Source organism: Coprococcus sp. AF16-22, assembly GCF_003461545.1.
Taxonomy (GTDB): domain Bacteria; phylum Bacillota; class Clostridia; order Lachnospirales; family Lachnospiraceae; genus Coprococcus; species Coprococcus aceti.
Map to the genome: position 1 here is coordinate 66,477 of NZ_QTXH01000009.1, position 57,671 is coordinate 124,147.

Sequence of the window (57,671 nt, forward strand, 5' to 3'; positions counted from 1 at the left end):
CAGCAGTACGCAGGACAGTACGGCCAGCAGCAGTATGGAGCGAACCAGCAGTACGCAGGACAGTATGGCCAGCAGCAGTACGATGCAAATCAGCAGTTTGCGGGTCAGCAGTTTGCAGATCAGTACGGTCAGCAGATGAATGCACAGCAGAGTGTATATGATCAGACCGTGAACATGTATGGTGATCAGGCGCACAAGCCTGAGTCTCCAAAGAAGAGAAAGGGTATCAAGATAGCCATAATAGCAGTTGTGGCAGCGCTTGTTATCATAGCAGCATTTGTTGTTGTATTCTTCGTGTTCATCAAGAAGAGTCCTAAGGATGCGGTTAAGGACGCGATGGAGAACACAGCAAAGGAACTTGAGAACAATAATATTGTGGGTATCGTCGGAGCAGATGACATAGATGTCGACAAGCTGGACGTTCAGTCAGATTTTACCATCGACAAGGTTGCCGGAGATGGTAAGCTCGACGGTTCAACATTTACATTTGACGCAAGCACAGCCAAGAGCGACGGACAGAACAGCTTCAAGCTTGATTCTTCCATGACACTGGCAGGCGAGACAGTCAGTGCGGATGTTGTAATGATCGGTCAGACGCTCTATATGTCATGTCCTGATCTCTTTACCAAGACATTTTCATTTGACATGAACAGTGTTATGGCAGAGCTCGACAGCAAGGATGCGGGAGCCGGCGGTTCAGTTGACAGCGAGGCTCTTCAGAAGATCATAGATGAGGATCTCAAGCCGGCTGCAGATAAGCTTGCAGAGTCCATAACATATGAGAAGGTCGGCAAGGATGAGTTTACAAATGCAAATGGCAAGACTATCAAGGCAGACCACTACACAGTGACAATAACAACAGACGCTATAGATGAGTTCTCACAGGCACTGGTTGACTGTCTGAACAAGTACATGGACAGCAATCTGTCAGATGATATGATGGATCAGATGGGCGTTACAAAGGATCAGCTCAAGCAGTCCATCGGCACTATTCCATCTCTGGTCAGCGCAGTAATGACAAAGGATGCCGTTGCAAATGTATACGTAGAAAACGACAAGGTGATCCGTGTTGACTGGGATTATGATCTTGCAGCAGCAGGCGTTAAGCTTTCATTCACAGCAGATTACATGGGTGACGGAAATGTCACATCAGATGCTGTAACAAAGATAGCACTTACATACGGTTCAGATGTAAATATAGAGCTCAAGAGTGAGTCAAAGACTGACACATCAGGAGATAAGATATCAACTGACAAGAAGTACACATTATCAGCAATGAGCGGCGGAGAGAGCCAGGAGTTCACAGGAAATGTGACATCAGACTATGACAAGAACAGCGGTAAGATGAGTGGAAGCATATCTGTTGATGTACAGGGTGAGACTGCTCAGGCTGCATTTGAGGGTGTCCTTGCAGATGTCAAGAAGGGCGAGTCATTCAGCATAAATGATGCAAAGCTCACAGTTACAGTATCAGGCGAGGATGTTCTTCAGTGCTCAGGAAATCTCAAGGTAGCAGAGAAGGACAACAAGATAGAGGCTCCTGCAGCAGGAGATGTGGTTGATTACTCAGTTCTCAACAGTGATGATGTAGATCAGTACATCAACATGGATAAGATGGAAAAGATCGTATCAGCATGGAGCGAGATATTTGACTCAGTAAGTGTTGACAGCAGACTTGACGGAAAGTTCGGCACCGACTCAAAGGATACTGAGGAGGAAGAGCCTGAGACAACAGAGGCAGCTACAACAGAGGAAGCAACCACAGAGAAGTCAAATGACAGCACAGAGGAGGAAGACCTTTCAAAGGTTACATTAAGCCTTGGCGATAAGTCAGTAAAGATCAATGATCCAAAGGGATACGAGAGAAGCTATGCTTCAGAGTATACCATATCTTATAATGATGAGAAGGGCGATGTATATGCAAGCTATTCTACATATACACACTATTCAGCAAGTGATCTTGTGAAGAACATGAAGGATACTTACACAGAGTATTACAACGATGAGAACTCCAAGGTCAACGAGATGACAGATGGCACAGTGAAGGCAAAGGATGGCACAGAGGTAACATATCTTGTGATACAGCTCACATCATATGATATGGACAGAACAGAGGTGCTGTTGGTATATCCTACAGGCGAGGATGTAGTTACATGTTCTATCAGCTACTGGGATAAGGTCGACAAGGTTGACGCGCAGAAGCTGTGTGAGACATTCATGGATGCAATAGAGATAAAGTAATAGCTGTACAGCGTGCAGGGAAAATGTGAAAAAGGCAGGAGACAGTGATGAAGGTCGTTAATGTGAAGAATGTGGCGATAGGAGAGGGAATGACTAAGATCTGTGTACCTCTGGTAGCTCCGACGGATTATGATGTGGACTATCAGTTGAGGATCATAGCGAAGTCGGAACCGGACATGGTGGAATTCAGAGCGGATATGTACGAGAAGTGCTTTGACAGAGAGGCACTTATGAAGACTCTGGCGAAGATCCATGATAAGCTGGGGCAGTTCCCTATTATATTTACATTCCGGACAAAGGGTGAGGGTGGCTGCATGGATGCAACACTCAGCCAGTATCACGACCTTCTTATTGACGCTATAGACAGTGGATATATAGACATCGTGGATATAGAATATTTCTCCGACATGGAGATTGTGGATGAAGTCATAGCGGAGGCTCATTCCAAGGGCGTGTATGTCATAGTGTCCAATCATGATTTCAAGACTACTATACCTATGGAACAGATAGTTGACAGATTTAAGTCCATCATATTCACAGGTGCAGATATAGCCAAGATAGCCATGATGCCTGAGGAGGGATCGCAGGTCGTAGATATGATGCAGGCTGCAAAGGAACTGCAGGATAGTGGAAATCAGACCCCTCTCATAGTTATATCCATGGGTGAACTTGGTGTGGAGACAAGAACCACAGGAGAGATGTATGGCAATACGATATCATTTGCCACAGCGGGCATACCTTCCGCCCCTGGACAGATATCTGTGGATGCACTCAGGAGCCAGCTCACCATGATACATCACATTATAGCTGGTAAATAATAATAATTATATGATGCTATTATTCTGGAAGTCACGGATGAATGCCGTGGCTTCCATTTTTTTAGTGTTGTGTGGCTTGTTTCGCAGATATATGGTATTATGACATAAATGTTCCGGGGCCTTGTATGGCAGACGGCGGCTAAGGAGATAAGAATATATGGAAGAAAAGATACACAAGAGGAGAGTGCACTACAGTGGCACCCATCCGAAGAGGTTTGAGGAGAAATACAAGGAGCACGATCCTGAAAAATATGCGGATACGATAGAGAAAGTCATAAGCAAGGGAAGTACCCCGGCAGGGATGCACATTTCAATATGTGTAAATGAGATACTGGATTTCCTTCAGATACAGCCGGGACAGCAGGGGCTTGATGCGACACTGGGCTATGGTGGTCACACAAGGCGTATGCTTGAGAAGCTTCAGGGGAAAGGTCATATGTATGCACTGGATGTTGATCCTATAGAGATAGTGAAGACGAAGCATAGACTGTCTGAAGCTGGATACGGAGAGGATATACTCACGATAAAGCAGACAAATTTCAGGAATATCGACCAGGTGGCAGAGGAGGCCGGGGGATTTGATTTTATCCTTGCGGATCTCGGAGTGTCTTCCATGCAGATAGACAATCCAGACAGGGGATTCACATACAAGTTTGATGGACCACTTGATCTGAGGCTTGATCCGGAGAAGGGTGAGTCGGCGGCGGAGCGTCTACGAGAGGTTTCGTATGAGGAACTCGTTGGGATGTTCCAGGAGAACTCGGACGAGCCTTATGCGGAGGAGATCGCCACGGTCATCATGAAGAGAAACCGAACTAAGAATTATGTGGAGACCACCACGCAGATGAAGGATGCCATCGAGGAGGCATTGGCATTTGTGCCGGAGAAGGACAGAAAAGAGGCTGTGAAGAAATCCTGTCAGAGGTGTTTTCAGGCTCTGCGAATAGATGTGAACAGTGAGTTTGAGGTTTTGTATGATTTCCTTGACAAGCTGCCGGATGCGCTCAGACCTGGTGGAAAAGTGGCGATACTGACATTCCATTCAGGTGAGGACAGACTGGTGAAGAGGGCGTTCAAGGCTGGGGTGAAGGCTGGTGTTTACAGCGAAGTCAGCAAGGATGTCATCAGACCGTCAGCGGAGGAGTGCGCCCGCAATCCGAGGGCAAGATCGACGAAGATGAGATGGGCTGTAAAAGCAGAATAAAGGACACAGAAAGGCGACATCGTCTGTATATCATGTTAATATGATGACAGGGGATGTCGCCTTTTGGACATATGTTTCAGATGTATTGTGGCTGACTATTTCATAGGAGTTGAGGCAAGTGAGATGAATGTGAGCTGCGCCTGTGATGGCATACAGGCAGAGGAAATGCTCTATGAGAATCGGTATGATCTTTTTTCGGTGGAGATAAGCTCCCAGTAAATGCGTAACAGGCATATAGAGGATAGTAAAAATGTCCGGGATAATTTAGGTAGGACATTTATAGAAATCATAATAAAATTTTCATATATAATACAAAAATATTCATATTTTTTTGATGTAATCGGTATGATATACTTCAAAATGTAGTGATAACTTGCATATATACGAAGAAACCATCGTAAGGATAATTTTAAGAGAGGTATCAATATGGGAGATTATAAGGCAGCAGAGAATAGATATAAGAATGTTGAGGGAACAGGATTTTACAGACATTGCGGCAAGAGCGGTCTTATGATGCCGCCTCTGGCACTTGGACTCTGGCACAACTTTGGAACAAATGACGATTACGAGAATATGAAGAAGATGTGCTTTACCGCATTTGACAACGGAATAACACATTTTGATATAGCAAACAACTATGGCCCGGTGTATGGAAGTGCAGAGGAGAACTTTGGAAAGATACTCAGAGAGGAACTGGGTGCGTACAGGGATGAGCTGATAATCAGCACTAAGGCCGGATTCGATATGTGGGAAGGCCCTTACGGCAACTGGGGCAGCAGAAAATATCTCATAGCAAGTCTTGACCAGAGCCTTAAAAGACTTGGCATCCCATATGTGGATATATTCTATCATCACAGAATGGATCCGAACACTCCACTCGAGGAGACCATGGGAGCATTGGCGCAGATAGTGAAGAGTGGAAAGGCACTTTATGTCGGACTCTCCAACTATGACGGACCTACCATGGCAAAGGCGGAGCGCATACTTGATGAGCTTCATGTGCCATTTGTGATAAATCAGAACAGATACAGCATACTGGACAGATCTGTCGAGAACAATGGGCTTCTGAAGCAGACATACGCATCAGGCAAGGGACTCATATGCTTCTCGCCTCTGGCACAGGGAATGCTGACAGACAGATATCTGAAGGATATGCCGGCGGACAGCAGGGCAGTGAAGGACGGAAGATTCCTTCATGAGGATCAGGTGCTTGAAACTAGACCTCTCCTCAACCAGTTAAATGAGATCGCAGCCGGATATGATATGAAGCTATCAGAGCTTGCCATCGCATGGCTGCTGAACAAGCCGGAGGTCACAACAGTGCTGATCGGTGCTTCAAAGCCTGAGCAGATCATCAGCAATCTCAAGGCTGTTGAAAAGCAGGCACATACAGTCATGACCGATGACGAATTACAGAAGATCGAGGATGCCGTTGCAGCATTTGAAAGATCATAAAATAGGCAAAACTTTTTTTATACCCCCTCGCAGGAGAAGCCGGATAGAGCTTCTCCTGTTTTTTATATCTGTGCAGACGTTGGGAGAAGTCTGTGCTGTTACAAATACATAAAAGTATGGTATTATATCACACAGAATCTATGTTACGGAGAAAAACTGGTGAAAGAATATATAAATGAAGCACTTGAAAAATATATAGAGAAGGGTACATACCCGTGGCACATGCCTGGGCACAAGAGACAGCCGATAGAAGCCGTCCAAAATGTTGATAACATTTCAAAATCCCGGGAAAACTTCTGGAACGGGGTGTATGCACATGATTTCACTGAGGCTAAAGATCTTGACGACATGCATGAGCCGGAGTTGTTCATAGCGGACAGTATTGCCGAGATGAAGAATGTGTATGGAACATTTGCAACATATATGCTGGTGAACGGTTCCACATCCGGACTTATGACAGCTATACACGCCACCTGTCACAGGGGAGACGTGATACTTGCGGCAAGAAACTGCCATAAGGCGGTGTACAACGCTATCTGTATGTTGGAGCTTGAGCCCGAGTATATAGTGCCGGATTATGTGAGTATGAGCTGGCCTGACGGTGTGGGTCAGAATGAAGTCGGAGCAATATCGAATGGAATGTCAGATGATGGAGAAGATGACTGCGAAATATCGGAAATGATGGCTCCAGGCGATGAAGATGATCGTGAAATGTCAGAGAGGACAGACATACTGGGTGACATATCGCCGGATAAGCTGGAGCTTGCTCTTAAGGAATTGGTAGCAGATGACAGAAAGCCGAGTGCTGTGATCATCACATCCCCGACATACGAGGGTGTTATATCAGATATACGGGGCATAGCAGAGGTAGTACACAGGTATGGAATATATCTTATAGTCGATGAAGCACAGGGAGCACATCTGAACTTCATGGAAGGACATGAGACTGCCATGAAGCAGGGGGCAGATATTGTCATCGAGAGCCTGCACAAGACCATGCCGGCACTCACACAGACATCACTTCTTCATGTGATGAATCCTGAGCTTGATGAGAGGGTTAGAAGATATCTGCAGATATTCCAGACATCTTCGCCTTCATATATATTTATGCAGAGCATGGAGAAGGCAGTTGCATTTGGCGCAAATAACAGAGATGAATTTGCCAGGTATGGGCGGAGGCTTGAGGCATTTGCCGGGAAATGTGATGGGCTCAGAAATATACGGCTGTTCAGACCTGATGCTTCCTCAGTGAAAAATGATGAGATCTGTAATGCGTGTAAAGTGTTCGACCGTGATGAGGGCAGGCTGGTATTTGTCGTGAGACCGGGAACTGTAGACGAGTCGGGACAGAAATTTACAGGGGTTATGCTTGCTGAAATTCTGGCGGACAGGTATGGGTTGATTGTTGAGATGGCATCGGTGAGTTATGTCATTTGTATATCATCTGTTGTGGACAGTGCAGACAGTTATGATATACTATTTAATGCGGTGGCTGAGATAGACGGGAACCTTGGCTATGAGCCGGATAAAACAGACCGGCAGGAGCTGGATATCATATCCGGCAGAAGGTCAGCTATGCCGCCGGGAACCGCGTGGGACAGACCAGTGGAGAGCGTGCCGATTGAGGGTGCGGCTGGAAAGGTGTCGGGGGCATTTGTATATGCATATCCGCCGGGAATACCTGTGCTGGCGCCGGGAGAGGTCGTTGACCGGCAGGCGGTGAACGGAATAAAGTCCATGATAGACAGCGGACTTAATGTGGCAGGAGTCAATGACGGTTATATCAAAGTGCTGTGCGGAGAATGATATGTAGCATTATGATCTGGAAGGTTTGATAAGAATCACAATATAAATATGAAAGGTGTACATGTGCAGGAACAGCATATGGCAGGGTTAGGATATGAAAGGAATATTTATAACTATAGAGGGCCCGGACGGAGCGGGCAAGACCACACAGAGGGAGCTGCTTAAGGAATATCTGGAGAAGAAAGGCTATGACGTGCTGATAACCAGAGATCCGGGGGGAAATCCCATAAGTGAGGCGATCCGCGAGGTTATATTGAACAAGGATTTTACAGAGATGGGATATATGACTGAGCTGCTTCTGTATGCTTCGGCGAGAGCCCAGCTTGTGAAAGAGAATATCAAGCCTGCACTGGATGCCGGTCAGGCGGTGATTGCAGACAGATTTGTGGACTCATCCGCTGTGTATCAGGGAATCGGAAGAGGACTCGGAGTTGACACGGTGTATAAGGTAAATGAATTTGCACTTCAGGGAATCATGCCGGATATGACATTCCTCATGGATCTTGACGCCCAGGAGGGAATATCCAGAAAGAAGAACCAGGCTGAACTTGACAGAATGGAGAATGAAAAAATGGAGTTCCATCAGAAGGTCGTGGATGGATACCGCATGCTTGCGGATATGCACACTGAGAGAATAGTGAAGATAGACGCTACTTTACCTATTGATGAGATTCATGGTATAATAGTAGGGTATGTAGAGAAGAAACTTAATCTTTAATATATTTTGATTTTGGAGAAGGTCAGAATAGACATACAGAAACAATTAATTGTAAGGGGGTTGGTATATATGATAGATTTCACAGACATAATCGGACATGAGGACATAATACGCCACTTCAAGAGTAGCATTGAGCTGGGTAAGATATCCCAGGGCTACATCATCAATGGCGAGACAGGAAGTGGAAAAAAGACCCTTACCAGGGCGCTGGTCAAGACTCTCCAGTGTGAGGAGGGCGGTACAGAGCCATGTAATCATTGTAAGTCATGTCTTCAGTGTGAGACGGGAAATCAGCCTGATATCGTGTGGGTGACCCACGACAAGCCAAATGTGATCTCGGTTGAAGAGATACGTGATCAGGTGAATTCTGATATTGATATCAAGCCTTATAGCAGCAGATATAAGATATATGTTATAGAGGATGCACAGCTTCTGAATGTAAATGCACAGAACGCTTTGTTAAAGACGATCGAGGAAGCTCCGTCCTATGCAATAATCATACTGCTCACCAACAATCTTGATAAGATGCTTCAGACTATACAGTCCAGATGTATAGTGCTGAATGTGAAGCCTGTCAGAGAACATGATATACTTGATTATCTCATGAATGAGCTGAAGCTGGACAAGCAGAAGGCTGACTTCTGTATGGATTTTGCCCAGGGCAATCTGGGAAAGGCCATCAGGCTTGCAACTAGTGATGAGTACAAGGAGATCAAGGAAAATGTGGTGAAGTTCATGAGACATATAAGTGATATGTCGGTTGATGACATGATATTTGCCATTAAGAATATGGAGCTGTACAAGCTCAAGGTAAGTGACTACATCGATCTGATGATGATGTGGTACAGGGACATTCTTATGCTTAAGGTGTCCAATAACCCGGGCCGGTTGATGTTCAAGGAGTATTATTCTGATATAAGAAAGCAGTCCTCACACATCAGCTATGAGGGTATAGAAAAGGTACTCAAGTCTATGGACAAGGCCAAGGTCAGACTTGAGGCGAATGTCAGCTTTGACATTGTCATGGAGCTTATGCTCCTAACCATGAAGGAGAATTGTTAATGAAAGAGATTATAGGAGTTCGTTTCAGACCAAACGGTAAGATATATTATTTTGATCCACAGAACTTTGAGGTCGAGGCCGGCAGTTTTGTCATTGTCGAGACCGCAAGGGGTGTGGAGTACGGCAAAGTGGTTCTGGGAAGACGAGAGGTAGAAGAGGGCAAGATAACGGCGTCACTCAAGCCGATCATAAGAATTGCCACAGAGGATGACACCAGAAGATACGAGGATAACAAGAAGAAGAGCAAGAGAGCATTTGGCATATGTCTTGAGAAGATCGCAAAGCATAAGCTGGACATGAAGCTCATCGAGGCTGAGTATACATTTGACAACAATAAGGTGCTGTTCTACTTCACAGCAGACAGGAGAATCGATTTCCGAGAGCTGGTAAAGGATCTGGCATCTGTGTTCAAGACAAGAATAGAGCTCAGACAGATCGGTGTCCGCGATGAGACCAAGATGGTTGGCGGAATCGGCATATGTGGAAGGGAGCTCTGCTGTAACAAGCATTTGTCGGAGTTCGTTCCAGTATCAATCAAGATGGCAAAGGAGCAGAACCTGTCACTGAATCCTACTAAGATATCCGGTGTGTGCGGAAGACTTATGTGCTGTCTGAAGCATGAGCAGGATACTTACGAGTATCTGAATGAGAAGCTTCCGAATGTAGGAGATTTCGTCAGGACCATAGATGGCAACAAGGGCGAGGTCATGTCAGTGAACGTTCTCCGACAGAAGGTTAAGATCGTGGTGACAGACAAGGATGACAACAAGGAAGTTATGGAGTATCCTGTGGCTGAACTCAAGTTCAAGCCTAAGAGAAGAAAGAATTCAGAGAGACTCAGCGCTGAGGAGTACAAGGCACTTGAGGCATTGGAGGACAAGGGTGGAAAGTCCAAATTTGACGATTAGACCGGAAGTGGTTATAAAATCCTGTGAGAGGATAGATGACCTGCAGTGCAAGGGTTATCAGATCATACAGAACAGCGGAATGTTCTGCTTTGGGATGGATGCTGTGCTGCTGGCAAACTATGTGAGATTTAAGCGCGGTGGCAGATATCTGGATCTCGGAACGGGAACAGGTATCATACCTATACTTCTTGCTGCAAAGGAGTATGGGGATGAAGCTCTTACCAGAGATGAGAGACTTGCTGGTTTGAATGCCTATGATTATAGATCCTCACATGATTGTATTGCCGTAGATGGAGTTACTAATTCGGATGCAGGGGTGAATCAGCAGCCTAGCGGTAAAATGGCAGATGGAGCACGGTTTATAGGCATAGAGCTTCAGCCTGCATGTGCGGACATGGCGGCAAGGAGCGTGAGCCTCAATGGGCTTGACGGTTTAGTGCGAATAGATAACGGAGATATAAAGGAGGTCTCTTGTAACTACAAGAAGGCCTCCTTTGACATAGTGACCTCAAATCCGCCATACATAAAGGGCAGTCACGGTCTGGAGAATCCGGATGCTCCGAAGAACATAGCGAGACATGAGGTGCATGTGACGTTGGATCAGGTGGTGGCAGCGGCAGAGCATGCCCTTAAACCCGGCGGAAGTTTTTATATGATACATAAGCCGTTCAGGCTGGCTGAGATATTTGAATGCCTGCATGAGCACAGGCTTGAGCCAAAGAGGATGCAGCTTGTACATCCATACATAGATAAGGAGCCAAACATGGTCATAGTGGAGGCCGTTAAGGGTGGCAACTCCATGATCAAGATTGATCCGCCTATGATAGTCTACAAAGCTCCGGGAGTGTACACGGAGCAGCTGCTGGCGACGTATGAAGGCAGTGCAAAGCGGTAACAGGCAACGGCTGCAGCATGAAAGTGAAAAATGTTGTAAACACCCTAATGTACATATTACAGATAGTGAGGTTTATATATGGCAGGCAAATTATATCTGGTGGCAACACCCATAGGAAATCTTGAGGATATGACATATAGAGCCGTCAGGGTTCTTTCCGAGGTGGATGTGATAGCGGCGGAGGATACGAGGAACAGTATCAAGCTGCTCAATCATTTCGAGATCAAGACTCCCATGACGAGTTATCATGAATACAATAAATACGACAAGGCGAAGGTTCTCGTTGAGAAGATGCAGCAGGGACAAAGCGTTGCAGTTATCACTGATGCCGGAACTCCGGGTATATCTGATCCCGGGGAGGAGCTTGTGAGACAGGCTCTTGCCGCAGGGCTTGAGGTTACACCGGTGCCGGGGGCGTGTGCATGTATATCGGCGCTCATCAGCTCAGGACTTTCGACCAGAAGATTTGCATTTGAGGCGTTTCTGCCGTATGACAAGAAGGACAGGGCGAGGGTTCTTGAGGAGATGAAGCGAGAGACTAGGACCATGGTGATGTATGAGGCGCCCCACAAGCTTAAGAAGACTTTGGTGGAACTCATGGAGACACTAGGTGACAGGCATATCACGCTTGCCAGAGAGATCACCAAGAAACATGAAACCATAGAGCCTATGATGCTCTCTCAGGCGATAGCTCGTTACGAGGGGGAAGATCCGAGAGGAGAATTCGTCATAGTGATAGAAGGGCTTGATGTGAAGAAGCTTGAGGAGGAGAAGAAGAGCTCGTTCGAGGCTATGTCCGTGGAGGAACATGTCCAGATGTACGTTGATCAGGGTATGTCCAAGAAGGATGCGATCAAGCAGGCGGCTGTAGACCGCGGAGTCCCTAAGAGGGATGTGTATAATGCGGTGATGAAATAGAAAACGGAGGTAGATTGGTGTCAGGTGCGGATAAACAAAAGTTTATCTGTACCTGACACTTCTTGCTTAAAAATCTCCTTCATTTCAGATTTATCTCCATCATTTTATCAATAAATGATGGAGATAATAATAGACATGATGGAAATAACACTCCCCATATTCACACCTTATCTTTTGAATTGTAAAACATACTGGTTTCTTATTCTCTGTTCCGGTCTGACATCAACCAGATATAAGAATAATAAAAATATCCATTCCAATGGTTTCATTATAATATAAACAACATCTGCTCTAAGAGGATTTGTTATGAGTTTCGACAGTGGATAGCCGTATGTATCATATATGTGGCGAACCATCCTGTGAAAACTTGGAAATTTTATCTGAATCACTTCTTCAAATGCGTTGGCAATACATAATTGCCTGTTTACAATGATCGTTGCACCTCTCCTGCTTCCAAATCTAAGCGGTTTCACAACTTTTTTGTGCCCACCGGCGGCTACCGTACAAAGATAATGTCCTTCGTAATCTGATGGCGGTGGTGGTGTCTGCTTTGAAAATGTCCAATCTGCAGTATCTGTAAATGCCTTAATCGGAGCATCCAGTCCCTGACCAATTAGGACAAATATAATCTCGATAATTGCCACAACCAGAAACAGTGCAACAAAAATTACAAAGGTGTACCTGGATAAGCTGTTAATGATATCGTAAAATTTCTTGAAACGTATATTGTTATCCTGTGCTGCTGCTCTGTTTTTAAAGATTTCTACCTGTTGCAGCATATGCCTCTGAATTGCTCTTGCAGATAACAGCAATATGTTGAAATGATAAACATAAAATGACAATTCTAAGGGATTATTGATATTTTTAGATAACTGAACAGCAAACGTAATCTGCAATATATTAAGCAGGATAATAAAGGAAATTGCAACCGCGGATACTAATGGCGGCAGTCGGTCTGCATTTATGTATAACAACACAAAATATGCAGCAAATCCTAATAAAGCAACCCAGGAAATTCCCCAATACCCGGAAGAAATCACATAGTGAAATTGCATAGTATTAACCTGTTCATACCAGTCGCCGGCTGTATCATACGTTATCGCAAACAGCATCAGATATAACAGGCCGCCAACCAGAACGGTTACGGTTGAGATAAGCTTTTCCTTTTTTGGTTTGGCAGAAAAACAATTGTAAATATTCCAGACTGTTAAAGTTCCGGGTATAACAAATGCGACTATACCGAAAAATAAAAATATTAATATGTCGTTCAAATGAAACATTTACAAATCTCCCTTTCCCCAATACTGCCGATCAGATATCCCCATTTATATACACCCTCGGAACCCTCACCGATATGTTGCACACGATCACATCCACATTGGTGTCAAGCATATTTGCCATGTCCTCGATGGACATGCCCTCACCGAGAAGGGTTACAGTGTCGCCGCGCTGTACATCCGGGATGTCTGTGACGTCCGCCATGCACTGATCCATACATACGCGTCCGATGATCGGTGCCTCATGACCATTTATGATGACCTTGCCCTTGTTGGACAGGTAACGGCTGTATCCGTCTGCAAATCCAACCGGAAGTGTGGCGATCTTTGTAGGCCTTTCAGTGACAAATGTTCCGCCGTATCCAATCTCAGATCCGGCAGGAACCTCCTTCACCATGGCAACGTATGTGTACCAGCTGAGGATCTCCTGAAGTCCTGAATTCTTCCAGTCAAAATCATCAGAAGGAGTGAGACCATAGAGGATATCACCGCATCTGACTGCGTCGAGCTGTGCCTCAGGCAACATCAGTATGGCAGGGCTGTTGGCTACGTGGTGCTTTGGTATGACAACCCCCATTTTCTCAAGTTCATTTACGGCGTGGAGGTATAGGTCAAGCTGCTTTCTTGCACTTGTGTGGTCGCCCTCGTCTGCCCTTGCAAAATGTGTAAATATACCTGTTACGTTCAGGTCATCCATCTCGCAGATCTTCTTTATAGTGTCAAATGATTCCTGACATACCGGGAATCCTATTCGGTTCATACCGGTGTTCAGCTTTATCTGGACATTCTGTTTCTTGCCGGCTCTTCTTGCAGCGGCAGCCATGTTCTCAGCACCCTCCATTGAAAAGACAGTGAGATCAAGGTCGTACTTTGCGGCCTCATCCAGCATGTCATCTGCTGTATCGCCGAGGATAAGGATAGACTCTGTGGCCCCCGCGTCCCTGAGCATCTTTCCCTCTTCCCAGATGGCAACGGCGTAGCTGTCTATGCCACATTCCTTGAGTGTCGGGTAAAGTCCTGCAATACCGTGGCGGTATCCATCGCCCTTCATGACAGCGATAAATTCAACACCCGGTTTCAGTCTTGATTTTATGTTGGCAATATTGCTCCTGAGCTTTGCCAGATCTATAACGGCAGCAGTTCTGCCGGCAAATGGTCTGTTGTTCATGGTTATTCTCCTTCTATAAAAATTCAAGAAATATTGTATCACATATGCATGTTAAAAAGAAGAGCATGAATTAGAAGGGGCAGCACCACTTTATAACAGTAAAGTGGTGCTGCCCCGAATATTTGTTGTCATTGAAAGCCGTGGAGGGTATAATATCGAAATATAAGAGAAATTATAAATGACTTGGAAGGTAGTATTGTTATGAGAAAAGAATATGTTATGGGTAACGGAGCCATAGCCCTAGGCGCACTTGCGGCGGGACTGAACCTGGTGGCGGGATATCCGGGAACCCCGTCTTCGGAGATATTGGAGACAGTGGCGAAATATCCGCATGACGGAGTACATGTGGAGTGGTCGGTAAATGAGAAGGCGGCCATGGAGGTTGCTGCCAGTGCATCATACAGTGGAGCGAGGACGCTTGTGACCATGAAACAGGTGGGCCTCAACGTGGCATCGGATCCGATTATGTCGCTGGCGTATGTCGGGATAAAGGGCGGAATGGTCATCGTGTCTGCGGACGATCCGGGACCGATATCGTCACAGACGGAGCAGGATACGAGGATGTTTGCGGACTTCTGCAGGATCCCGGTATTTGACCCGTCGACTCCTGAGGAGGCATATCAGATGATACAGGATGCATTTGACTACTCGGAGAAATACAAGACCCCTGTTTTGTTCAGACCGACAACCAGAGTGTGTCATGCATACGCATCCATAGAGGTAAAAGACGAGTGGAAGGCAAAGGAATATGAGGGATTTGTAAAGGATTCAAAGAAATGGGTCATCTTCCCGAGATTGTCATTTGCCAATCATGCAATGATAGAAAAAAGAAATGTAGAGATTGGGGACGACTTCGGCAGCTATTCCATGAATACGGTGGAGGGCAGCGGCAGCAAGGCGGTATTCGCATCGGGAATCAGCTACTGCTATGCAAAGGAGACACTTAAGAACGTGCCTGATGTGAAGCTGGTCCGTATAGCAACCCCGCATCCGTTCCCAGAGCAGTTTGTGAAGGATGCGCTGGACGGAGTGACGGAGGTCATGTGTCTTGAGGAGCTCAGCCCATACATAGAGAATCAGATATTACGCCTTGCAGGCAGATATCATATGGATATAGATGTCAGAGGAAAGCAGACCGGGGATGTGCCGGCGAGCGGAGAGCTTTCTACCAACAAGGCTGCGGATATCCTGTGCGGTTTCCTTGACCTTGAGAAGACTTCCCAGGTGGATGTGTCAGATGCACCAGAGCTTCCTGTGAGACCTCCGGTGCTGTGTGCGGGATGCCCTCACAGAGCGTCATTCTACGCGGTAAAGAAGGCGATGGCTGGAAGAAAGAGCTACTTCTGCGGAGATATAGGATGCTATACACTTGGAAATGCCATGCCGCTTGACATGGTGGATACCTGTCTGTGTATGGGAGCCGGAATCACCATGGCGCAGGGCTTCCACTGGGTGGATGAAGATGGCGTGTGCTTTGCATTTGTGGGAGACTCCACATTCTTTGCATCGGGTATGACAGGCGTGGTAAATGCAGTTTACAATGATGCGAATATGATCCTGTGTGTGCTCGACAACTCGACCACAGCCATGACGGGACACCAGCCACATCCGGGAACAGGACGCAATATGATGGGTCAGTTCGTGGACAAGGTGAGCATACAGAAGGTGCTCGAGGGAATCGGAGTGAAGCAGATAGTCACTGTTGATCCGCTTGATCTTGAGGCCAGCGTGGCAGCAGTTAAGGAGTGTGCGGATATCAGGGGCGTCAAAGCGATCATTTTCAAGTCACCTTGTATAGCCATCACCAAGCCGTCGGGCAAGATGGAGATATCAGAAAAGTGCATACAGTGTAAGAAATGTATAAGAGAGATAGGCTGTCCTGCAATCATCCTGAAGGATGGCAAGGTGGCGATAGATGAAAGCCTGTGTACGGGATGCGGTCTGTGCTCACAGATCTGTCCGGTGGGTGCGATAGGAGGTGCTAGCAATGAATAAGGATATTCTGGTCTGCGGTGTAGGCGGACAGGGAACGGTTCTTGCGTCCAAGCTCATCGCATCGGCGTATATGGCAAAGGGTGAGACGGTACATTCGGCGGAGACCATAGGTATGGCACAGAGAGGCGGAAGTGTCACGAGCCATGTGAGGATCGGTGAGGCGTATTCGCCACTCATAGCCCAGGGCGGTGCTGACATTATACTTGCGTTTGAGCCTGCAGAGGCTGTGCGCAATCTGGCTTATCTGAAAAAGGGAGGAATCGTCATCACCAACAACGTCCCGGTGAAACCGGCGACTGACTCGCTCATGAATTCAGGCTACGAGGCACAGCCGATGCTTGACTACCTGAAGGACAAATGCGATTGCATAGTCATGGATGGCGCGGCGATAAGCCGTGAATTTGGTTCGGCAAAGTTCTACAACATAGCACTCCTCGGGGTTGCAGCAGCCAGCGGCAGACTGGGACTTGACGAGGCGGATATCATATCAGCCATTGAGAATGGAGTGAATCCGAAGTTTGTAGAGGTGAACAAGAAAGTATTTGAATATGCGATGAAGATGTAGTTGGCGATGGGCTGACAAAAGGGAAAAGGAGAGTAAAAATTATGAAGTTAAATGACACACAGCTCAGTCAGGTGGACGCTCAGATAAAGAGACTTGTAAAGACTGACAGCTATTATGGTAAGAAGTACAGAGAGCTTGGTATAACAGATGTGACAAGTCAGGAGGCATTTGAGGAGCTTCCGTTTTCAAGCAAGGATGACCTGAGAAATGCTTACCCGCTGGGAATACAGGCTGTTCCGGATGAGGAAGTGGTACGTATCCATTCATCTTCAGGAACAACAGGAAAGCCGGTCATCATACCTTACACAGCAAAGGATGTCGATGATTGGGCAATCATGTTCGCAAGATGCTACGAGACAGCCGGAGTGACAAAGAAAGACCGAGTACATATCACTCCGGGATATGGTCTGTGGACAGCCGGAATAGGATTTCAGGCAGGCGCGGAGAAGCTTGGTGCCATGGTGATTCCTATGGGCCCTGGAAATACTGACAAACAGTTACAGATGATGATCGATCTTGAAAGTACAGTTCTCACAGCAACATCATCATACGCACTTCTTCTTGCCGAAGAGATAGATAAGAGAGGGCTTAAGGATAAGATACATTTGAAGAAGGGCGTATTTGGCTCAGAGCGCTGGAGTGAGAAGAAGAGAAAGTATATAAAAGAGAAGCTTGGAATAGAGCTGTATGATATATATGGACTTACAGAGATCTATGGACCTGGTATCGGAATAAGCTGTGATGCCCAGAATGGAATGCACTATTGGGATGATTATGTTTATATAGAGATAATAGATCCGAAGACCGGAAAGACTCTCCCTGACGGAGAGGAGGGAGAGATCGTTATCACTACTCTGGTGAAGGAGGGAGCTCCGCTCATCCGTTTCAGGACACACGATATATCAAGGATCATTCCGGGTGAGTGTCCATGCGGAAGAAAGCATCCTAGATTGGATATCATCAAGGGCAGAAGTGACGATATGTTCAAGGTACACGGCGTAAATATGTTCCCAAGCCAGGTTGAGGAGCTGCTTGCACTTGTGGATGGAGTCCCAAGCGAGTACACCATAAATATAGCCCATGATGAGCCTGCCAATAAGGATATCATGCTGGTTACAGTTGAGGCCGAGGGACGTGTAGATTTCGAGCAGACAGGACGTCAGATCAGAGATCTGTTCAAGTCAAGGATCGGAGTTACACCGAAGATCACAGTTGTCCCTGTTGGAACGCTGCCTAGAAGTGAGAAGAAGACACAGCGTGTCATCGACCATCGTGAGCAGTAATATTTTTAGAAGGGATATTTTGTTTATGAATTCAATTAATATAGCAGCTTGTATAGTTGCGTTTTTACTTGGGGTGGTGCTTTTCACTCTGGCGAATGAGATCATACTCAAGCTGCCGAACAATGAGAATATTTTTAAGGGAAAGCCGAAGAGTTTTGAGAAGTTTTCTCCGAGATGCCTGTTCATACAGATACTTGGTGGAGTGTTCGGAGTGCTGATGGTGTGGCAGTTTGATGTGAGCCTTGAGGCGGTCACGGTATTCCTGTTCTTTGCACTGCTGACTATCATCACATTCATAGACGCGGACACCATGGAGATACCATTTGTGCTGAATGTATGCATACTGGTGCTTGGAGTTATATCCATATTCACAAGAGGAGGCTTTTCTCTGACAGGCGGTGATCTCTCACTTGTGAGCAGGCTCATAGGAATGATATGTGTGAGTCTTCCACTGTTCCTGATAGTGCTGGTCATTCCGGATGGATTTGGCGGTGGAGATATCAAGCTCATGTTTGCCGCAGGATTCTTCCTTGGCTGGAAGGCTACGGTCATAGCGTTCTTCATCGGACTTATCATAGGTGGATGCCAGGGCGTGATACTTCTTGCAAGGCGAAAGAAGGGCAAGGACGATCATTTCGCATTTGGCCCGGCGCTCAGCGTAGGACTGATGATCGCGACATTTGTGGGATCACAGATGATGAACAGTTATATCAATATGATCAAGGCGTCATTCTATGCGTAGAGTGATGAATCCATGAAAAAGAAATAGTGCTGATGTATAAGTGATAAAAAACTTATACATCAGCACTATTTTTTATGATAGTATTCAAATGTAATTGCCTATTGTATATTTTCCATGTGAGGGATATACTGTAAAGAGCGTGCAATTTAACGCGTTAAAGCTTTTAATTGAGAAAGAAGAGCAATTATTAAGAGAGGTTAGGAGTTACGGTTATGCCAATCACAGATTACTTAGAGAGAAATGCCAGAGAATACGGAAATGATGTCGCTCTGGTAGAGATAAATCCTGATGTGCAGGAGACGAGAAGGGTTACATGGAGAGAGTATGAGCTCATAGAGTCGAATCCTACATGCCAGTACAGAAGAGAGATCACATGGAGCGTGTTCAATGAGAAGGCAAACAGATTTGCTAATCTTCTGGTGTCACGTGGAATCCAGAAGGGAGACAAGGTAGGTATCCTCATGATGAACTGCCTTGAGTGGCTTCCAATATATTTCGGAGTGTTGAAGACGGGAGCTATAGTGGTTCCGTTCAACTTCAGATACGATGCGGAGGAGATTAAATACTGTGTAGAGCTTGCGGATGTCGACGTGCTTGTATTTGGCCCTGAGTTCATCGGACGTATAGAGGCTGTCGTTGACGAGATAGCTGAGAAGAGAATCCTCTTCTATGTGGGAGGCAACTGTCCTACATTTGCGGAGGACTATGACAAGCTGACATCCAACTGCTCAAGTGTATTCGAGAAGAGAGACATCAAGGACAGTGATGATGCGGCTATATATTTCTCATCTGGAACAACAGGATTCCCAAAGGCTATCCTGCACAACCATGAGAGCCTGATGCATGCGGCAAAGGTCGAGAATGTACATCACGGACAGACAAAGGATGATGTATTCCTGTGTATTCCTCCTCTGTACCACACAGGTGCCAAGATGCACTGGTTTGGAAGCCTGATAGTGGGCGGCAAAGCCGTTCTGCTCAAGGGCGTAAGTGCTAAGACCATACTTCAGACGGTAAGCGATGAGAAGTGTACTATAGTATGGCTTCTTGTGCCATGGGCTCAGGATATACTGCTTGCAATAGAGAACGGCGATGTACATCTGGAGGATTATGAGCTGTCACAGTGGAGACTGATGCACATCGGAGCACAGCCTGTACCACAGAGTCTTATAAAGAAATGGAAAGAGATATTCCCTAACCATCAGTACGACACGAACTATGGACTTTCAGAGTCCATCGGACCGGGCGCTGTACATCTGGGAGTAGAGAACATACATAAGGTCGGAGCCATCGGTGTGCCGGGTTATGGCTGGCAGGCAAAGATCGTGAATGAGGACGGAACAGAGGTTGAGCAGGGCGCAGTCGGTGAGCTTATCCTCAAGGGACCTGGTGTCATGACCTGCTACTACAAGAATCCAAAGGCGACAGAGGAGTGCCTGAAGGATGGCTGGCTGTACACAGGAGATATGGCTATGCAGGACGAAGATGGATTTATTTATCTTGTAGATAGAAAGAAAGATGTTATAATCAGTGGTGGAGAGAATATCTACCCTGTACAGATAGAGAACTTCCTCAGCAAATACGAGAAGATCAAGGACGTTGCAGTCATCGGTATCGCAGATGCCCGTCTCGGAGAGATCACAGCGGCCATCATAGAGGTAAAGGATGGCATGACCTGCACAGAGGAGGAGATCAACGAGTTCTGTAAAGAACTTCCAAGATACAAGAGACCAAGGAAGATCATATTTGAGCACGTTCCGAGAAATGCTACAGGTAAGATAGAAAAGCCACTTCTCCGTAAGATGCACAAGAGTGAGAACCTTGTCGCAGCGGAGAACAACGCATAGTATGCAGGATACTTGCCATAATACAGCACAGAAAGGACAAAAAAAGATGAAGACACCATTTATTACAAAGGCAAAGGCAGAGGAGATCATCAGGGAGATCCCTACACCGTTTCACATTTACGATGAAGAAGGAATCAGAGAGAATGCGCGAAAGCTTTATAAGGCGTTTTCATGGAATAAAGGATTCAAGGAGTATTTCGCTGTAAAGGCTACTCCGAACCCAACGATACTCAAGATCCTCAAGGAAGAGGGCTGCGGAACAGACTGTTCATCACTGACAGAGCTTATGATGTCAGACAAGATGGGATTTAAGGGCGATGAGATCATGTTCTCGTCCAATGACACCCCTGCCGAAGAATTCGTGCTTGCAAAGAAGCTGAACGCAACCATCAATCTTGACGATTTCACACACATTGATTTCCTGGAGAAGGCAGCAGGAATTCCAGAGAAGATCTGCTGTAGATTCAATCCGGGCGGAAAGTTCTCCATATCAACCACCATCATGGACAACCCTGGTGATGCAAAGTATGGTATGACAAAGGATCAGATCATCGAGGCATACAAGATCCTCAAGGCAAAGGGCGTGAAGAGATTCGGAATGCATGCATTCCTTGCCAGCAATACAGTGACAAATGAATATTATCCAACACTTGCAAAGATTCTGTTTGAGACAGCAGTTGAGATCAAGGAGAAGACCGGAGTGAAGCTTGACTTCATCAACCTGTCAGGCGGAGTTGGAATCCCATATACACCGGACAAAGAGCCAAATGACATCATGGTCATCGGCGAGGGTGTCAGAAAGGTATATGAGGAAGTGCTTGTACCGGCAGGCATGGGTGATGTAGCTATCTTCACAGAGCTCGGACGTTTCATGCTGGCACCTTACGGGCACCTGGTTACAACAGCCATTCATGAGAAGCACACACACAAGGAGTACATCGGAGTGGACGCATGTGCAGTCAACCTCATGAGACCTGCCATGTACGGTGCATACCATCATATCACAGTTCTCGGCAAGGAGAATGAGCCATGCGATCACAAGTATGATGTGACAGGCTCGTTGTGCGAGAACAATGATAAGTTCGCTATAGACAGAATGCTTCCAAAGATCGACATGGGAGATATCCTTGTCATCCACGACACAGGAGCACACGGCTTTGCCATGGGCTACAACTACAACGGCAAGCTGAAGTCAGCAGAGGTTCTGCTCAGACCGGACGGCTCATTTAAGCTTATCCGCCGTGCAGAGACACCTGAGGATTACTTCGCAACCATCAAGGATTTCTGGAATGTAGAGCTGTAACAGGCAGACCATAGATAAGCATAGAAAACCGGCAGTATATGAGTTGAAGTCCAACTGTATACTGCCGGTTTTCTATGTGCATGAGCTGCGTTACACTGTCACCTCGAAGCAAATATAATTCTGTCCGGATATGGTTCGGTTATCCAGACATATCTTTCCCTCATATTCATCCACAAGCTTTTTCATGTTCGGAAGACCATATCCGTGATGCTGCTTGTCGATGGTCTTGGTTGTGTAGCCGTAGGTAAACATATTTCTTCTAAGATCAGAGCTCAACACAGGACCTTTGTTCATGGTGCTTATGATGATCTGGTTCTGACTGCTGTCAAGAGACAGGGTGGCAGATCCCGGAGCATCTACAGCCTCCAGAGCATTGTCTATTAATATTCCAAGTATACGTATGATTTCATATTCGGGCATACAGCTTTTCAATGTATGCTGTCTGACTATCACATTCAGAGTCTTTCCGTTCTTTTCGGCATTGATCATCTTGCTATATATAAAACCGGCGACAACAGACAGATTGATGCGAAGCAGCTCAGACTCACGGTATTCAGATACCATATTGTCTGAATAGTTTATCAGGGCATTTTTCAGAGACTCATAATCCCTATAGGTGTATGGAAGCATTCTGACTGCAGTCAGATGGTTGTCAAAGTCATGCTGTTTGCTTCGCAGATCCTTTATCAGATCAGCCATCATAGGCTGATAGGTTTTAAAGCATTCCAGATCGTGCTGCTGCTTTCCTATGGTTCGCTGCTGTCCCAGAATGATGATATCCGAGAGAATGACCACAACTGCAAAGCATGATATCACAGGTATATACACCGAGGTGTCGATGGTACTGAATTTGTACAGCCCGGTCTCGATCATAAACACAACGTACAAATGAATAGACAGGAATTTGATAATTCCACTGCCGCCCATGAAGGTTTGGAACACATGGTTCATAGGCGCATATCTGCACAGAGCCACTGAAATCAGAAATGAAAATACAGCACAGGAAATGGACAAGTATGTCTCATTGTTCGCACCCAGACGTGTCATACCCATGATGATAATGTCCTCAAGAAAAGCCGCATACAGATATTCAAGAATATACGCCATCAATACATAAAAATATCTGGTCTTCATAATATACAACAGCATGAGATAGGACAGCAGGCATAATGTCAGCCATCCAAATGCATTTGGGAAAATTAAGGAAACTGCATTCCCGAGTATAAGGTAAGCAGCCATTCCAATAATTGGGTGGCGCATATCCCGGAATTTTCTTCCGATGAGGGCAGATATAAAAATAACATCCTTCATTGTTTCCAATGTAAAGCATAGGAGATCAATTATAGAATTCGGCATTTCAAATACTCCTTATCATTGCTAAGCCTGTTCAACGTGTTTGTGCGCAGTTGTGGAAGCCTTAAGTCTGTGACCAAACTCTGTGGCATATTTGCGGCCAACCGGTATCCATTGATAGTCCGGTGTGTCAAGCGATACCATGGCGGTAACCTTGTCGTAGGTATCCACATGATGAAGGTTTACGATAAAGCTCTTGTGGCAGCGCGCAAAATACGATGGAAGAGAGTCCGCAAATACAGAGAGTCGTGTTCCTGTGGATATAAATAGTCCGGTGGTTGTGTGGACATGCATGTTTCGCAGCTCGGATTTAATGTATAGTATATTGTCTGGTCTGATCCTGGCAAGTACACCATCTCTGTCGGTAAGCTCTATTGGTTCCTCCCTGATCAGAGAAAGGTTCAGAAGCTTGGAGACAGATTCTATCAGATCCTGCTGTGAGTAGGGCTTGACCAGATAATCGTAGCAGTTGGTCTTGTGGATCGCTCTGGGAGCTTCGTTTACAAGAGCTGTCACGTACAAAATAGGAGTTGTCTGATAACGCGGATTCCTCCGCAATTGTTCTCCCAGCGTTATTCCGTCCTTATCCGGGTCGGCGCCAAGCTGTATATCCAGCAGAAAAAGCTGGATGCTGTGCGAATCTGCCAGAGCCAGAGCATCATCATAACAGGCGGCCTTCAGACATTCTATGTCGGGGAAGCTTTCTTCTATTATTTCTGCCAGACCATTTAATTGTGCCACATTGTCTTCAACTACCAAAGCTCTCATTATAAAAGACTCCTTCCTTCTATGTGTTGTATTTTAAACCATTACTTCAAAACGCACCAGAGTATCATCCAGAAGATAATCGTTTTCCAGATATATTTTTCCATTATATTTAAATACCAGACGCCTGAGATTGTAAAGACCAAGACCGTGCTTCTGACGATCACAGGTCTTGGTGGTATAGCCTGCCGTGAAAAGCTTTGCTCTGATCTCGGGTGTTAGCAGAGGACCTTTGTTCAGAGTGGTGATGATGATCCTGCCGTCCCGGCTATCCAGGTGCAGAGTCATACTATCGTGCTCAGATATGGCCTCCAGTGCATTGTCGATGAGTATTCCCAGAACCCTGACCAGCTCATATTCAGGCATCCGGCTCTCGAGCAGATAGCTGTGAACGACAATATTCAGCTTTTTGTGCGCCTTTTCTGCCTGCTTTTGTTTGCTGTATATAAACCCGGCGATCACGAACATGTTGATTTTCAGAAGCTCGGTGGTTCTGTATTCGGATATAACCTCATCTGAACTGCTGATAAGAGCCTCCTTTAATGAACTGTAGTCGGTGTGTGTATATGGAAGCATTCGAATACCGGTCAATATATTGTCAAAGTCATGCTGCCTTCCCGTGACGTCCTCAATCAGATCATCCATCATAGGCTGATAGACGTTGTAATTTGCCAGATCGTGCTGCTGCTTGCTGATGATCTGTTGCTGGCTGAGGATTACTATGTCGGTGATGAGGACTATCACGGTGAAAAATGAGATGAGGGGGATATATATGATTGTGTTAAATGTGCTGTATTTACGCAGTCCCAGCTCAAGCATGATTATCAGAAAAACATGTATTACAAGGTACTTGGATAAAAATCTGCCATTAATCAACTGAGAGTAGAAGCTATGGAATGGAAGTAGCCTGCATATAGCACAAGCAATAGAAAAAGTAATCAGGGAGCCTGCGATGGAGGAGGCTATCTGATTATTAAAATTCACTCTGTAAAATAACAGAATTATAGAATTTTGAATAAGAAGGATAAAAGTGTGTGATATGACGAAGGCAATTAGAGAATTAAATATAGTCGTATTTAAGATAAAAAGAGTCGTTAAATAGGCTAGTGAACATAAGATGATCCACCCAAGCGCACCTGGAAACAGGGATGAAAAAAAGGTTCCCAAACAAAAGTATAAAATTGCACTTATCACAGGATGTCGCATTTCTTTTATATGTACTCCGGCAATGGATGAGAGCATGATGAGATCATATAAAATTTCAATAATATAACAAAAAGAGTCTACGATATGATGTATCATGGCAACCTCCATAAAGATAATATAACATTATACAAAGACGATTTATACCGCGTCAATTGTCGTTTATGACATGATAGATACCGTTCATGACAAATTAAGCAAAATATATTGCAATCTAAGTAGTTGTATGATAAAAGAAAAGTGGAGGTGGTCAAATAGATAATCTAAACAATAAGCTGGGAATATTATTAACACAGATCCTGCTGGGCAGAAAATACAGAAGCGATGAGGATCGTGATGTAAAAATACAATATTCTATACTGCTTCTTATTGACAAGGTAGAGAAATATTTAATTATTTTGGGCCTCTTTTCAATATTGGGACACGTTGATATAGCAATAATAACAGGATTGACAATAGAACTTACAAGAAATTATCTTGGCGGTATACATATGAAAACATGGTATGGCTGTACAGCGGTGACTGTATTGTTTTATATCGTGGTGTTAGCATGCGGAGAAAATATTATATTGTCAAGCAAACTGCAGAATTCATTGTGGGTATCGGAGATAGTAGTTATAGCATTATTTGCGCCTATACCATCAAAACAGAGACCTAAATATAATCAACATAGAAAAAATATGATAAAGGCTCGTGGTATAGCAGGTGTGCTGATAATTGGAGCGGTGAGTCTTGGGGTGAAATCTTACAATAACTATATTGTATGGATATGGTTGTTGCAGATTATAGAAGTGATGATATTAAAATTATCATCTCTGATAAAAAGAAATAAAAAGGGGGTGACAATGCGTGACGCAGAAGAGGGTTAGAAATATGCTGTCGGACATACTTGAGAATATGGCAGAAGATGTGATTAGACTGACAGGATGTTTCGGTGCATGGGGAGAGATAGAACTCCCAGAGTGTCTCAGGAATATCGATTCACAGAAAGAGACAAAGTAAAATATCCTGAAGAGTTGAGCTTCAGGATATTAGAAATATCAAGACAATCATTTGCTGGAAAAATCTTGATAAACGGATTGTACTATCAGACACAGAAAAGTACAATAGCAAAATTGTTAAAAGTGGCAAAATTGGAGTAAAGACCGCAGATAATTAATTAGGAGGGACAAAAGGTTATGAAGAAGTCAATGAAATCAAAGCTTGCGATGTTCGCTGTTGCAGGAGCGATGGCAGTGTCAGGAGCAGCGGGAATTGCTGCACCTGCTAAGGCTGAGAATGTACATACAAATAATGCAGGTACAGTGGTTACATGCAAAGAATCATATTCTAATACAGATAACGAGCTGTTTACTTTTAGCAACAATAACAGCGGATATGGTTATAGTTCGTACAGACGTAAATATAATAAGACAAAGGTTTATGTATATCCAACAGTAGGACCAAAGCTCAGTTACACAGTAATGGGCTCGCATTCATCAAAAGGGACAAACCCAATAGTAAAATCTGATACGCATATTATTCCGCTTGGAATTGAGGCGAGTATCACAAACATGGTAAACGAGAAAGGCTATGCCTATGCAGGCTTGAGGATGCACAGGACAGTCAAAGCACAGACTGATTCAAAGGGCTGGTGGAGTCCGGATTCCACAAGAAATTACACTATTTATGACTGATTAAAGCAGTGACATAAGACGGATGGCAAAGGCAGAGTTGGGAGGAGTAGAAGTGAAGAAGAAAAGATATCTTGTGATGACAGTGGCAGCAGTGCTGATCATGGCAGCAGTGGCAGCTTCGGCGTATGTGCTCCAGAAAAAACGGGAAACCCCAGAGGACAGAGCGTTAAGGAAGTCGTCTGAGGCGGCATCTGAAGAGACAGACAGCGAAGCTTCGGGAAACAAGACCGGAGAGAAAATAAGTGAAAAAGAAGGTGTGGGTGATAACGTGCTGATGTCAGGAGCGGTGAAGATAGAGCTGCTGTCGGCTGATGTATACACAGGTGACGAGATAACAACAGAGGATAAATATCCGGTTGAATATTTTCGCAGTGAGACTCTGCCGGAGCCTGAGTCGGAGGAGGAGATAACAGACTGGGATGCTCTGTATGAGGAGGCTCCGGGATACAAGGAATTTCAGGAGTCGGCAGGGGATGCGTATACTCCTGAGGAGTGTGAGGAGATAACTGCACAGTATCAGGATGTGATAGATAAGCATACGCAGACTGTGGTAAAGACCAATAAGCTGTATTTTATTAAGTGCAGACTGACGAATACCGGGGATGCGGTTGTGAAGAATGTGTTCCCATACGACATTGTGGAGAGGATTCCCGGTGAGAGTGAGGTTTCGTTCGTAGAAGGAATGGTATACTTTGACAAATCAGTCCACACAGAGGGCGATGACAGAGCCAGTTGGTACTATCTATACAGACTGGAAGGACACGAGACAATGGAATGTACGATTGGACTTGTTGTGCCACAGGAGCCGGAGGATGGCGTGAAATATTATTATGGACAGGTGATCACAGGATATTTTACGTACAATCCGGCGGATCTTCCGGATTTTGTGGATCTGGATGCACTCCCAAAGCCGGAAGCGGATGACAAGCCATGAGGTGGGAATCAGATTTTGTGGAGGTATATGCATGAGGAGAGGTGTTCTGATGGCATTGGGTGTTGTGAGCTTGTGTGCAGTCACCTTGTGGTGCGGAAGAATATTCAGCGTTAACAGGGCGTACAGTGATGACACCAGAGTTGTAGAAGCGGCTGAGAATGTATCGGTGGATGGATTGCTTATAAAATGCAGGGAGACCCGCATATACAGTATAGATGAGTATAAAGCACGTTTTAATGTGGACAGTGTGGATGTGCTGAGCCCGGAGGATCGGTTTATCTGTACACGCCTGAATGTAGATAATACAACTGAAGAACCGATCGATTGGGATACTGTGATGGCGGCGACTGAGTGTGGCTTTGAGTCACAGACATGGTGCAGTTCGGTGAATTTGTATTCTGGCCGGGAACTGAATACGTTTACAAGTAATGATCTGGAGCCCGGAATGAATCAGGATATATGGTATGTGACAAGTCTGGCGCGGGTGTCATTTAGCAGGGATACGTGGGATAACCTGGAGCGGGAGAGCTTCTATTATGTACTCACCCTTGAACCTGATAAGCTGATGATCAGACTGGATATTGAATGAAGTGGTGTTGAGATATGAGAGTATTAAGATTTGAAATGACCAGAGCGTTCAGAAATAAGTGGCTTGCAGTAAGCGTAGCTCTGGGAACGTTGATTGGGCTGGCGGACATATGGCTTAATGTCAGCCAGTATGGATTTAACAGAGGCAGGGCTTTGATCCAGACATGGATCGGGACAGACTATCAGTTTGCATACAACAGCTTGTTTTACGTACTGCTGCCACTGATTGCGTGTTTTCCGTATGCGGGGTCGTGTTATCAGGATCAAAAAACCGGATATGAAAGCAGTATATGTATTAAGACGTCCCGCTTAAGCTATATGATTGCAAAGGAAGCGGCTGTGGCGGCTTCGGGAGCGGCAGCCGTGGCGTGCCCGCTGCTCATAGCCATGTTCATTGCTGCGGGGATATATCCGGATAAAAGACCGGAAAAACTGACATTTTTGTATGCAGGAATTATAGACTGCCACATGTTCCCGAGAATATTTGCAGAGCATCCTGTGTGCTATGCGCTGCTGTTTACGCTGCTCGATGCAGTGTTTGGAGGGATAACAGGTCTTGTGGCTATGTGCTTTGCGAGGTGGTGCGGGAGCAGATTTTCAACGATAATGGCTCCGTTCGCATTGTATGTATTTACCGGTGTGATGTTTGAGGGACGTGGGATTGGAACCTGGTCAGCCATGCAGATGGTCAATCCACTGCAGAATGTGGTTACATACAGGTACCAGATGGTGACGATGTATGCTGCGGTGAGTGCAGCGGCACTCGTTCTTATATACATATGGCACAGAAGAAGGGATATTCTATGAAAGAAGGAAATACAGATAAAAAAGGAATGTATGTGGTGGACAGATATGAGGTGATGCGGGAATGAGGACTCTGAGACTTCTCGGAAGAGATATGGAAAATGGAATATTAAGGAGATGTGTTCTTTTTATACTGCCGTTACTGTTTGCGGTGTCGCAGACACGTGAGCTCCACGCATATCTTATCGAGCTTGCAGATGGGAATATCCTGTTGACCAACGGAACATTTGCGGACTATCTTCTGTTTGCGATGAAGGGGATGGAGGTGTATTACTTTGATCCAAGGAGCGTATTTTACATACCGATATACTGGTTTGCGTTCCAGATAGGCCTGGCCTATTTCCTGGCATATTATTCCAGTGATGATTTCGCCGCAAATGCGAGAGTGGTGTGCCTTGCGTCCGGAAGCAGAAGAAGCTGGTGGGTCAGCAAGCTCATATACTGTACGGTGGCTGTGGTAATGTATTTTGCTGTATGTGTGCTGACGATATATTTAATGGCGGCGGCATATGGGGCAGATATGACCATGGATATGACGGCGGCGCTGACAACACGGCTGTATCCTCCGCAGACATACAATCTTAGTGCCGCAGATCTGCTTCTGATAACATTATTTATACCGATGCTGGTAACGCTGGGGATAAGCCAGCTTCAGGTACTGGCGGGTTTTATAATCACGCCGGTTATCAGCTTTGCAGCGGTGTGTGGAGTGTATGTTCTGTCGGCATACTATACTGTATGGTATCTGTCGGGAAATTATACGATGTGGCAGAGAGTGTCATATGTAGTGGCAGATGGGGTTAATCCCATGAGTGGAGTGGTGCTTGCGGCTGGTATGCTGATCACTGCATTTGCAGGAGGAATCGTGTATTTTGATAATAAGGATATAATCTGATAGGAGAATACATATGAGCGAGATAAGGATAGAAAATCTGAATAAGAAGATAAAGGGTTCAGTCATACTTGATGATATCAGTCTGACCATGACTCCGGGCAGGATATATGGACTCCGTGGAAAGAATGGCTGTGGCAAGACAATGCTTATGAGAGCTATATGTGGTCTGCTCATACCTGATGGAGGACACATATATATAGATGATGAGGAGCTCCACAGGGACATAAAGTTTCCACGGAGTATAGGTGCTCTGATAGAGAATCCGTCATTTCTGCCTCAGTACACAGGCTTCAGGAACTTAAGGCTTCTGGCAAAGCTCATGGGAGGGATCAGTGATGACGATGTCAGATATGCCATAGAGAGGACAGGTCTTGATCCGGATGATAAGAGGGTATACAGAAAGTATTCCCTTGGAATGAAGCAGAAGCTTGGCATAGCAAATGCAATCATGGGAGAGCCGGATGTCATAGTGCTGGATGAACCTATCAACGCACTTGATGAAGAGTCTGTAGAGAACATAAAGAAGGAGTTGCTGAAGCTGCGTGATGGAGGAAGTCTTATAATCACTGCCTGCCACGACAGGGAGGAGCTGGAATATCTGTGCGATGAGATATATGAGATGAAGGATGGAAGGATAGTACAATAAATGAACATAAAAAAACATCTGCTGCGAACTCCTGTATACCTGGGATCGCAGGGCAGATGTTTATTTTTTTGTAAGAAGAATTATAAGTGTTTTCAAAAACTGCTATATGGGTTATAATACTTTCAATTAAGCCTTTACAGGTTCAGGATAATCAACACCGAAGGTCTCGACTGTTACAGTCTTCATCTTCTGTTCCTGACGAGGCTTGTCATTGTAATCAGTTGGCACATTTGCGATCTTGTCTACGATGTCAAGTCCCTCGATAACCTTACCGAAGGCAGCGTAAGCACCGTCCAGATGAGGAGATGTCTTATGCATGATAAAGAACTGTGAACCTGCTGAGTCAGGCATCATGGAACGGGCCATTGACAGCACTCCGGGAGTGTGGGCCAGATCGTTCTTGAATCCGTTCTGTGAGAATTCACCTTTGATTGAGTATCCAGGACCGCCGATGCCGATTCCCTGAGGGTCTCCACCCTGTATCATAAAGCCTTTTATTACACGATGGAAGATTATTCCGTCATAGAAGCCTTTCTTGATCAGTGAGATGAAGTTGTTTACAGTGTTTGGAGCAATGTCAGGATAGAGTTCTGCTTTCATGACATCGCCATTTTCCATAGTGATAGTAACTATTGGATTTGCCATGTATATCATTCCTTTCTTGGTATAAGATAGGGTAATGATAACATCAGTTAACAGAACAGGCAAATGAAATTTGCAGATACAGAAGGAGAAAGAGATGGATTGGAGAAACATAGCAAGACCCGTTATTATAATAGCGCTGGCGGTATGTCTGGTGCTGTTCGGGGTATACAAGGTTAAGGAGACGTATACCGGATTTATGCAGGAATATGAGGGCACCTACAGTGCCGGCGGCGGAGAGAAGATCGAGGTTACCATACCTGAGGATACATCTGTCAAGGAGGCAGCATCTATACTTAAAGATGCGGGGCTTATAAAGTATAAGCTTGCATTCCAGCTCAGAATGACCGGCTCGCAGTACAGCCACAGTCTTCAGCCGGGTACTTACACACTCACAACAGGTATGTCGACATTGGATATGATAAAGACTCTGTGTTACGTGGAGTCGACCAGAGAGGTAAAATATACACTGACAGTTCCTGAGGGATTTACGGTTGAACAGATCGCTGACAGATGCGAGGAGCTGGGCTTCTGCTCTGCAAAGGAGTTTCTTGAGGCGTGCAAGTCGGGAGAGTTTGAGTATCCGTTTGAGATACCTTCATCGGAAGTCAAGTACGCATTACAGGGCTTCCTGTTCCCTGCTACTTACGACATATATGCAGATATGACTCCAAAGGAGCTCATACAGGACATGATAGACAAGTTTAACAGCATTTACACAGATGACTTCAGGAAGAAGGCAGAGGAGCTTGGATATACAGATTTTGAGGTTCTCACCATGGCTTCCATAGTTGAGAAGGAGTGTAAGCTGGATTCAGACAGAGCGATGGTTGCGGGAGTATTTATCAACAGATTGAATGATGACATGCCTCTTCAGGTAGATCCATCTGTTCTCTATGTTGTGACTGACGGTCAGTACAATCAGGCAGAACTGTCATATGATGATCTGGAGGTTGATTCACCGTACAATACCTACAAGTACACAGGACTTCCTGTCGGCCCTATATGTAATCCGGGCGAGGCATCCATAGAGGGTGTCCTGAATGCGGTTAAGCATGATTACTACTACTACCTGACATCAGATGAGAGCCAGGGAGCATGTATCTTTAATAAGACATACGAGGGACATCTTGCTGACATAGAAAAGGCTGATGCAGCCAAGGCGGAAAAGGAAGCTGCAGAGGGTGATGGATCAGAAGATGGCTCCGATGAAAGCACTGATTCAGAGTAAAAAAATATAGACAAAATTATATAGCGAAAATTATCTAAAAGGGTATAAACTGCTTGCGATATATAGACTTTTTATATATAATAAAGGAGTATGTACCCTTTTGGGTTTTTATGCATCTAGTTATGCGCTTATGGAGGTGCGATAGGAGGAATATTTGATGAGGAAAATAAGTTTCAAGGTAAGAAATATCGGCTCTGAGAAATATTTGTCATATATTCTGAATGATGATTGTGAGTTTGACGAGGAGTTATTGGATTATCTGGAGGAGAACCGGATTCCTGAGCTCATTGATATCATTTATGAAGAGGATGATGAGAACGATTATCTTACATATAACGTTACAGGCAGGACAACGGTTGACGCACTCCTTTCGAATACGGTAAATGCTGAGAAGATATTGGGGATAATCAGAGGGGTAGCTTCTGGTATAGTTAATTTACGTGATCTTGGAATACCGGCATCATATGTGGTTCTTCACAAGGAGTTTACATATGTTAATCCGGTTACATACGATGTTGGAATGTTATGTGTTCCAGTTGAGTCAGAAGCCAATATCAATGCCGAATTCAGGATGTTCGCAAAGGACTTGCTGACGAGCGTTATTTATGATGACAGTGAGGATTGCAACTATGTGGCAAAGCTTCTCAATCTGTTGAATGCGGATAAGTTCACAGTGAGAAACTTCTATGCACAGCTCACAGAGCTTATGGAGTCTGCAGGAATGCAGGTGGAGGAGAACTTCGTTGATATAGGCTCAGATATGTCGGTTTCACAGTCTTCGGTTGACACGGCGGCATCTGATACAAGTATGGATGATCTGCCTGAGTTTGAGGACGTGTCATTTGGCGATGATGAGGAAGACGAGCTTGATGAGGTAGAGGAGATCAGTGACGAGGCGGCCGCAGCGAATGCGATATTCAAGGATCTTGATCTTGATTCGGATGAGACGAAGAAAGAGAATGTATCAAGCGAGATAGATATGTCGGTATTTGATGACAGCGTTCTTGAGGAGCTCGAGTTAGATGAGAGCCTTGATGAGGAAGAAGAGGATGACGAGGAGGGCATGACAGAGGCTCTCACATCAGATATGGCAGTACATGAGCCATCAGGACTTACAGAGGTTGCAAAGGCTGCCGATGGAGTTACGGAGGTTGAGCTTGACAAGAAGGATGAGCAGAAGCCGGTTCTGATATCTACGGACGAGCTTATGGATAATCCACCTGTTGTTAAGAATATCAAGATCAACCGTGCGAAGATCATACAGAAGGCGGTTGCTGAGACAGAGGAAGCTCAGATAGATAACCCTACAGAACAGATAGTTGCACCACAGTTCATGGACGGTGACCAGCCGGAGCCTGAGACGAATATGGATCCGGTGAAGGAGAAGGCAGAGGAGCCTGAGCAGAAGGGCACAGGAAGCACTGTTGAGCTGACCGGAGGAATGAACGTAGTTAAGGATACCGAACCTGAGAAGGCAGCGGTTAACAGGAACGCTCCAAAGGCTATGCCATATATAGTCCGTGTCAACACAGGCGAGCGAGTTATGGTCAACAAGGCTGTGTTCAAGATAGGAAAGGCGGCAAGAGGTGTTGATTACCATGTCGGTGGTAATGGTGCCATCAGCAAGGTACATGTCATCATCTACCAGAGAGAGGATGGATGTTATCTGAAGGATAACAAGGCGACAAATGGCACATATCTCAACGGAGCGCGCCTGGATGAGAATGCAGAGCAGAAGCTTTCAAACGATGCCATGATAAGCATCGGTGGAGAGGACTTTATCTTCAAATTAAGTTAATATACACCACCCACGATGTGGGACAAGAGCAGGTAGCAATACCTGCTTTTGGTGTTTGAATGAAGAAATAATTTTTGACGGAAAATATGCGGATTTAGACGAAAGGGATTGAAAAAATGAACAGAGAAAAGGTTGTTGTAGTTCCGGCGGGGGAAACTTACAGAGTGAGTTACAGTCTGGATATCAGTGATGTGATAGATGCTAAAGTGTATGATATGAGCAGAAGCGGATCTATGCCTGAGATGGCACCGTGTGACATGCAGGAGAATGCCGGAGTCAGGGTGTTCAATTATCAGATCGATGACAAGAAGCCTCTTGCGGAGATACTGAGACAGGAGATGAACAAGAAGGAGATACTCACACTTCTGTACAACATTCTGCATGCACTGGAGATGTTTGGTAAGAATATGGTTTCGCTCAGCTATGTTGCAAGGGACGAGCAGTGTGTATTTGTATCGCCTGAGACATACGATGTCTGCTTTATTGTCGCTCCGGTACAGAAGGAAGTGACAGATCTCAACGAGGTCAGAGCATTTGTGAAGTCGGTGATAGTTGATGCGAGATACTCAGAGAATGACAATGACAATTACGTAGCACGCCTTATAAACTGTGCGAATATGAGAGGTACATTTTCAAACTCGGACATGAAGAACGAGGTTAAGGCGATGCTTGCAGAAGCAGGCATAGACGCTGCTGAGATAGACAGAATGAAGGAGCTTTCCACAAATGCTCCAAAGGGTGGCAACAGCCACATACTTCGAGGTGAGTCACCTAAGGTGAGCAGACTCGAGGTTATGAGAAATAATGCGAGAATGAATGGATATGCACAGCCGATGGGACCAAACGGCCAGATGCCAAACGGAATGCCACCGATGGGCATGCCACCGATGGGACCGAACGGCCCGATGGGATCAAATGGTCAGATGCCGAATGGCCAGGTTCCGAACGGAATGCCACCGATGGGCATGCCGCCAATGGGACCGAATGGCCAGGCACCGAACGGAATGCCACCGATGGGCATGTCACCAATGGGACCGAATGGCCAGGTGCCAAACGGAATGCCACCGATGGGCATGCCGCCAATGGGACCGAATGGCCCAATACCAAACGGTCCAATGGGATCAAATGGAATGCCACCGGTAGGCGTGCCGCCGATGGAGGAGCCGGTTAAGCCTGAGATGGCTGGAGCACAGCCGCAGGGGGATAAACCGGAGAATGTTGAGACGGTTGAAGCAGAAGCACAGGATGCCAAGCCGGAGATTGTAGAGCCTCCTGTTGAGGCAGAGCCGCAGGATGTCAAGCCAGAGGCAGTAGAGCCGGCTGAGACAGAAGCACAGGATGTCAAGCCTGAGCCAGCAGAGCCGGTTGAAACACAGCCACAGGAGATAAAGCCAATACCTCTAATGCAGGGCAACCCATTTGGAGGAAGACCGATTCCGCCAATGCCACCAATGCCACAGGCACACCAGATGCCAGAGATGCCGCAGAACCCACAGATGCAGCCGGTACCGCCAATGCCACAGATGCAGCCGGTACCCCCAATGCCACAGACACCGCCGATGCCACAGGCACAGCCAGTGCAGGGCAATCCATTTGATGGAGCACCGGCACCATATTTCCTTAGGGTGAAGACGGGCGAGAGAATAAGCTTGGACAAGGCAGAGTTCAAGATCGGACATAAGGCAAGACTTGTGGACTATGCGATTACTGACAATTCAGCTATAAGCAGAGTTCATTGTGTTATCACCAAGAGAAATGGCGTGTGCTTCATCAGCGATAACAAGTCTACAAATGGTACATTTGTGAACGGAGAGGAATTGAAGGCGGGCGAAGAAAAGTTCCTGACGAACAATGCGATCGTTATACTCGGGGACGAGGAGCTTGTCTATCACATTAGATAGAATATCCGCAACGAGAGTTGAGACATAAATATTGGGAGGAATGTATATGGGGTTTAGCGCAGTATACAATACAGACGTAGGAATAAAGAAAAAGACAAATCAGGATTCGCTGGCGATCAAGATAGCGGATACTCCAAATGGACAGGTCGTGTTCTCCCTCGTATGTGATGGCATGGGAGGTCTGGCAAAGGGAGAGGTTGCCAGCAAGGAAGTCATAACAGCTTTCTGCAACTGGTTTGACACACAGTTTGTTGAGATGGTTGACAACAACAGCTTTAGTGAAGAGCTGCTGAGATACCAGTGGATAAGACTTGCCGTGGAGCAGAATGAGAAGATCAAGGCGTATGGCGAGCAGAATGGATTTATGCTTGGTACGACCATTTCTGCGATCCTCATATACAGAGAAATGTACTACATTCTCCATGTTGGAGACAGCCGAGTGTATGAGATCACTTCAGGGATAAGGCAGCTCACCGCAGATCAGACGCTTGTTGCAAGGGAGATCGCAGCGGGAAGACTTACACCGGAGCAGGCGGAGACGGACAGCAGACGAAGCGTGCTTCTCCAGTGTATCGGAGCTTCACCTGTGGTGGAACCGGATTTCGTAGTTGGGCAGGCAGCTCCCGGAGCGCATTACATGCTGTGTTCTGATGGATTCAGACATAAGATAACGCCTCAGGAGATGATAGAGAGACTTGGCCCGGGAACATGCGTCGACGAGGCGAAGATGAAGGAGGGCTGTGAGTTCCTCACAGAGCTTGTGAAGTACAGAAAAGAAACGGATAATGTAACAGTAGTGCTTATTAAATCGGAGTAATGGGGATCGATATATGACAGAGTTAGGAACGGTATTAGACGGAAAATACGAAATACTTAAAAAAGTCGGTCAGGGTGGTATGTCAATAGTTTATCTTGCCATGGATAACCGACTTAATAAACAGTGGGCTGTAAAGGAGATCAAGAATGATGGCTCCAAGAGTACAGCCACACTCTTAAAGGGATTGGAGCGAGAAGCAAATATCCTCAAGGATGTGGATCATCCGGTACTGCCACGAATCGTTGATATCATCAATGAGAATGGCACGATCTACGTTGTCATGGACTTCGTAGAAGGACGTCCACTCAGCGATGTGCTCAAGGCGGAGGGAGCACAGCCACAGGAAAAGGTAATCGAATGGGGCAGGGCGCTTGCCAGTGCACTTGACTACCTGCATTCCATGAATCCGCCGATCATATACAGAGATATGAAGCCTTCAAATGTCATGCTGAAGCCGGATGGCTCGGTAAAGCTTATCGACTTTGGAACGGCTAAGGAATACATAGTGGAGAACAATGCGGATACCACGGCTCTTGGAACAAGAGGCTATGCGGCACCGGAGCAGTTCGGTGATGCGCAGGGACATGGAATCTACAACACGGATGCAAGAACAGATATTTACAATCTGGGAGCAACGCTCTATCACCTTGTTACCGGCAAGAATCCATGTGAGCCTCCTTACGAGATAAAGCCTATCAGACAGTGGAATCCGATGCTCTCATCAGGATTTGAGAGAATTATACAGACGTGCTGTCAGCCGAGTCCTGAGGACAGATATCAGTCTTGTTCAGAACTGCTGTATGCGCTGGATCACTACAACGAGCTCGACGATGCATACAAGGCAAAGGCAAAGCATAAGATAGCAGCGTTCTCAGTGGTTGCGGGATTATCGATACTCTCAGCGTGTTGTGCTGTGATAGGCGGAGTAAAGAAAGGCCAGCTCAAGGATCTTGATTACAACAACAAGGTCAACGAGGCGAGGGATGCAGTCGACGAGGGCGATTACAACAAGGCATTTGAGTGCTATAAGGCGGCTGTCGACATAGACCCAACCGCATCGGATGCCTATATAGGCTATATGGAGACATATGCTTACTATTATACAGAGGACGATGGAAACACTTCGGCCAACACCGAGACGGCGGCAGAAAAGGGAATAAGACTTGCACTTAAGAACAAGGACGAGATAAAGGACGACGTAAAGTTCAAGATAGCCATGTTGTATTACGACGAGGTCAAGGACTACAGTGCGGCCAAGAAATATTTCAATATGGTTGATGAGAGCAAGGACTTCCCGGATCAGGCAAAGCAGGCAAAGTATTACGCTGCGATATGTGACAGCAAGATAAACAAGTCTGCAAGCTTTGATACGAACAAGGAAAATATATTTGCATTCCAGGATTACAACAGTGACAACATAGATGACACCAATCCTGACAAATACACCAATTACCTCAACATAGCTTACATATATCTTGGCGAGATATCCAATGATCCGGAGCTTGCGAACAGAATAGAGGTGCTGATGGATGAGGCGATGAAGAACCTGGACGACAACGCAGAGGTGCTGAACAGCCAGTTCCCGGCGGACAGAGGCGTAAAATACTACAATGGCCAGTATTCAGGAGTTATGTACTCGGTATATACAGAACTTGCCGAGAATGCGGATGATGCGGGCCAGCAGTTACATTATTACAACTCTGCGGCGAACAGTGCAGCGCTTTATCTGAACAGTCTGGATATAGAGGGCGAGAATGCGACAGAGACATCCAAGAAAGCATATTCAGAATACTCGGTGAACGAGGCTGAGACTTATATCAAGATGGCAGAGAACAGCGGCGATGACAGCTACTATGATGAGGCAGAGAGAATATATGGCAACGCTGAGACTACACTTGGAACCGATGACAACGCAGCGGTCGTGTACGTAAGCCATCTGAGTTATCTGGTCGATAGATATTCGAATAAATTTGGAAGCGATTCGGCAGCATGGAATGCCAGTGCCACAAGGGCTGTGAGGAAAGTGTACGAGAACGGTAACAAAGTTCCGGCACTTGCAAATGGTCTTAAGCAGGGATGGCAGTCGTTATCCAATGACCTGACAGTTAAGAGCATAGTAAATGGCAGTTCAAGGTCAACGAGCGAGTAAGGGAGGAGTGAAAGGTTATGGCAACAGTTTATAATGTAATGTTATATGGCGGCCTGGCACTTGCGATCGTATTCGCTATTGTGGCGGTGGTACTGTTCTTCGTGTTAAAGATACCGAAGGCGGTGGGAATTGCCACAGGCTCAACAGCCCGTAAGAAGATCGATGAGATCAAGGAGAAGGGCTATGAGAGTGTACAGGGAGGCGGTGCCTCCAAACAGGAGGCGATCAAGAACCATACATCCAGAATTTCGGTAAGGGATGTAAAGTCAACTGCAGCCGAAAAACATTCTGAGAAGGGAATGGCAAATTACGAGAAAGCGATAGCTGATCTCGGGAAAAAGAGACTGGAGGATGAAGGCGAGACTGCAACTGATATTCTCCGCGATGATGCCGAGGAGGCAACAGATATTCTGAGGGAAGACGAAGAGAATCTTGACATAAATGGCAGCAGCTTTGAGGAGGCGACAGACATCCTCAGAGAAGATGCGGATGAGGAAGCAACGGATGTACTCAGAAATGACGAGGCAGACGAGGAAGCAACGGACATACTCAGAAGTGATGAGGCGGACGAGGAAGCAACGGACATACTCAGAAGTGATGAGGCAGACGAGGAAGCAACGGACATACTCAGAAGCGATGACGCAGACGAGGAAGCAACGGACGTACTTAGAAGCGATGACGCAGATGATTCCACAGCCGTTCTTCAGGGAGGACGCGCAGCGAGCTCGGTAAGAATGATAAAGAATGTAATTATAGTACATTCCGATGAAGAGATATAGGAGGAGAGGGACATGAAAAAGGTTATGCAGAATAAATCACTTTTGCATCGACTGATCGCGCTTACGATGGCGGTAGTTATGACACTCACTCTTGTGGCGATCGATTCACATTTTCATTTGTTTGCGGAGGAGGAAGATACACAGACCATAGATGTAACGGCCATTGTAAAGGGCGATAAGGCGGATATGGTGTATGGCTTCAAGGATTTTGACAAGGCAATAAAGTTCAAGATCAAGTCCGACAAAGTTGACGGAATCGACAGCAGCAAGTTGGGAGTGGCTGTTTACAAAGGAGCTACAGCGGACGATAAGATCGCTACAGCCACAGATGCAGCAGGAAAGCTTGTCACATTTGATAATGTGTATGAGCTGAAGAATGACACAGCAGTACAGAAGATAGCTATTTACTATTATACAGGTACTGATGAGAGCGGTGATTTCGAGCTGCTTGGAACCATAAAGGTTGCCGTGGATAAGCAGGCACCTACAATATCGGTTGAGGCTGATGATAACTACAATCTTCACAACAAGGTGAGCGATGGCTATTATCTCCTGAACCTCACAAGCAGTGATGCCGACAGAACATTTGTGATAGACGCCAAGGATACCACAGATGCAGCAGAGGAAAATGCCACAGGAATAGACTATGTGGAGTATTCATCAGACAATGGAAAGACCTGGAGCAAGACTGAGAGCACATCCCAGTTTGTTGCACCTGATAAGAGTGGAACATACAAGTTCAGAGCGGTCGATGTTGCAGGAAACAAGTCAGAGGAGACCAGTGTTATCGTCAAGAAGCTCAACGAAGCTCCTGTCATAACAAGTGTTACCCCTGAGATCATACAGAAGAACGGAGTGGATTACAGATTCCCTCAGCTCAAGGTAGATGATGCTTATAAGTTCACTGTACAGGTGAAGAAGGTTACAGCCGGCAGTGATAACACTGAGATAGATGACGTGAGCCTGTACTACAAGCTTACGGGTGCAGCTTCAGCAGTGGAGTGCACAGGCAAAAAGGCTGTGTCCGGCGGATATGAATATGAATTCGAGATAAGTGCACAGTGGTTCAAGAAGGACAATGCAGACAATGCAAAGAAGCTTGTCATTTACGCCAAGGAGAACGAGTTTGGCAATAACTCAGTCGGCGCAGATGAGGATGGCGACATTGTATTTGTAAAGGAAGGAAAGCCTGAACTCACAGTTACAGGCGGTTCCACAAGCTATGTGAAATCCACAAAGCTGACAGTGAAGGCAACTGGAGAGTATTCTTACATAGACACCGTGTCATACAGCGTGGATGGCAAGAAGGAAACGATCCTTGAAAAAGGAAACAAGTTCACATACAGCAGCGATGTCCGTGTGAGCGGTGGAGATGTACAGGATTCAACAAAGTCAGACATATATCTGGCTGATGGAGAGCATACCATCACATTTGCGGCAAAGGACTTCGCCGGAATAGATGGCAGGATAGAGACTGTAGTCAAGGTGGATAATACAGCACCTGTTGTAAAGGTTACGGACAACGCCGGAACAGACAGGACAAACAATGATCAGCAGTACACGGTCACAGACGCAAAGGAAGCTGTTCTTAATATAAAGTACAGCGATGCCACATCAGGTGTTGCATCGGCGGTCGCTTCACTCAAGAAGGCAGATGCAAATGGATCATATACATCAGTCAAGAACTGGTATTCAACATCTACAGGTGACAATGGCCTGCAGAGCGGAAAAGAGATAAGCATAGATGGTTCAGGAAGTTATGTCCTGACAGTTGTGGTAACTGACGAGGCTGGAAATAAGACAGAGACGAACACATATGTGTATGTCAATGTGGATGGCCTTTCAGGAGAGAAGTTATCTGCGAACGGTACAGATGCTGACAACGGCGCTATATTCTGGAGAAATGATGATACTCTGACTGTAGAGGGTGCAGTATCAGGCTTCCAGCTTGCAGCAGATGACGCAAAGCTGGTGATCACCAGAACATCATTTGCAGGAAAGAAGGATAAGGCAGTTGAGGTAAAGGGTACAGTTGCCGCTGCATATGACAAGAATACGGTCAACATATCCTACGAGCTTCCAGATGAGGGTGTGTACGAGATCTCACTCATGGCGAGAATACACGATCCGAACAATGCTGACACGAAGTTCAAAGAAGTACAGAGCATAAAGGTTTACTATGATAAGACTGCACCGGCAAATGTGAAGCTGGAGTGTGCAAACCAGAAATACAAATCAGGATCGACATTCTATTACAGATCAAAGAGTGACGTGAAGATCAAGGTCTCTGGTTCCGATAACGATGACAGCAATGGCAAGGTTACATATACAGTAGGCAGAAGCAGCACAGCCGGATCACAGGACATTACAGGAAGCATTAATGTATCAGGAAATGATATAGAAAAGACACTGGATGCAAAGGCCCTTGGCATAACAGATGAAAATACAGAGTACACGATGACTGTTAAGCTGAAGGACAGAGCAGGAAACGAGAGCAAGGCCAGTCAGGAGATACACCTGATAGTTGATACCGTCAAGCCATCAGTGTCAATAGATGGAACTGCCGGCGGAAAGCTGATAAATTACTGGAATAACAGCAATGTGACCATAACAGCAAGGGGAACTGACAATTACTTCGTGGAGAAGTTCGTTGTGACAGGAACACGCGATGGCAAGAGCATAAGCAAGTATGAGCTGGATGCGGATTACACTGCAAATGCAGAAAAGACCACAATATTCAGAGAGCCTGGACTTTATAATATCACGATCGTTGCTGTCGATGAGGTTGGCAATGAGTCGGGTAAGGCAACAACTTCATTTGTAATAGATAAGAAGAGCCCTGAGATATCAGTTGTGTCCGGTGGAAGCAGCAGATTCCTTAACAGGAGCAGAACTATTACATTTGGCATAGAAGACGATTATGGAATGGATACACAGAATGCGACGCTTAAGGTGTACTACAAGACCTACAGTGATTCAAACTGGTCAGAGACCACAGTTCCGTTCCAGACAGCAGATGGCAAGACCACTGCAGCATATAAGATGACAGCCAAGGGCGGCAAGGCAACTGTATATTATTTCACAGTTGAGGGAGCCGATAATTCCGGCAATGCACTGAAGCCGGCAGCAGACGAGGCGTTCGGTGTTCAGGAGGGCACAAGTGCTCTCAAGACAAAGAATTATTACGTCGACACCACAGAGCCACTTGTGTATGTGGACGATGATCCTGAGTACAGACTGGATAATAACAATTACTTCAAGACTTCAATATCATTCAGAGTTGGTGTGGAGGAACAGTTCAAGTCGCTTCAGAACACTATTATCACAGAGAATGATGGAAATGTAGCAGTGGATGAGAATCCGCAATACTTCTATATAAAGAGTAACGGCGGAACATGGGGCAAGAAGTACACATATGATAAGGAAGGTGAGTATGATCTCACCATGACCGTTACCGACAAGTGTGGAAATGAAGGAACAACAGGAACCCATTTCTACATAGACAAGCACAAGCCTGAGATACAGCTTGGAAATGTCAACACTATAAACAACAGCGATGTGACAGTCCCTGTAACACTTACAGATAACATGAGAGGTGGAAAGTACACCATTCATGTAGTCAGAGCAAATGAGGGTGGATCTGTTGTAGAGAACAGAGATATCAGAAAGAATGTTACCTGGGGAACAAAGGGCGATGGAGTCAGCACAGTCAGAGAGGTACTCAGCGGTGTGACATTTGACGCCCAGGGTGATTACACAGTCACCGTGTCCGCAGAGGATAAGGCGGGCAACAAGGCTGTGACCAGAACAGTGAAGTTCAGAATCGATAAGACTGCACCGGTTATATCGATTTCAGGAATGAACGACAGACAGACAACGGCGGTAAATGCAACCATCAGCATAGATGAGGCATTCTCATTTGCATATGAGAACAACAATCTTGCCGCAGATGCATTTAACGTGACAATAACCAGAAAGACGGACGGAACAGCGGCATCGAATATCGCTACGCTGGGAACAAGCAGCTTCTCAGGAAGCAATCCACATACCGCAACTTACAACTTTACAGAGGATGGCGAGTACACGATCACAGCAAATGCAAGAGATCTTGCAGGAAATGTGGCAGCCAGCCAGACCAAGACCTTCAAGGTTGATTCAAAGGCACCTGTTGTAAAGGTGAGCGCAGTGGATAAGGACAACAAGGAAGTAAAGAATTACGACCCAATAGGAAGTATGGATTCTTCCGCACCGAACTATGTTGATATGTCACTGAGCGTTCAGGAGTCATTCTTCTCGACAGATGATGTGAAGATAACCGTGAAGAAGGACAGCAAGGATGTGTCATCATCATACTTTACAAATTACAGCAATTCTTCAGAGCTCAGCACAGGAAGCCAGAGATTCTCTGAGGATGGTGTATACGAGGTGTCAATAACAGCGCAGGATGAACTGGGAAATAAGGCTGATGATTACAGCCTGGTATTCACAGTCGATAACACACCACCTGAGCTCAAGGCTACATCGACACTTGCCGGATTCATGAGCAAGAGCATTGCAAGCGATGACGGAACACTGCTTCTCAATGCATCAGATTTTGCTGATATACGAGACAAGGGCTACGAAGCACTGTGGGATGTAAGTGATACTTCAGACTTCTCGGTTGACGCCAAGATAGACGGAGTAAATCTTATCGATTTCTCAGATATGACAGACGGATATCACAAGATAACACTTACAGTAACTGACAAGGTTGGACACACGGCAACACAGGAATTTGATTATACGTATGATGGTACTGCACCACGAATCATCATAACAGGTGTTGAGGATGGAGAGACTCTCAGAGAGCCATTCAACATGACGATAGGTCTTGAGAATGAGGAAGACGAGATCACATCCATCGTTATAAATGGCAATACCATAGATCCTGCAAGCTATCAGGCAGATAACAAGTATGAGATGCAGGTAGACCAGTATGATACATACACGGTTGAGGTAACAGCCCAGGATAAGGCCGGTAATATAGCGACAACATATGACAGAGAGACAGGAGAGGTATTCACCTTCAAGCTCAGCGAAAAGATGTCACCGGTTGTGCTGATCATAATAATAATCGCAGCGATCCTGCTTCTTGCATTGCTTGCATTTATCATCATAGCTGGCAGAAGAAGAAAGAAAAACGCCGCTGCTTAATGTAGGAGAAAGTGCTATGTACAGGGCAGTTGTATTTGATATGGACGGCGTGTTGGTAGACACGGAGAAGATATACAGGAAGTGCTGGAAGGAAAACGGCATGAGCATAGGGATTCCTGAGGCACAGATGGAAAATGTATGTGACCGGGTGGCTGGAGGCAACAAGACCTCCAACGCCCGGGTGTTTAAGGAAATAATGGGCGAAGATTTTGATTATCTTGCGTTCAGACAGAGAACAATGGATCTGTTCGATGATCATGTGGAAAAGTATGGAATAGACATAAAGCCACATGTCGAGGACACGCTGAGATTCTTAAAAGAACACGGCGTGAAGATAGCACTTGCAACCTCCACTGCGAGGACGAGGGCGCAGCAGAGACTTGATAGCGTTGGAATAGCCGGATACTTCGATGAAAAGGTATGCGGAGACGAGATCACCCACGGAAAGCCGGAGCCTGATATATATCTGAAGGCCTGCGGGAAGCTGGACGTAAACCCGGACGAAGCGGTGGCCGTTGAGGACTCTGTGAATGGTATCATATCTGCCAGCCGGGCAGGGCTATGTACGGTCATGGTGGTGGATCTGATAAAACCAAATGATATCACGCGCGAGCGTGCATACAAAACCTTTTATGATATAGAAGATATATGCAGCCTGTTTGAGTAAACAGGCTGTATTTTTATTAATAAAATGAGGAGGAACATCATAATAATGTAAAGAGTAAAGAATATGGTGGTAGTATGTCTGCAAGTCAGAAATTTATGGGAGTTGTAAAGGGATTGATCCTGTCCTATCTGCTCACGATAATCATGCTGTTTATAACGGCGGTGGTCGTATACAAAGTGGGGATAAGCGATAAGGTGCTCGGTATACTGGTTGTTGTGATATACATAGTGGCCACATTTGCCGGGGGCTTTGTTACGGGCAGAAAAGTCAGGGAGAAGCGTTTCCTGTGGGGGATGGTGTATGGCCTGACTTACATATCGGTCGCATTGACCGTGTCGGTGCTGTTTACAGGTTCAGGCGACAGAGAGGGAATAGCAGTTATAACCAAGTGTATTATGTGCGTTGCAGGCGGGATGCTGGGGGCTATGCTCAGTTAAAAAAAACTTTTACTTTATATATCTTTGTGTTATAATCCCGGTATATGACATAAAAAGAGAGGTGTATCCAGAATGAAGAGAATTAAAACACTCACAAACAGGACTATGAAGAATACAATGGTCAAGGGTGGATGTGGCGAGTGCCAGACATCATGCCAGTCAGCTTGTAAGACATCATGCACAGTTGGTAATCAGAGCTGTGAGAATGTTAACAACAAGTAATTTGTAACAGGTTTGTATTTGATCAGCTAAAGGGGACCGTCGTTTATGATGACAGTCCTCTTTAGTGCGTGTATAAGGGTGCCGTGTGTGGCGCCTTGAATTAGAATTTCACGGATAGATCCGATGGAATATATTGAAGGAGAATTATGGTTCATCAGTACAAGAACAATGGTTATAATATAGTGCTTGATGTCTGTAGTGGTTCTGTACATGTCGTAGACGATCTTGTCTATGATATTATTTCTTTATATGAGGAGAATGATAAAGAGCAGATTATAAAGGCACTGTCACAGTATGACAGCGCAGATGTTTCCGAGGCTTATGACGAGGTAGCCCAACTGGTAGAGGACGGAACATTATTTACAGATGACGTATACAAAGATTATATTATAGATTTCAAGAAGAGAAAGACAGTTGTCAAGGCGTTGTGTCTGCATATCGCCCATGACTGTAACCTTGCCTGCAGATATTGCTTTGCCGGTGAGGGAGAATATAAGGGAGACAGGGCGCTTATGTCACTTGAGGTGGCAAAGAAATCCCTGGATTTTCTGGTTGCGAATTCCGGTTTAAGAAGAAATCTCGAGGTGGATTTCTTCGGCGGTGAGCCGCTTATGAACTGGGATGTAGTCAAGAAGACTGTGGAATACGGAAGAAGCCTTGAGGAGAAGTATGACAAGAAGTTCAGATTCACACTTACTACCAACGGAGTGCTTCTGAATGACGAGATCATGGAATTTGCCAACAGAGAGATGGCGAACGTGGTGCTCAGCATAGATGGAAGGAAGGAAGTCCACGACTACATGAGACCTACCAGGAATGGCAAGGGAAGTTATGATGTGATACTATCCAAGTTCCAGGAATTTGCCAAGAAGAGAGCAGGCAAGAGCTACTACGTAAGAGGTACTTACACTCATAACAATCTTGATTTCTCACAGGACGTGCTTCATATGGCGGATCTGGGATTTGGCCAGATATCCGTTGAGCCTGTTGTATCACTTCCGGACGAGCCATATGCTATAAAGGAAGAGGATATACCGGTACTGCTTGAGCAGTACGATATCCTGGCTAAGGAGATGATCAAGAGACATAAGGAGGGAAGAGGCTTCAATTTCTTCCACTTCATGATAGATCTTGAGGGTGGACCTTGCGTAGCCAAGAGACTTTCCGGTTGTGGTTCAGGTACAGAGTACATGGCGGTCACTCCTTGGGGAGACCTTTATCCTTGCCATCAGTTTGTTGGTGAGGATGATTTCTGTATAGGAAATGTATTCGATGGAATCAAGAATCAGGATATAGTCAATGAATTCAAGCTGTGCAATGTATATGCCAAGGATAAGTGTAAGGACTGCTTTGCAAGATTCTATTGTAGCGGTGGCTGTGCGGCCAACTCATACAAGTTCCACGGCAATATACTTGATGCATATGACATAGGTTGTGAGCTTCAGAAGAAGCGTATAGAGTGTGCGATCATGCTGAAGGCGGCTATGGCCGATGAGGCAGAAGAGGAATAAAAAGGGTAAAAGGAGAAGACGATGAAGAAGACAAAGAGAAATGCTGTGCTCGTCATCATAGCCTTTCTGCTTGTACTGGGTGTTGCTATATATACAGCGATATTCGGTGTTGCGGACAGAGGTAAAGTTGAGTACATCAAGCTTGGACTTGACCTTAAAGGCGGTCTGAGTGTAACTTACGAGATTCAGGAAGACGATTACAGTGACAAAGATCTCGAGGATACCAAGTATAAGATTGAGAAACGAGTTGAGGCATATACCAACGAGTACTCAGTATACGAGGATGGAGATAAGAAGATCACAGCAGAGATACCTGGAGTTACCAATGCGGATGAGATACTTGAGGCTTTGAATATTGAGGGAAAGCTTGAGTTCCTTGATCCTGACAACTACACAAAGTGGTCACAGGGACAGGAGTATGAGGCTGCTCTTACAGGAGATGACATCAAGAATGCCACAGCCGGAATCGATTCAGACAATGGTAACGACAACGTGGTACAGCTTGTGTTCACAGATGCAGGTGCACAGAAGTTTGCAGATGTAACATCAGCGAATGTAGGAAAAATCGTATATATTATATATGACAATAAGGTTGTAAGCGCTCCAACTGTTCAGAGTGCTATCACAGGCGGAAGCGCAGAAATCAACAAGATCGGAAGCTACGAGGAGGCCGAGCAGCTTGCTACTACTATCCGTATCGGTGCACTTCCTCTTACACTTAAGCAGGTTCGTTCCAATATAGTAGGTGCTACACTTGGATCAGATGCCATCAGCACAAGCCTTAAGGCAGGTGCGATCGGTATTGCACTTGTATTTCTTATCATGATCATAGTATTCAGGATCCCAGGTCTTGTGGCATCATTTGCTCTGGCATTCTACACAATACTTGATCTGCTGGTACTCAATCTGTTCAACGTAACACTGACACTTCCTGGTATAGCTGGTGTTATCCTGTCAGTAGGTATGGCGGTCGATGCCAACGTAATCATATTCACGCGTATCAAAGAGGAGCTGGCGGATGGCAAGTCCGTAAAGCAGGCTGTAAAGGGTGGTTTCCATAATGCCCTGTCAGCCATCATAGATGGTAACGTTACAACACTTATAGCAGCTCTTGTACTTGGAATATTCGGAACAGGTACTATCAAGGGATTTGCGATCACACTGGCTATCGGTGTTGTTCTTTCAGTATTCACAGCTCTGGCAGTCAGTCAGTCACTGCTCACAGCGCTTGTAAATCTCGGCGTTACAGATGCCAAGTATTTCGGCGTTGCAAGAGAGCCAAAGAAGACAAACTTCGTGAAGGCAGGTAAGTTCTGTATGCTCGGATCACTCATTGTGATCATCGCATGCTTCTGTATGATGCCTGTTAATAATAAGTCAAAGGGTTCACCACTTAACTTCAGTGTTGAGTTTGCAGGCGGTACAAGCCTTACAGTAGGTTTTGACAAAGAGTACTCACTTAGCGAGGCTGAGAAAGATATAGTTCCTGTCATTGCAGAGGCAGCCGGTATCGGCGAGGCGGGAATATCAGTTCAGACAGTATCCGGAACAAATGAGATCGTGTTCAAGATGCCTGAACTTTCAGATGACGGAACAGATGACTCACAGATGTCCAAGGTGCGCAGCGCACTCACAGACAAGCTTGGCGCAGATGTCAAGGAGGCAAATGTAATAAGTGGATCGGTCAGCAGCGAGATGTCCAAGAACGCTATATTCTCAGTCATCCTTGCAGCTATCCTGATGCTTATATACATTGCTATCAGATTCCATGATGTGAAGTTTGGTGCAAGTGCAGTTATCGCACTTCTCCACGATGTTGCGATGGTATTCTGTCTGTATATTATACTGAGACTTACAGTTGGTAACACATGTATCGCATGTCTGCTCACCATAGTTGGTTACTCGATCAATGCTACTATCATCATATTCGACCGTGTAAGAGAGAATATAGGTGTTATGAAGCCTAAGAAGGCCACATACAAGGATATAGTCAACCTGAGTATCAACCAGACCTTCAGCAGAACAATATATACATCACTCACAACATTTGTGACAATATTCGTTCTGTATATCATGGGTGTAGCTTCTATCAAGGAGTTCGCTCTCACACTTATGGCTGGTGTAGTTATCGGTGCTTACTCTTCAGTATGTATCACAGGACCACTCTGGTACTACATGAAGACAAAGCTTGGTAAGACAGAAAAAGATGCTTAATAGAATAAAGTTATCGGACGGATGTCAGATGACAGATTATAACAGGCTTCCATGGCAGAGATGCTGTGGAAGCCTGTTGTATTATTGGGAGATGGAAGAGATATGAATTGTAAAGCAGTGGTGTTTGATATGGATGGAGTCATCCTCGATTCAGAACAATTGGTTGTCAAGAGCTGGCAGAAGACAGCGGACAAATATGGCATAGAGGACATAGAGAGCTTCTGTATGGCTGCCCTTGGACTCAACCGTGAGGCGGCGAAGAAGCTGTTCGTGCAGATGTACAAAGGAAGATGTGGTGAAGGACAGGATACATTGGATGAGGAGAGATATGAGAGCCTCAAGGTTGAGATGGCGGCGGAATTCCACCGGGCAGCGGCAGAGGGAGAGCTTGTGCTGAAGCCGGGAGTTACGGACATGCTGAAGATGCTCAGGGATAATTGCATACCATGTGCCCTTGCCACATCCACCAGAAAAGAGGTAGTCACCATGGAGCTCATCAACCTCGGGGTGATAGATTACTTCGACAAGCTTGTATGTGGAGACATGGTAGATCGGAGCAAACCCGCACCGGATATATTCCTGAAGGCCTGTGAAGAGCTTGGAGTTGAGTCGGAGAGTGCATGGGCGGTGGAGGACTCATACAACGGAGTCAGAGCAGCATATGCGGCAGGGATGAAGATTGCCATGATCCCGGACCTCGTGCAGCCGGATGATGAGATGAGGGATAAGGCAGATTTTATATTTAAGAATATGAATGAGTTTCAAGAGTATATTCTTGAGTCCATCAGAGCATGACAGATGGATCCGACGAACAAAAAAAGAACTCCTGATGCAGAGAGAGCAAAATCTCTGTAACAGGAGTTCTTTTAGTTAGTTTTTAGGGGTTTAAGGGGACTGGTGAGGTCCCATATATAATATGTAAGTCCCGGCAAAGGACTGACATATTTTGATCTAATGGGTCAGTTAGATCAATGACTCGTAGAGCTTGGTGATATCCTCCACGCTAGTCTCCTTTGGATTGCCCGGACGACATGCGTCATCGTAGGCTGACTGTGCCAGGAATGGAATATCCTCTGGCTTTACAATGTCTTTAAGGTCTGTAGGAATGCCTACATCGATGGACAACTGGCGTACTGCGTCAACTGCAGCTTTTCTGTATTCTTCCTGGGTCATGTCGTCTACGCCCTTGACGCCCATGGCTCTTGCTATCTCGCGGTACTTCTCGCCGGTAGCCTCTGCGTTGTACTCCATGACAGTTGGGAGAATGATGGCATTTGCAACACCGTGAGGTGTGTCATACAGAGCTCCCAGTGGATGAGCCATGGAATGAACGATTCCAAGACCTACATTTGAGAAGCCCATGCCTGCAACATACTGGCCCAGCGCCATATCAGCACGGCCCTCAGGCGTATTGGCAACAGCCCCTCTGAGTGAACGGCTGATGATCTCGATTGCCTTGAGGTGGAACATGTCTGACAGCTCCCATGCGGCTGCGGTGATGTAACCCTCGATTGCGTGTGTCAGTGCATCCATACCTGTGGCTGCTGTGAGTCCCTTTGGCATGGAGCTCATCATCTCAGGATCGACAAATGCCACAACAGGAATGTCCTTAGGATCAACACATACCATCTTGCGGTTCTTCTCAACATCTGTGATGACGTAGTTGATAGTTACCTCTGCTGCGGTTCCGGCTGTAGTTGGAACTGCAAATATAGGAACTGATTTATTCTTTGTAGGTGCAACACCCTCCAGGCTTCTGATGTCTGCAAAATCAGGGTTGGCAATAACTATGCCGATACCCTTGGCAGTGTCCATGGATGATCCGCCGCCTATGGCGATGATGTAATCTGCCTCAGCAGCCTTAAATGCGGCCACACCCTGCTGCACGTTCTCTATAGTAGGGTTTGGCTTGATGTTGGAATAGATCTCGTATGCAAGTCCTGCACCGTCCAGAACATCGGTGACCTTCTTGGTCACACCGAACTTGATCAGATCAGGATCTGAGCACACAAGAGCCTTGGCGAAGCCTCTGCCGACTGCCTCTGTGGCGATCTCAGCGATGGCACCCGCTCCGTGGTAAGAGGTTTCATTGAGTACGAATCTGTTTGCCATAAAAATATCTCCTCCTTTGCACTGCGCATTTGTGATAGAACTTTCAGATACTGCCATCAAAATGCACAAAAGATATATTCAAAATGTATATTTATTATAACATTTATACAATAAAAAGCAAATAGACATAACAGGTGAAATGTCAACATTTACAGGCAAAATGGCGGCATTTACACTGGTAATACCATAATGCGTCTGCTAAAATATGTGGATGGATACAGCAGGGATGCGGATATGTTCCTGCGATAAAATGATACGGAGAACAGAAGATGACATTGACACCGGAGCAGAAGGATATAATAGATAAATATGTGAAGAAGCCAGAGTGGAGAGTGGCGGGCAAAAGAGCGGACTTTAATGCCATAGGCGAGAGGTTCGGTGTGAGTCCTGTTGTGGCGAGGGTTATCACGAACAGAGGAGTCACCGGGGAGAAAGCCATAGCTATGTACCTTGATGGCGGCTGGGATTCCATGCACGATCCGGCACTGATGAAGGATATGGTGGAAGCCGGTGAGATAATAAAGGAAAAGCTCAGTGATAACAGGAGGATAAGGATAATCTCGGACTACGACGTGGACGGGGTTACCTCCAATTATATATTGCTTCTCGGCCTTCGGAGAACATGGGCGGCGCTGCACGGAAGCTGCGCTGATGATTGCACCGTGGTGGATTACGACATTCCACATCGAGTGCATGATGGATACGGAATAAATAAAAGACTTTTAGATGCCGCCATATCGGATGGTGTTGATACTATCATAACCTGCGACAATGGAATAGCGGCGATAGAACAGGTGAGATATGCGAAGGAGCGTGGGCTTACGGTCATCGTCACGGATCACCATCAGATCCCATTTGAGGAGAGTGATGGCGGCGAGCGGGTATATATGCTGCCCCAGGCGGATGCGGTCATAGACAATCAGAGGCAGGACTGTGAATATCCATTCAAGGGGCTGTGCGGGGCCGGCGTTGCGTTCAAGCTCATCCAGTACATGTACAGGATATGCGGGATAGCCGAGAGCGAGGTAAATGAATTCATGGAGATCCTGGGGCTGGCTACCAACTGTGACATGATGGATCTGGTGGATGAGAACAGACTCTATGTAAAATATGCCCTTGAAAGCCTGAAGGACAGCCGCAATCCGGGTCTGAATGCCCTCATGATGCTCAGCGGCAGAAATGAGAAGAAGATATCAACGTATGATCTGGGATTTCTGATAGGGCCGTGCATCAATGCGGCGGGAAGACTGGGGGATGCGAAACAGAGCCTTGAGTTCTTGCTTGAGAGAGATCCAAATGTCGCCGAGGCAAGGGCTAGGGAACTGCTGGCTGTCAACAATGAGAGAAAGAGCATGACGGAGGCCGGAGCCCGGCATATCACAGATATGCTTGAGACAGCCACTGTGAACGGAGAGTTCGGACAGGCGGCTACCCTTGCGGACAAGGTACTTGTGGTGTATATACCGGCTGTACATGAGAGCGTTGTGGGAATAATCGCCAGCAGGCTCAAGGAGGCATACACAAGACCTGTGATGGTGTTCACGGATGCAGAGACGCCGGGGATACTGAAAGGATCGGGAAGATCCATAGACAGCTACAACATGTTCGAGGAGCTGAACCGGTTCCGGGAGATGTTCACTGCATTTGGCGGACATGCCATGGCGGCGGGCTTTTCCATAGAGAAGGAGAGGCTTGACGAGCTGAGGCGGAAGCTCAATGAAGCGGCGGTGCTGACGGATGAAGATATAACACCTAAGCTGATGATAGATGTGGCCATGCCGCTGGCGTACAACAGCATAGAGCTGACGGAACAGATCGAGAGGCTTGAACCATACGGAAAGGGTAACAGGAAACCGCTGTTTGCACAGGCGGCAGTACCGGTGCGAAGGGCGCAGATACTTGGAAGAAACAAAAATCTTCTGAAGCTCCAGCTTGATACCGGGTACGGAAGGTGCGTGGATGCCATAGATTTTGATCCGGATACATTTGTGAATAACATAAAACAGTGGTTTGGAGAGGATGAATGTGTTAAAATGTTAAATGGTCAGCCGAACGCCGTAGTGATAGATGTCGCATACTATCCGAGCATCAATGAATATATGGGAAGACGTTCACTCCAGATGAAGATGGAGGCCTATAACAAGGGAATATAAGCTGACTTTGATGAGAATACTATTAAGTACATTTGTAATATATATCATACAGGAGGACGTAAGATGAGTGAGGTAGAAAAGTATATCAAGAGTATTCCTGATTTTCCACAGCCGGGAATCATATTCAGGGATGTGACAAGTGTAACAGAGGATCCTGAGGGCATGAAGCTGGCCATCGATGAGATGGACAAGCTGCTGGAGGGAGTAGATTACGATGTCATCGCCGGAGCAGAGTCCAGAGGATTTATATTTGGAGCACCGCTGGCATACAAGAACGGCAAGGGACTTGTTCTCGTGAGAAAGAAGGGCAAGCTTCCAAGAGAGACCGTGGAGATGTCTTACGATCTTGAGTATGGACAGGCTACTATAGAGATACATAAGGATTCCATCAAGCCGGGTGAGAAGGTTGTGCTGGTGGATGATCTTATTGCAACAGGTGGAACCATAGAGGCTGCGGCTAAGCTTATAGAGAGCCTTGGCGGAATAGTAGTCAAGATGGTATTCCTCATAGAGCTGACAGACCTGAAGGGAAGAGAGAGACTTTCCAAATATGACGTGGCTTCAGTAGTACAGTTTGAGGGCGAATGATCAGGGCAGAATAAAACAGGAAGTGTGGTGAGCATATGGGAGAGACATTGGATAAGACACAGGACAATATAATAGCTCAGGAGACAAAGAGGGCTGCGGAAGCAGGTGTTATCACCTCGGAGCAGGCCACGAAGGATGGAATAGCAGCCATCGAGAAGGCTCTTGCGTCTGGCAAGAATGTTCCTCAGAATGAACTTATAAAGCTGGAGGAGCAGGCGAATAAGCAGATGAAGGCGAAGAGAGAGATAGATCTGTCCACACCGGCAGATTTTACACCGCCGGAGGAATTGTATAAGGAGCTTATCTCAAGGATACTCACATATCACCCATCTGCCGACATCACTATGATAGAGAAGGCATATAAGGTGGCGGACGCTGCCCACAAGGGACAGCTCAGAAAGTCCGGGGAGCCTTATATCATGCACCCTCTGAATGTGGCCATAATCCTGGCAGAGCTTGAGCTCGACAAGGAGACGATAGTGGCAGGGATACTCCACGATGTCGTTGAGGATACAGTCATGACATCTGAGGAGATAGCAGCGGAGTTCTCCGAGGAGGTTGCTTTCCTTGTGGATGGAGTTACGAAGCTGACACAGCTCAAGATGACCACGGACAAGATAGAGGTTCAGGCGGAGAATCTGCGTAAGATGTTCCTCTCCATGGCGAAGGATATCAGAGTCATACTGATAAAGCTGGCGGACAGACTCCACAATCTGAGAACCCTCCAGTATCAGTCACCGGAGAAGCAGATAGAGAAGGCCAGAGAGACCATGGATATATATGCGCCTATCGCACACAGACTTGGTATCAGCAAGATCAAGGTCGAGCTGGATGACCTGTCCATGATGTACCTCATGCCGGATGTGTACAAGGATCTCAAGGCGCAGATAGATGAGAAGCTTACCGAGAGGGATGCTTATATCAAGAGGGTCGTTGCCGATGTCAAGAAGCATATTGATAATGCCGGACTTGAGGCTGAGATAGACGGAAGAGTAAAGCATTTCTTCAGTATATATAAGAAGATGAAGAACCAGAACAAGACTCTGGATCAGATATACGATATATTTGCGGTACGTATCAAGGTGAATACGGTCAGGGACTGTTACTCAGCACTGGGTATCATTCATGAGATGTACAAGCCTATTCCGGGAAGATTCAAGGACTACATAGCCATGCCTAAGTCCAACATGTACCAGTCCCTTCACACCACACTGATCGGACCTGAGGGACAGCCATTTGAGATACAGATAAGAACCTACGAGATGCACAGAACGGCTGAGTATGGTATCGCTGCGCACTGGAAGTACAAGGAGAACATAACCGGTACGGTCATGCAGAAGGAGGAGGAAAAGCTCTCCTGGCTCCGTCAGATCCTTGAGTGGCAGAGGGATACCGATGACAACAAGGAGTTCATGAGCTTTGTCAAGACTGACCTTGATCTCTTTGCTGAACAGGTATACTGCTTTACTCCTGCCGGAGATGTTAAGAACCTTCCTAGCGGATCCACACCTATAGATTTTGCTTATGCCATTCACACGGCGGTGGGCAACAAGATGGTCGGTGCAAGGATCAACGGACGACAGGTTCCTATAGATACCAAGCTCAACAACGGAGATCGTGTGGAGATCATAACCTCACAGAACTCCACAGGACCAAGCCGTGACTGGCTGAATATAGTCAAGAGTACACAGGCGAGGACAAAGATCAACCAGTGGTTTAAGCATCAGCTCAAGGATGAGAATATCAGCCGCGGAAGAGAGCTCATACTGAACTACTGCAAATCAAAGGGAATAGACTACTCCATGTACTCAAAGCCTGAGTATCAGGAGAAGATATACAAGAAGTACAATTTCCAGGATTGGGATTCCATAGTTGCCGCCGTTGGACATGGCGGAATCAAGGAAGGTCAGATAGTAAACCGTCTGATTGATGAGTACAACAAGGAGCACAAGCCACAGACTGCCACGAACGCTGAGGTTCTGGACGAGTATTCGGTGAAGAAGAACCATGGCAACCATACCGGCAAGGGTGGAATAATCGTAAACGGCATAGATGACGTTGCCGTGAGATTCTCCAAGTGCTGTTCACCTGTTCCGGGGGATGAGATCATAGGATTTATCACCAGAGGACGAGGTGTGTCCATACACCGTACTGACTGTGTAAATGTGTTGTGCATGAGCGAGGCGGA

The 57,671-nt window shown here is 46.0% G+C and carries 47 protein-coding genes and 1 pseudogene (1 of these 48 only partly in view); 41 read left to right on the plus strand and 7 right to left on the minus strand.

What is annotated here, in order from left to right:
• The 11 genes and pseudogenes from DWW60_RS10285 to rsmI form a co-directional block, all read left to right on the plus strand.
• Positions 1-2,241, plus strand: a pseudogene (locus DWW60_RS10285) (hypothetical protein); the annotation flags it as partial.
• 47 nt (positions 2,242-2,288) lie between these two features.
• The gene (aroD, locus tag DWW60_RS10290) at positions 2,289-3,059 is read left to right on the plus strand and encodes a type I 3-dehydroquinate dehydratase (RefSeq protein WP_117875322.1); all 771 of its coding nucleotides are present in this window, start codon (positions 2,289-2,291) and stop codon (positions 3,057-3,059) included.
• Between the two features lie 157 nt (positions 3,060-3,216).
• Positions 3,217-4,263, plus strand: a complete 1,047-nt coding sequence (gene rsmH, locus DWW60_RS10295; protein ID WP_117875323.1) for a 16S rRNA (cytosine(1402)-N(4))-methyltransferase RsmH — start codon at positions 3,217-3,219, stop codon at positions 4,261-4,263.
• 63 nt (positions 4,264-4,326) lie between these two features.
• Positions 4,327-4,482: a hypothetical protein gene (locus tag DWW60_RS13425; RefSeq protein WP_158565907.1), complete on the plus strand. Its 156-nt coding sequence runs from the start codon at positions 4,327-4,329 to the stop codon at positions 4,480-4,482.
• 207 nt (positions 4,483-4,689) lie between these two features.
• On the plus strand, positions 4,690-5,718 hold the full coding sequence (locus DWW60_RS10300) for an aldo/keto reductase (RefSeq protein WP_022217435.1): 1,029 nt from the start codon (positions 4,690-4,692) through the stop codon (positions 5,716-5,718).
• A gap of 159 nt (positions 5,719-5,877) precedes the next feature.
• A complete protein-coding gene (locus DWW60_RS10305) occupies positions 5,878-7,524 on the plus strand; it encodes an aminotransferase class I/II-fold pyridoxal phosphate-dependent enzyme (protein WP_117875324.1) in 1,647 nt (548 codons plus the stop codon).
• A 94-nt stretch (positions 7,525-7,618) separates the two neighbouring features.
• Entirely contained in the window at positions 7,619-8,242 is a 624-nt protein-coding gene (tmk, locus tag DWW60_RS10310) for a dTMP kinase (RefSeq protein WP_055146089.1), read from the plus strand.
• A 69-nt stretch (positions 8,243-8,311) separates the two neighbouring features.
• Complete coding sequence (locus DWW60_RS10315) at positions 8,312-9,304, plus strand: DNA polymerase III subunit (protein WP_015534369.1); 993 nt, start codon at positions 8,312-8,314, stop codon at positions 9,302-9,304.
• Positions 9,304-10,212: a PSP1 domain-containing protein gene (locus tag DWW60_RS10320; protein ID WP_015534368.1), complete on the plus strand. Its 909-nt coding sequence runs from the start codon at positions 9,304-9,306 to the stop codon at positions 10,210-10,212. Before DWW60_RS10315 ends, DWW60_RS10320 begins: the two co-directional genes overlap by 1 nt.
• Positions 10,187-11,107, plus strand: coding sequence for a tRNA1(Val) (adenine(37)-N6)-methyltransferase (locus tag DWW60_RS10325; RefSeq protein ID WP_117875325.1), 921 nt, complete (start codon positions 10,187-10,189; stop codon positions 11,105-11,107). The genes DWW60_RS10320 and DWW60_RS10325 overlap by 26 nt, the downstream gene beginning before the upstream one ends.
• A 78-nt stretch (positions 11,108-11,185) precedes the next feature.
• Positions 11,186-12,025, plus strand: a complete 840-nt coding sequence (gene rsmI / locus DWW60_RS10330) for a 16S rRNA (cytidine(1402)-2'-O)-methyltransferase (protein ID WP_022217439.1) — start codon at positions 11,186-11,188, stop codon at positions 12,023-12,025.
• 167 nt (positions 12,026-12,192) lie between these two features.
• On the opposite strand, the gene DWW60_RS10335 is transcribed toward rsmI, so the two are convergent.
• Positions 12,193-13,305, minus strand: coding sequence for a DUF6688 domain-containing protein (locus DWW60_RS10335; protein WP_117875326.1), 1,113 nt, complete (start codon positions 13,303-13,305; stop codon positions 12,193-12,195).
• Positions 13,306-13,336: 31 nt separating this feature from the next.
• Entirely contained in the window at positions 13,337-14,470 is a 1,134-nt protein-coding gene (gene alr / locus DWW60_RS10340; RefSeq protein ID WP_022217441.1) for an alanine racemase, read from the minus strand.
• Between the two features lie 201 nt (positions 14,471-14,671).
• Here alr and iorA point away from each other — a divergent pair, with 201 nt between their 5' ends.
• The 6 genes from iorA to DWW60_RS10370 all read left to right on the plus strand — a co-directional run bounded on the left by iorA (position 14,672) and on the right by DWW60_RS10370 (position 22,205).
• Positions 14,672-16,465 (plus strand): indolepyruvate ferredoxin oxidoreductase subunit alpha, encoded by a 1,794-nt coding sequence (iorA, locus tag DWW60_RS10345; protein ID WP_199414459.1) that lies wholly within the window; start codon positions 14,672-14,674, stop codon positions 16,463-16,465.
• Entirely contained in the window at positions 16,458-17,030 is a 573-nt protein-coding gene (locus tag DWW60_RS10350) for an indolepyruvate oxidoreductase subunit beta (protein WP_055222410.1), read from the plus strand. Before iorA ends, DWW60_RS10350 begins: the two co-directional genes overlap by 8 nt.
• Before the next feature lie 41 nt (positions 17,031-17,071).
• Positions 17,072-18,313 (plus strand): phenylacetate--CoA ligase family protein, encoded by a 1,242-nt coding sequence (locus DWW60_RS10355; protein ID WP_117875327.1) that lies wholly within the window; start codon positions 17,072-17,074, stop codon positions 18,311-18,313.
• Positions 18,314-18,338: 25 nt separating this feature from the next.
• The gene (locus DWW60_RS10360; protein ID WP_022217444.1) at positions 18,339-19,055 is read left to right on the plus strand and encodes a prepilin peptidase; all 717 of its coding nucleotides are present in this window, start codon (positions 18,339-18,341) and stop codon (positions 19,053-19,055) included.
• 212 nt (positions 19,056-19,267) lie between these two features.
• Complete coding sequence (locus tag DWW60_RS10365) at positions 19,268-20,902, plus strand: class I adenylate-forming enzyme family protein (protein ID WP_015534358.1); 1,635 nt, start codon at positions 19,268-19,270, stop codon at positions 20,900-20,902.
• Positions 20,903-20,948: 46 nt separating this feature from the next.
• Positions 20,949-22,205, plus strand: coding sequence for a diaminopimelate decarboxylase (locus DWW60_RS10370; protein WP_055146098.1), 1,257 nt, complete (start codon positions 20,949-20,951; stop codon positions 22,203-22,205).
• 90 nt (positions 22,206-22,295) lie between these two features.
• Here DWW60_RS10370 and DWW60_RS10375 read toward each other — a convergent pair whose 3' ends face one another.
• Genes DWW60_RS10375 through DWW60_RS13430 form a run of 3 tightly spaced genes read right to left on the minus strand, consistent with a single transcriptional unit; the run spans position 22,296 to position 25,142 of the window.
• Positions 22,296-23,561, minus strand: a complete 1,266-nt coding sequence (locus DWW60_RS10375) for a sensor histidine kinase (protein WP_117875328.1) — start codon at positions 23,559-23,561, stop codon at positions 22,296-22,298.
• A 21-nt stretch (positions 23,562-23,582) separates the two neighbouring features.
• Complete coding sequence (locus DWW60_RS10380; protein WP_022217447.1) at positions 23,583-24,326, minus strand: LytR/AlgR family response regulator transcription factor; 744 nt, start codon at positions 24,324-24,326, stop codon at positions 23,583-23,585.
• A gap of 33 nt (positions 24,327-24,359) precedes the next feature.
• Positions 24,360-25,142: a sensor histidine kinase gene (locus tag DWW60_RS13430; RefSeq protein WP_015534354.1), complete on the minus strand. Its 783-nt coding sequence runs from the start codon at positions 25,140-25,142 to the stop codon at positions 24,360-24,362.
• Between the two features lie 686 nt (positions 25,143-25,828).
• On the opposite strand from DWW60_RS13430, the gene DWW60_RS10390 reads away from it, so the two are divergent.
• The 8 genes from DWW60_RS10390 to DWW60_RS10420 all read left to right on the plus strand — a co-directional run bounded on the left by DWW60_RS10390 (position 25,829) and on the right by DWW60_RS10420 (position 31,069).
• Entirely contained in the window at positions 25,829-26,395 is a 567-nt protein-coding gene (locus DWW60_RS10390; RefSeq protein ID WP_243147829.1) for an accessory gene regulator B family protein, read from the plus strand.
• Positions 26,376-26,528, plus strand: coding sequence for a hypothetical protein (locus DWW60_RS13435; RefSeq protein WP_156332998.1), 153 nt, complete (start codon positions 26,376-26,378; stop codon positions 26,526-26,528). Before DWW60_RS10390 ends, DWW60_RS13435 begins: the two co-directional genes overlap by 20 nt.
• A 176-nt stretch (positions 26,529-26,704) precedes the next feature.
• The gene (locus DWW60_RS10395; RefSeq protein WP_015534352.1) at positions 26,705-27,202 is read left to right on the plus strand and encodes a hypothetical protein; all 498 of its coding nucleotides are present in this window, start codon (positions 26,705-26,707) and stop codon (positions 27,200-27,202) included.
• Positions 27,203-27,254: 52 nt separating this feature from the next.
• Entirely contained in the window at positions 27,255-28,136 is an 882-nt protein-coding gene (locus DWW60_RS10400) for a hypothetical protein (RefSeq protein WP_238051178.1), read from the plus strand.
• Positions 28,137-28,167: 31 nt separating this feature from the next.
• Positions 28,168-28,725, plus strand: coding sequence for a hypothetical protein (locus DWW60_RS10405; protein WP_015534350.1), 558 nt, complete (start codon positions 28,168-28,170; stop codon positions 28,723-28,725).
• Positions 28,726-28,739: 14 nt separating this feature from the next.
• Complete coding sequence (locus DWW60_RS10410) at positions 28,740-29,531, plus strand: hypothetical protein (protein ID WP_015534349.1); 792 nt, start codon at positions 28,740-28,742, stop codon at positions 29,529-29,531.
• A 61-nt stretch (positions 29,532-29,592) separates the two neighbouring features.
• Complete coding sequence (locus tag DWW60_RS10415; RefSeq protein ID WP_117549805.1) at positions 29,593-30,423, plus strand: hypothetical protein; 831 nt, start codon at positions 29,593-29,595, stop codon at positions 30,421-30,423.
• Positions 30,424-30,436: 13 nt separating this feature from the next.
• Positions 30,437-31,069, plus strand: coding sequence for an ABC transporter ATP-binding protein (locus DWW60_RS10420; RefSeq protein WP_117875331.1), 633 nt, complete (start codon positions 30,437-30,439; stop codon positions 31,067-31,069).
• Positions 31,070-31,195: 126 nt separating this feature from the next.
• On the opposite strand, the gene DWW60_RS10425 is transcribed toward DWW60_RS10420, so the two are convergent.
• Entirely contained in the window at positions 31,196-31,714 is a 519-nt protein-coding gene (locus DWW60_RS10425) for a peptidylprolyl isomerase (RefSeq protein WP_015534342.1), read from the minus strand.
• A gap of 94 nt (positions 31,715-31,808) precedes the next feature.
• On the opposite strand from DWW60_RS10425, the gene mltG reads away from it, so the two are divergent.
• The 13 genes from mltG to DWW60_RS10490 all read left to right on the plus strand — a co-directional run bounded on the left by mltG (position 31,809) and on the right by DWW60_RS10490 (position 51,425).
• Positions 31,809-32,942, plus strand: a complete 1,134-nt coding sequence (mltG, locus tag DWW60_RS10430) for an endolytic transglycosylase MltG (protein WP_055146128.1) — start codon at positions 31,809-31,811, stop codon at positions 32,940-32,942.
• Positions 32,943-33,099: 157 nt separating this feature from the next.
• Entirely contained in the window at positions 33,100-34,740 is a 1,641-nt protein-coding gene (locus tag DWW60_RS10435) for a DUF6382 domain-containing protein (protein WP_015534341.1), read from the plus strand.
• A 116-nt stretch (positions 34,741-34,856) separates the two neighbouring features.
• Complete coding sequence (locus tag DWW60_RS10440; protein WP_117875332.1) at positions 34,857-36,641, plus strand: FHA domain-containing protein; 1,785 nt, start codon at positions 34,857-34,859, stop codon at positions 36,639-36,641.
• A 46-nt stretch (positions 36,642-36,687) separates the two neighbouring features.
• On the plus strand, positions 36,688-37,458 hold the full coding sequence (locus DWW60_RS10445; RefSeq protein ID WP_015534340.1) for a PP2C family protein-serine/threonine phosphatase: 771 nt from the start codon (positions 36,688-36,690) through the stop codon (positions 37,456-37,458).
• Between the two features lie 13 nt (positions 37,459-37,471).
• Entirely contained in the window at positions 37,472-39,607 is a 2,136-nt protein-coding gene (locus DWW60_RS10450) for a serine/threonine protein kinase (RefSeq protein WP_015534339.1), read from the plus strand.
• A gap of 17 nt (positions 39,608-39,624) precedes the next feature.
• Entirely contained in the window at positions 39,625-40,386 is a 762-nt protein-coding gene (locus tag DWW60_RS10455) for a hypothetical protein (RefSeq protein WP_015534338.1), read from the plus strand.
• Positions 40,387-40,398: 12 nt separating this feature from the next.
• Positions 40,399-45,579 (plus strand): Ig-like domain-containing protein, encoded by a 5,181-nt coding sequence (locus tag DWW60_RS10460; protein ID WP_117875333.1) that lies wholly within the window; start codon positions 40,399-40,401, stop codon positions 45,577-45,579.
• Positions 45,580-45,595: 16 nt separating this feature from the next.
• Complete coding sequence (locus DWW60_RS10465) at positions 45,596-46,246, plus strand: HAD family hydrolase (protein ID WP_117875334.1); 651 nt, start codon at positions 45,596-45,598, stop codon at positions 46,244-46,246.
• 74 nt (positions 46,247-46,320) lie between these two features.
• On the plus strand, positions 46,321-46,683 hold the full coding sequence (locus DWW60_RS10470; RefSeq protein WP_015534335.1) for a TIGR04086 family membrane protein: 363 nt from the start codon (positions 46,321-46,323) through the stop codon (positions 46,681-46,683).
• 72 nt (positions 46,684-46,755) lie between these two features.
• On the plus strand, positions 46,756-46,905 hold the full coding sequence (gene scfA / locus DWW60_RS10475) for a six-cysteine ranthipeptide SCIFF (protein ID WP_015534334.1): 150 nt from the start codon (positions 46,756-46,758) through the stop codon (positions 46,903-46,905).
• Between the two features lie 146 nt (positions 46,906-47,051).
• Positions 47,052-48,416, plus strand: coding sequence for a thioether cross-link-forming SCIFF peptide maturase (gene scfB, locus DWW60_RS10480; RefSeq protein ID WP_117875335.1), 1,365 nt, complete (start codon positions 47,052-47,054; stop codon positions 48,414-48,416).
• 21 nt (positions 48,417-48,437) lie between these two features.
• Positions 48,438-50,630: a protein translocase subunit SecD gene (gene secD, locus DWW60_RS10485; protein WP_117875336.1), complete on the plus strand. Its 2,193-nt coding sequence runs from the start codon at positions 48,438-48,440 to the stop codon at positions 50,628-50,630.
• A 102-nt stretch (positions 50,631-50,732) separates the two neighbouring features.
• Positions 50,733-51,425, plus strand: a complete 693-nt coding sequence (locus DWW60_RS10490) for an HAD family hydrolase (RefSeq protein ID WP_071849498.1) — start codon at positions 50,733-50,735, stop codon at positions 51,423-51,425.
• Between the two features lie 168 nt (positions 51,426-51,593).
• Here DWW60_RS10490 and fucO read toward each other — a convergent pair whose 3' ends face one another.
• Positions 51,594-52,742, minus strand: a complete 1,149-nt coding sequence (gene fucO / locus DWW60_RS10495; RefSeq protein ID WP_015534330.1) for a lactaldehyde reductase — start codon at positions 52,740-52,742, stop codon at positions 51,594-51,596.
• A gap of 269 nt (positions 52,743-53,011) precedes the next feature.
• Here fucO and recJ point away from each other — a divergent pair, with 269 nt between their 5' ends.
• The 3 genes from recJ to DWW60_RS10510 form a co-directional block, all read left to right on the plus strand.
• On the plus strand, positions 53,012-54,895 hold the full coding sequence (recJ, locus tag DWW60_RS10500; protein ID WP_117875337.1) for a single-stranded-DNA-specific exonuclease RecJ: 1,884 nt from the start codon (positions 53,012-53,014) through the stop codon (positions 54,893-54,895).
• Between the two features lie 63 nt (positions 54,896-54,958).
• Complete coding sequence (locus tag DWW60_RS10505; protein ID WP_015534328.1) at positions 54,959-55,483, plus strand: adenine phosphoribosyltransferase; 525 nt, start codon at positions 54,959-54,961, stop codon at positions 55,481-55,483.
• Between the two features lie 35 nt (positions 55,484-55,518).
• Positions 55,519-57,671 carry the 5' portion of a RelA/SpoT family protein gene (locus DWW60_RS10510; protein ID WP_015534327.1) on the plus strand. It continues 292 nt past the right edge of the window, so 2,153 of the gene's 2,445 nt are visible here — the first part of the coding sequence; the start codon lies at positions 55,519-55,521; the stop codon falls past the right edge of the window.

Excerpts from the sequence above, each read along its gene's own strand:
- aroD (WP_117875322.1), top strand. The coding sequence starts at position 2,289 with ATGAAGGTCGTTAATGTGAAGAATGTGGCGATAGGAGAGGGAATGACT.
- rsmH (WP_117875323.1), top strand. The coding sequence starts at position 3,217 with ATGGAAGAAAAGATACACAAGAGGAGAGTGCACTACAGTGGCACCCAT.
- DWW60_RS10300 (WP_022217435.1), top strand. The coding sequence starts at position 4,690 with ATGGGAGATTATAAGGCAGCAGAGAATAGATATAAGAATGTTGAGGGA.
- tmk (WP_055146089.1), top strand. The coding sequence starts at position 7,619 with ATGAAAGGAATATTTATAACTATAGAGGGCCCGGACGGAGCGGGCAAG.
- DWW60_RS10315 (WP_015534369.1), top strand. The coding sequence starts at position 8,312 with ATGATAGATTTCACAGACATAATCGGACATGAGGACATAATACGCCAC.
- DWW60_RS10320 (WP_015534368.1), top strand. The coding sequence starts at position 9,304 with ATGAAAGAGATTATAGGAGTTCGTTTCAGACCAAACGGTAAGATATAT.
- rsmI (WP_022217439.1), top strand. The coding sequence starts at position 11,186 with ATGGCAGGCAAATTATATCTGGTGGCAACACCCATAGGAAATCTTGAG.
- DWW60_RS10335 (WP_117875326.1), bottom strand. The coding sequence starts at position 13,305 with ATGTTTCATTTGAACGACATATTAATATTTTTATTTTTCGGTATAGTC.
- alr (WP_022217441.1), bottom strand. The coding sequence starts at position 14,470 with ATGAACAACAGACCATTTGCCGGCAGAACTGCTGCCGTTATAGATCTG.
- iorA (WP_199414459.1), top strand. The coding sequence starts at position 14,672 with ATGAGAAAAGAATATGTTATGGGTAACGGAGCCATAGCCCTAGGCGCA.
- DWW60_RS10350 (WP_055222410.1), top strand. The coding sequence starts at position 16,458 with ATGAATAAGGATATTCTGGTCTGCGGTGTAGGCGGACAGGGAACGGTT.
- DWW60_RS10355 (WP_117875327.1), top strand. The coding sequence starts at position 17,072 with ATGAAGTTAAATGACACACAGCTCAGTCAGGTGGACGCTCAGATAAAG.
- DWW60_RS10360 (WP_022217444.1), top strand. The coding sequence starts at position 18,339 with ATGAATTCAATTAATATAGCAGCTTGTATAGTTGCGTTTTTACTTGGG.
- DWW60_RS10365 (WP_015534358.1), top strand. The coding sequence starts at position 19,268 with ATGCCAATCACAGATTACTTAGAGAGAAATGCCAGAGAATACGGAAAT.
- DWW60_RS10370 (WP_055146098.1), top strand. The coding sequence starts at position 20,949 with ATGAAGACACCATTTATTACAAAGGCAAAGGCAGAGGAGATCATCAGG.
- DWW60_RS10375 (WP_117875328.1), bottom strand. The coding sequence starts at position 23,561 with ATGCCGAATTCTATAATTGATCTCCTATGCTTTACATTGGAAACAATG.
- DWW60_RS10380 (WP_022217447.1), bottom strand. The coding sequence starts at position 24,326 with ATGAGAGCTTTGGTAGTTGAAGACAATGTGGCACAATTAAATGGTCTG.
- DWW60_RS13430 (WP_015534354.1), bottom strand. The coding sequence starts at position 25,142 with ATGCTTGAGCTGGGACTGCGTAAATACAGCACATTTAACACAATCATA.
- DWW60_RS10395 (WP_015534352.1), top strand. The coding sequence starts at position 26,705 with ATGAAGAAGTCAATGAAATCAAAGCTTGCGATGTTCGCTGTTGCAGGA.
- DWW60_RS10405 (WP_015534350.1), top strand. The coding sequence starts at position 28,168 with ATGAGGAGAGGTGTTCTGATGGCATTGGGTGTTGTGAGCTTGTGTGCA.
- DWW60_RS10410 (WP_015534349.1), top strand. The coding sequence starts at position 28,740 with ATGAGAGTATTAAGATTTGAAATGACCAGAGCGTTCAGAAATAAGTGG.
- DWW60_RS10415 (WP_117549805.1), top strand. The coding sequence starts at position 29,593 with ATGAGGACTCTGAGACTTCTCGGAAGAGATATGGAAAATGGAATATTA.
- DWW60_RS10420 (WP_117875331.1), top strand. The coding sequence starts at position 30,437 with ATGAGCGAGATAAGGATAGAAAATCTGAATAAGAAGATAAAGGGTTCA.
- DWW60_RS10425 (WP_015534342.1), bottom strand. The coding sequence starts at position 31,714 with ATGGCAAATCCAATAGTTACTATCACTATGGAAAATGGCGATGTCATG.
- mltG (WP_055146128.1), top strand. The coding sequence starts at position 31,809 with ATGGATTGGAGAAACATAGCAAGACCCGTTATTATAATAGCGCTGGCG.
- DWW60_RS10435 (WP_015534341.1), top strand. The coding sequence starts at position 33,100 with ATGAGGAAAATAAGTTTCAAGGTAAGAAATATCGGCTCTGAGAAATAT.
- DWW60_RS10440 (WP_117875332.1), top strand. The coding sequence starts at position 34,857 with ATGAACAGAGAAAAGGTTGTTGTAGTTCCGGCGGGGGAAACTTACAGA.
- DWW60_RS10445 (WP_015534340.1), top strand. The coding sequence starts at position 36,688 with ATGGGGTTTAGCGCAGTATACAATACAGACGTAGGAATAAAGAAAAAG.
- DWW60_RS10450 (WP_015534339.1), top strand. The coding sequence starts at position 37,472 with ATGACAGAGTTAGGAACGGTATTAGACGGAAAATACGAAATACTTAAA.
- DWW60_RS10455 (WP_015534338.1), top strand. The coding sequence starts at position 39,625 with ATGGCAACAGTTTATAATGTAATGTTATATGGCGGCCTGGCACTTGCG.
- DWW60_RS10460 (WP_117875333.1), top strand. The coding sequence starts at position 40,399 with ATGAAAAAGGTTATGCAGAATAAATCACTTTTGCATCGACTGATCGCG.
- DWW60_RS10465 (WP_117875334.1), top strand. The coding sequence starts at position 45,596 with ATGTACAGGGCAGTTGTATTTGATATGGACGGCGTGTTGGTAGACACG.
- DWW60_RS10470 (WP_015534335.1), top strand. The coding sequence starts at position 46,321 with ATGTCTGCAAGTCAGAAATTTATGGGAGTTGTAAAGGGATTGATCCTG.
- scfA (WP_015534334.1), top strand. The coding sequence starts at position 46,756 with ATGAAGAGAATTAAAACACTCACAAACAGGACTATGAAGAATACAATG.
- scfB (WP_117875335.1), top strand. The coding sequence starts at position 47,052 with ATGGTTCATCAGTACAAGAACAATGGTTATAATATAGTGCTTGATGTC.
- secD (WP_117875336.1), top strand. The coding sequence starts at position 48,438 with ATGAAGAAGACAAAGAGAAATGCTGTGCTCGTCATCATAGCCTTTCTG.
- DWW60_RS10490 (WP_071849498.1), top strand. The coding sequence starts at position 50,733 with ATGAATTGTAAAGCAGTGGTGTTTGATATGGATGGAGTCATCCTCGAT.
- fucO (WP_015534330.1), bottom strand. The coding sequence starts at position 52,742 with ATGGCAAACAGATTCGTACTCAATGAAACCTCTTACCACGGAGCGGGT.
- recJ (WP_117875337.1), top strand. The coding sequence starts at position 53,012 with ATGACATTGACACCGGAGCAGAAGGATATAATAGATAAATATGTGAAG.
- DWW60_RS10505 (WP_015534328.1), top strand. The coding sequence starts at position 54,959 with ATGAGTGAGGTAGAAAAGTATATCAAGAGTATTCCTGATTTTCCACAG.